Here is a 43412-nt window from a genome sequence, read left to right as displayed (position 1 = left end):
ATAAGACCCACGCTTTCGCGTGGATCTAAATGTTAAGTTGACGACATTGGGGTCAGACCCCATAAACTGAAAGGAAATCAATGGTGATCGGAGTGATCGGAGGCGTCGGTGCGGGGAAATCCAGTGTGCTGGACGTTCTCACGCAGGAGTATCAGTTTACAGCGTACCGGACGGACGACATTGCGAAGTCGTTTTATGTCCATGGAGATCCAGTGTTTGAGGCACTTAAGGCGCTGCTCGGTGCGGATATCGAGCGGGCCGACGGCAGTGTCGATCTGCCGGTTTTCGCGTCGAGAATCTACGGTGTCGGAAAACAGAAGCTGCGGTCACAGGTCGACAGCATCGTCCACCCGGCAGTCTGGAAATACGTCGATGCGCAGGTGCGCACGGCGCGGAAGAGCGGGGCGGACATCGTCGTCGAAACAGCACTTCCGATCGCCCATTTCGTGGAGCTCTGCGACGAGGTATGGTTCGTCTATACCGAGGAAGCTGTGCGTATCGCCCGCCTCATGGAAACCCGTGGCTACTCCGAAGAGAAAGCCCGCGCGATGATCCACGCCCAGATTCCGGACGACGAGTACGCTGCGATGGCAGATTTCGTGATTGATAACTCAGGAAGCCGCGAAGAGACAGAAACGACGATCAGGGAGCATTTACACGAAGGGTAATATGAAACGTAGCAGCGAATCCGGGGCATGGCGGGCGCAAGGCTTGCGAATGCAAAGAACAGGTTCCGGCGAAATGTCCGTGGCAGATAGACAGAGATTGTCATAGCGGCCACGGACATTTCACCGGGGTCTGTACTGTGCATTGAGTGGGCCGCGCCCACCATGCCCGGATTCGTAGAGATAACAAAGGAAAGGCAAGAAGCATTTTATGAGATTTACGAGTATCGCCAGTGGCTCCAGCGGGAACAGCAGCTACATCGGCACGGACCATACGCATGTGCTGGTGGATGTGGGGGTGACGATGAAGGCTGTCAATCAGGGACTCCACGCGCTGGACCTCGAGCTTTCGGATGTGCAGGCGATTTTCCTCACGCATGAACACATCGATCATATCCGTGCCGTCGGTACGATATCCCGTAAATACCAGATTCCGATCTACGGCACGCTGGGCACGCTTCGTGAGGTGATGCTGAATCGTACGCTCGGTGATTTCGCGACGGATCTGCTGCAGCCGATCCTTCCGGATGCTGTGACCACCGTCGGCGACCTTAGCGTAATCCCGTTTTCCATCGATCATGACGCAGCGGATCCGGTCGGCTACCGTATCGAGGCGGGCGAGAAGCGTGTCGCCATCGCCACCGACATGGGGCACTACGACGATTACATCGTATCGCATCTTGAAAATCTCGACGCGATGGTGGTCGAAGCGAACCACGATGTCCGCATGCTGAGCACGGGCCCGTATCCGATGTCCCTGAAGCGCCGGATCCTGAGTGACCATGGCCACCTCAGTAACGAAAGCTCCGGGCATCTCATCGACCGCATCCTGAATCCGCATGTGAAGCATGTCTTTCTCGGGCATCTCAGTAAGGAGAACAACCTCCCGGAGCTCGCGCTGAAAACCGTACAGCAGGAGATCGACGGATCAGACTCCGACTACCGCGCCGGCGATTTCGACATCAGCGTCGCGCAGCGCGACCGCATCTCGGACATCATCGAACTGTAGACCCCGGCCATCTTAAGAATTTCGTAATGGGGTCAGACCCCATAAACTGGTAAAACTGCAGCTTACACTAATATAAAATCATAGAATGACTGCCATAAGTACGGGCTATCGAGGACAGGGTCACCCTGTCCTTTTTAGCATTTATGGACATGAGAAGCGCGATTTACGCATGGTTTTTTTCATAGACGAAGCGGAAAACAGGTTGCGTTTTACTTTTTTAAATGCTTAGATATTAAGAAAGCATGGAACAGACATGTTCTATACATATACGGGGATTTTATCCCGCATATAAACATGTAAATGTAGTATGTATGCAGAAACCGAGGCGGCGCTGGCACCCGGCAGCAGGCATAAGAGGAGGCTCTATGAAAAAAGCGATTATCACCGTAGTTGGTAAGGACACCGTCGGCATCATTGCGAAGGTTTGTACCTTCCTTTCCGAGAAGAACATCAACATCCTCGATATCTCACAGACCATCACCGGCGGATTCTTTAACATGATGATGATCGTGGATGTGTCGAACTCTACGGAGAGCTTCGACACCGTCGCTGCCGAGATCGCACAGTATGGTAAGGATCAGATCGGCGTCGATATCAAGATGCAGCTCGAAGAGATCTTCACGATGATGCATAGAATTTGAGGGAGATGTTTGTTTCGACAAACATCGACCGTAAATGGCGCAATCTGTGATTGCGTTCCGAAGGAACTGCCGCAGGGTCCATCTCAGGCCCAAGGCAGCCAGCGAAGCGCACGAGACTTTATCATAAACGAAAAGGAGAATCAGAATGGCAAGCTCTTTTGATGCGGTCAATGTCCTGGAGGTCGCGGAGACCAACAATATGATCGAACATAATAACCTCGATGTCCGTACGATCACCATGGGAATCAGTCTTCTCGACTGTGCAGCTGGTGATGTCGACACCTTCTGTGACAACATCTATAAGAAAATCACCCGCTATGCGCGTGACCTTGTGAAGACAGGAGAGGAGATCAGCCGCGAGTACAGTGTGCCGATCGTCAACAAGCGTATCTCCGTCACGCCGATTGCGATCGCGGCCGGCAGTGCCTGCAAGTCCTCTGCGGATTTCGTGAAGGTCGCCCATACCCTTGACAAGGCAGCGAAGGCAGTCGGGGTCAATTTCCTCGGCGGTTTCTCTGCCATCTGCCAGAAGGGCATGACCCCGGCGGATGAGATGCTGATGCGTGCGATCCCACAGGCGCTCGCCGAGACCGACATCGTCTGCTCCAGCGTCAACCTCGGCTCCACGAAGACCGGTATCAATATGGACGCCGTTCGTCTTATGGGTGAGATGATCCGTGAGGCGGCCGAGCGTACCGCCGACACCGACTCGAGCGCCTGCTCGAAGCTTGTCGTTTTCTGTAACGCACCGGATGACAACCCGTTCATGGCCGGCGCCTTCCATGGCGTTTCCGAGGCAGACTGTATCCTGAACGTCGGTGTTTCTGGACCGGGCGTCGTACGTGATGCACTGCAGCACGCGGAGGGCCTTGACTTCGAGGAGTTGTCCGAGCTCATCAAGAAGACCGCGTTTAAGATCACCCGCGTAGGCCAGCTGGTAGCGAAGGAGGCGAGCCGTAAGCTCGGTGTTCCGTTCGGCATCATTGACCTCTCCCTCGCACCGACGCCAGCCATCGGTGATTCGGTTTCTGACATCCTGGAGGCGATGGGACTCGAGCGTACCGGTGCACCGGGCACGACCGCCGCACTGGCGATGCTGAACGACCAGGTGAAGAAGGGCGGTATCATGGCGTCCAGCTCCGTCGGCGGACTCAGCGGCGCGTTCATCCCGGTTTCCGAGGATCAGGGTATGATCAATGCCGTCGAGGCAGGTGCCCTCAACATCGAGAAGCTCGAGGCGATGACCTGCGTATGCTCTGTCGGTCTCGATATGATCGCCATCCCGGGCGACACGCCGGCGACCACGATCTCCGGTATCATCGCGGACGAGGCAGCCCTCGGCATGGTCAACCAGAAAACCACCGCGGTTCGTGTCATCCCGGCCATCGGCAAGAAGGTCGGCGACCACGTCGATTTCGGCGGCCTCCTCGGACACGCACCGGTCATGGCGGTCAACACATTCGATTGCTCCGGCTTCGTGAACCGTAAGGGACGCATCCCGGCACCGATCCACAGCTTTAAGAACTAAGGCACTGATCAGCGGCTCATGTTTATGAGCATCTGAGCGGTTCGAAACGAAACATGATTTCATGCGCATGATGGAAAGTGAGATTTCCGTCGTGCGCTTTTTTTGATATATTTGTCTTGTATCTGAATCATGCAGATGATTCAACACGAATCGACATTATGAAAGATGACCAGGACTGCCGAGACCGCCTTCTGCCGGAAGCAAAGTGCTGTAGAGCGTTCGGATCCTGGCTGTGAGGACACAATGATCAACGGAAAAAAAGTCGTCGGTATCATCACCGAATACAATCCCTTCCATGCGGGACATCAGTACATGATCAATCAGATCCGCGCCGAGTACCATGCGGATGTCATCGTCGCCGCGATGTCCGGCGATTTCGTGCAGCGCGGCGAGCCGGCGATCTTCGACAAGTACGAGCGCGCCCGGGACGCACTCCTGCATGGCGTTGACCTCGTCGTGCAGATCCCGGTCATGTTCTCGACCTCCAGCGCAGAGGATTTCGCGGCCGGTGGTGTCGCGGTTCTGCGTTCCCTCGGCTTCGTGGACCAGCTCGTGTTCGGCTCCGAATCCGCTGACCTCGCGAAGCTCCAGCAGATGGCCACCCTCGAGCTTTCCACCGGCTCCACCGCCCATGCGAAGTTCAATGCTGTCGTCCGCGACGGTGTGGCCTCCGGCATGAGTTATCCGAAGGCGCGGGCAGAAGCGATGAAGCTCGTCCTCAGCGGTGATGACGAGGAGGCCTTCGAGATGATGCTCGAGAACCGAAGCGCATTTGATCTCCAGTCCAACGACGTGCTCGGACTCGAGTATATCAAAGCAGTGAAACGGCAGGGTGACTGCTTCGAGGTCGCCTGCATTCGCCGAAAGCTGAGTCTGCCGAGCGCCCACTCGATCCGCGACGCGATCCTGCAGAATGAGCTGTCGTGTGTGGCTGCGAAAGAAGAATCGGCCCCGGAGCGTGTCACTTCACAGGAGGTGGAAGAGGGCAGCAGGACGACGACAGCGGAGCTTTCGGCCCCGCCACTCCGTGGCATCCGTGGCGCGGCGCACCAGGGCTACGCGACGCTCGACATGCTGAGCGATATGCTGAGCTACCGTCTGCTGCAGCTCAGCTACCTCGACAGCGTGGCGCCGGAAGCGAATTCTGTGCTCTGCGATTACCTCGACGTCTCGCGTGAGATCGCCGACGCGCTCCGAAAACAGGTACGTGAGCGGATGCGTTTCCGTGAACGCATCGCCGCTGTGAAGTCACGGAACTACACCTACAGCCGTATTTCGAGGGCGCTGCTCCATATCCTCCTCGACCTCCAGCGGAAGGACCACGCCGCCCTCCGCGGTGCCTACTTCGGAGAGGCTGAAACGATGCCGTACGTGCGTGTACTCGGCGTGCGGAAGGAGGCGAAGGAGCTGCTTTCAGCCATCGCCACAACTGCTGTCACCTCCCCGGCGCGCTACCAGCGCACCCTCGACGCGTTTCACCGACAGACCATCGAAAGCCCGGAGGACCTCCTTATGAGCATACGCGCCGGCCACGCCGAGCTCATGTTCCGCAGTGACCTCTACGCCGCCGACCTGTACCGGCTGATCTACCACCCGTACGACAGTGATGTACACTTGGAAAATGAGTTTACAAGACGATTCATGGTGATCGGATAATATACGCAAAGGGGGGGAGCCGGAGGGCCGGCCCCTGTCAAAACAGTGCATTCATCCACCACGAAACCCATTTGTTTTGTGGAAAACGCCGCCCGGCTATGATAAAATAGAAGGCAAAATACGTGCTATGCAGGACAGAAAAGAGGTACAGTATGAAACTGATTTATGCGATTGTTCGTAACGATAACGAAGACGATGTGATGGATGCACTGAATAAGGATCACTTCCAGGTGACGAAGCTGGCGTCGACGGGTGGCTTCCTTCGGAAGGGCAACTCGACGCTGATGATCGCGACCCAGGATGATATGGTGGACGAGTGCATCGAGCTCATCAAGAAGCAGTGCGGCAAGCGCCAGAAGATTACGGTGAACATGCCTTACGTTTCCGGCACCTCGATGGGCACCTACACCACGATGCCGATGCCGGTCGAGATCGGCGGCGCGACGATCATGGTGGTCGACCTGGACCGTTTCGAGAAGTACTGAAACGCAGTCGTTCGAGACGACAGGGCGCTGCCGTAGGACGGATTTGTTATGAACTTGTCAGAATGTCCGTGATTTTGTGCACGAAAAGCGCTCCTCATGCATTGCAGAGCGCTTTTTATCGAGTATAATAGCAATGTCAAATTGTATACACGCATACCACGCGTGCGTACCTTCATGAATGAATCAGTGGGTTTCCACTGGTAAAATTGTATAAATAGCATTGAGAGGAGAAATCTGAAATGGCATTTATTGACACAATCAAGGCGAAGGCAAAGGCAGACAAGAAGACCATCGTTCTTCCAGAGTCCATGGATAAGAGAACATTCGAGGCTGCTGAGAAGATCTTAAAGGAGGGCATCGCGAACCTCGTGATTATCGGTACTCCAGAGGAGATCGAGAAGAACGGTGCAGGCTATGACCTCACTGGTGCAACCATCGTTGATCCGTTTACAGATCCGAACCGTCAGAAGTACATCGACAAGTTCGTCGAGCTTCGTGCGAAGAAGGGCCTCACCCCGGAGCAGGCAGAAGAGCAGATGACGAAGGATTACATGTACTATGCATGCCTTATGTGTAAGTGCGGTGACGCAGACGGTGCCGTTTCCGGTGCATGCCACTCCACTGGTAACACCATTCGTCCGGCACTTCAGCTTCTGAAGACCAAGCCAGGCATCAAGTCCGTTTCCGGTTTCTTCCTTATGGAGGTTCCGAACTGTGAGTTCGGTGAGCAGATCGACGGCAACGGCCTCTTCGTATTCGCTGACTGCGCAGTAAATACCGATTTCGATTCCGAGAAGCTGGCGGAGATCGCGTACCTTTCCGCACAGTCCTTCCAGACCTTCGTCGGCCGTGAGCCGAAGGTTGCGATGCTTTCATACTCCTCCAAGGGTTCTGCAAAGCATGATGATGTAACCAAGGTTGCAGAGGCTGTCAAGATCGCAAACGAGCAGCATCCGGAGATCGCCCTCGACGGTGAGCTTCAGCTCGATGCCGCACTCGTTCCTTCTGTAGCAGAGCTCAAGGCTCCGGGCAGCAAGGTTGCAGGCCATGCGAACGTACTTGTATTCCCGTCCCTCGAGGCTGGTAACATCGGCTACAAGCTCGTTCAGAGACTTGCGCACGCGGGTGCTTACGGTCCTGTTCTTCAGGGTCTCAGCATGCCGGTGAACGACCTCAGCCGTGGCTGTTTTGCAGATGATATCGTTGGCGTCGTAGCAATGACTGCGGTACAGGCACAGAACGCGTAATCGATAAGATTTGATTTCTTTTATCTGCTGCGTGTGCCTGGTAGAGTATCAGGTACTGCAGCAGATCATCATTATAAACATTTAGGAGAGTAATACCCATGAAAATTCTTGTACTGAACTGTGGTTCATCATCCCTCAAGTATCAGCTCATCGATATGGAGAATGAGGCCGTTCTTGCAAAGGGTCTCTGCGAGCGTATCGCCATCGAGGGCAGTAAGCTCACACATAAGGTACCGGGCAAGGAGGATTTCGTCATTGAGTCCGCTATGCCGGATCACAGCGTCGCTGTAAAGCTGGTATTTGATGCACTCACCGATGCAGAGCACGGTGTAGTAAAGACCGTTGATGAGATCGGTGCCATCGGACACCGTGTACTCCATGCTGGTCCAAACATCACAGAGTCCTGCATCGTAGACGAGCACGTGAAGGACGTTATCCGTTCCTGCTTCGATCTCGGCCCTCTGCACAACCCTGCAAACCTCATGGGTATCGAGGCATGCGAGAAGGTCGTTCCGGGCAAGCCAAACGTAGCTGTATTTGATACTACCTTCGGTATGACCCTTCCGGAGAAGGCGTACTACTACGCAATCCCGACCGAGTACTATGAGAAGTACGGCATCCGTCGTTACGGCTTCCACGGTACATCTCATGCATTCGTATCGAAGGAGACCATCAGGTTCGGCGGTCTCGATCCGGAGAAGGCAAAGGTGATCGTATGCCATCTCGGCAACGGTGCATCCGTTTCTGCTTCCATCGGCGGTAAGGGCGTAGATACTTCCATGGGTCTCACCCCTCTTGAGGGCCTGATCATGGGTACCCGTTCCGGCGATATCGATCCGGCGGTCGTTCAGTTCATCTGCAACCACGAGAACAAGACCGTGGATGAGGTTCTGAACATCCTCAACAAGAAGTCCGGTGTACTCGGCCTTTCCGGCGGTGTATCCTCTGACTTCCGTGATGTTGAGAACGCAGCGAACGCAGGCAACCACATGGCTAAGGTTGCACTCGACGCATTCCGTTACAGAGTAGCGAAGTACATCGGTGCATACGCTGCAGCTATGAACGGTGTAGATGCCATCGCCTTCACCGCTGGTGTCGGCGAGAACGACAAGCTTTCCCGTCAGATCATCATCGATGAGTACCTCAGCTTCATCGGAGCAAAGATCGATCCGGAGCGTAACAACGTACGCGGTAAGGAGGCTCTGATCTCTGCAGACGATTCGAAGGTCAAGGTCTTCCTGATCCCGACCAACGAGGAGCTCGCGATCGCAAGAGATACACTTCGTCTCGTAGAGGCTCAGTAATCTTCGCATCCTTTCAGACCTGGACGTTGTCCAGGTCTTTTTTTAAGCGGATAATGCCCCGAGCGCACGTGGGCTTACAGCGCAGGCAGAATAGAAAATAAAAGGTAAGGAGATTCCTTATGGCTGAAATACTGATAAAGGCAGCGTCTTTTGTTGCGATTATTTTTATGGGATATCTGTTGCGAAAGAAGGGGTTTTTTAAAGAAGAGGATTTTCATGTGCTTTCAAAAATCGTTTTAAAAATCACCCTTCCCGCAGCGATTGTATCTAATTTTTCAGGGGCGGATGTAAAGGTTTCGCTTCTGATCTTATCTGTGATTGGGCTGGGAGGCGGACTGATCCTTATGGCCGCCGCGTATCTGACCTCAGGAAAGGACAGGGAGGAAAAGGCATTTTTTATGTTAAATGCCTCTGGCTATAATATAGGAAATTTCACCATGCCCTTTGCGCAGAGCTTCCTGGGATCCGCAGGCGTGATCACAACCAGTCTTTTTGATGCGGGAAATGCGTTTATCTGTCTGGGAGGCGCCTACAGCGCGGCAAAAATGGTAAAGGGAGGGGATGGGAAATTTTCCCTGATGCCGATCGTAAAGACGCTGGTACGCTCCGTTCCCTTTGACGCTTATGTCTTGATGACCGTACTGTCCCTGATCCACGTGTCCCTTCCTGCGCCTGTGATCACATTCTCAGGCATTCTGGCCGGAGCAAATGCGTTTCTGGCCATGCTGATGATGGGTGTAGGATTTAAGATTTCCGGAGACACCAGCCAGAAAGGAAAAATAGTGAAAATCCTGACCGTACGCTACAGTATATCCATCGCCATGGCAGCAGCGCTGTATTTTCTCATGCCGCTTCCACTGGAATACCGTCAGGTTCTGGCGATCCTGCCTTTAAGCCCCATCGCATCGGCAGCGCCTGCGTTTACGGCGGATATGAAAAGCGACTTCGGACTCGCCAGTGCAGTCAATTCCATTTCCATCGTCATCAGCATCGTACTGATCACGGCAACGCTCCTGATCATTCTTTGATACGAAATGTATAGGTTTGACAGAAGCGGGGATAAGGAGATGATCACCAAAGAGAAAATACATACTCGTGACAGCATTGCCCCCGCGGAATTTCTGAAATTTCTACTTGCATTTCAGCGCATCTCGTAGTATCCTTATTCGAGTGTGCAATCGTAAAAACCTTCCAGGTTTTTGCTTGACATAAAAAAGCCGTATGGATATAATTACCCGGTATGACGAAGGAGGTGTAAATATGTCAATTTGTCCTAAGAATCATTCATCGAAGGCTCGCAGAGATTCTAGAAGAGCGAACTGGAAGATGGGAAAGATGAACCTTGTTAAGTGTTCTAAGTGTGGTGCTCTTGTTATGCCTCACAGAGTCTGCAAGGCTTGCGGATCTTACAACAAGCGTGAGATCGTAAAGGTTGAGGACTAATCTCCACCGAATAGAAGATAGAAGCCCGGAGTGAAAGCTCCGGGCTTTTCTTTTAGGTCATGATTTTGTTTTCATACATATCGGATTGGTGTAGACAAGAAACGAAAAACGTGTTAAATTTCGAATCGATAATCGTTATTGATTTGACGATGTTCCGATTTGAATTCTGCGAATTCGATGCTGGAAGCATCGATAAAAGGAGAGACTGCCATGTATTCTATTCGAAATATTACAGATGACGTCGTTTATGTAGGTGTCGAGGATCGTCGCCTGCATCTGTTTGAGAACATTTTCCCGCTGGATCGCGGTGTGACCTATAACGCTTACGTGATCCGGGACGAGAAGACCGCACTCCTCGATACCGCGGATGCGACCGTATCGCGGCAGTTCTTCGAGAACGTGGCGGCGGCGCTCGATGGCCGTGCACTCGACTACCTCATCGTGAACCACATGGAGCCGGATCACTGCGCACTCATCGCGGAGGCACTCGAGAAGTACCCGCAGGCGACGGTCGTGGGCAATGCAAAAACCTTCCAGATGATCACGCAGTTCTTCGCGCTGACGATCCCGGAGGAGCGGAAGCTCGTCGTGAAGGAGGGCGATACCCTCTCCCTCGGTAAGCACCAGCTCAGCTTCGTGATGGCTCCGATGGTCCACTGGCCAGAGGTTATGTTCAGCTATGATGCGACGGAAGGCATCCTGTTCTCCGCCGACGCCTTCGGCGTATTTGGCACGAACAACGGTAACATCTTCGCGGATGAGCTGGATTATAAGGCACAGGACTTCGTCGAGGATGCCCGTCGCTACTACACAAACATCGTCGGCAAGTACGGTATGCAGGTACAGAATGTTCTCAAGAAGGCCGCCGGCATCGACATCCGGATGCTCTGCCCGCTGCACGGACCGATCTGGCGTGAGGACCTCAGCTTCATCCTGAAGCTCTATGATCAGTGGTCCCGCTACGAGGCAGAAGAGAAGGCCGTCGCTGTCTTCTACAACTCTGTCTACGGCAACACCGAGTCCGTAATCAATGCCTTCACCATGAAGCTTGCAGCCCGCGGCGTAAAGAACATCAAGGCTTACGATGTATCGAAGACCGACGTCTCCGTGATGATCGCCGAGTGCTTCCGCGTGACGAACCTCGTCTTCGGCGCCACCACCTACAACAACGGCCTCTTCCCGAAGATGGAAAACCTCGTCGCCGACATGAAGGCCCTGAGCGTACAGAATAAGAAGATCTCCATCATCGAAAACGGCAGCTGGGCGCCGACCGCCGGCAAGCTCCTGAAGGCCGAGTTTGACACCCTGAAGAACTGCGCGTACATCGGTGACACCCTCACTATCAAGTCTGCTTCCTTCAGCGCCGAAGCCCTCGACGCCCTCGCGGACGCCGTCGCTGATTCCCTCCAGTAATACATGACATTCAGCCGAAGTCCCACGGGACTTCGGCTTTTGCGTTATCAGAGAAGCCAAGTGGTCTGACCCCCGCGTAGTGGTCGACGCTCCATGGATTTAGCTAGAAGGGGGTCTGACCCCCTGGAAAAAGCGGTAAATGGAGGCCGGAAGCCCTAAAAATTTGCCGTTTTCCGAGAAAGTGGTATAATAGCCCAAAAGTTTGAGCAAAACGTTGAGGTTTTATATGAAAAAGCTAAGTAGCATCCTGCTCATCCTTTGTGTCCTGCTCCTCGGATGTCAGCGGCAGAACCCGCTGGTCTATAACGTGAATAAATCCGACGAGCTCCGGGAATATGAATCCGAATCCGAAGAGGAATCGAGATTCGCCGAATCCCTGGCACAGAAGGAGAGTATGAAAGAGGCAGAAAGTCTCGCTGCAGCAGAAGCGGCGGTCTGGACGAAAAAGCTTCCACAGAAAACAGCAACGCGCGTCAAGGGAATCTACCTTACGGCAGTCACTGCCGGTTCCTCGCGCATGCAGGACATCGTCGGGCACCTCGATGAGACCGAGCTAAACGCCGTCGTGATCGACATCCTCGGCGATAAGGGCCGCATCGAGTACCAGATGTCCTCCCCGCTGATCGACGAGATCGGATCTCAGGAAGACACCATCCCGGACCTCCCGTCCCTGATGAAGACGCTGAAGGCGCATGGCATCTACACCATCGCCCGCATCGTCACCTTCCGTGACCCCTACCTCGCGACCGTGAAGCCGGAGTGGATGAACCATAACGCCGACGGCAGCGTGTTCACCGATAATTCCGGCATGGCCTGGGTCGACCCGTATAACCGCGACGCCTGGGAGTATAAGGTCCAGGTCGCGGAGCAGTGCGCCGACGCCGGCTTCGACGAGATCCAGTTCGACTACGTCCGCTTCTGTACCGAACGCGGCATGAACGGCGTCGTCTACCCGGAGGAGGAAACCCAGGGCATGGATAAGACGGACATCATCACCGAGTTCGTCCGCTTCGCCTCCGATCGCCTCGCAGCAAAAAATGTATTTATGTCTACCGACGTCTTCGGAACCATCATCGGCTCCTACGTCGATACCGTCTCAGTCGGACAGGACTACCCGGTGATGGCCGGTGCGGTCGATTATATGTGTCCGATGATCTACCCATCCCACTATGGAAACGGAAATTTCGGTCTCGAGGTCCCGGATCTCGAACCATATAAGGCCATTCTCGGCGCGTGCAATGCCTCCAGAAAGGACCTCGCCCTCGACTATACCGACGGCGTGCATCAGGCGATCGTGCGCCCGTGGCTGCAGGGCTTCACCGCCAGCTGGCTGAAGAGCTTCAAGCGCTACGGTGCAGCGGAGATCCGCCAGCAGATCCAGGCGGTCTACGACGCCGGCTATGACGAGTGGATTATCTGGAACGCCAGCAACGAATACGACTGGAGTGCCTACCTGAGTGATGAGCAGGCTGCCCAGGAAGATCAGCAGATAAAGGCGAAGCGTGCCGCCGACGCCCAGGCCGCCATCGACGCGAGTCGCGCCGCCGAGGAAAGCGAAGCCGCCAGCCGCGCCGCCGCCCTCGAATCCATCGCCCAGTCGAAGGAGGACGCTGCAAACGCCATCGAGACCGCTGCGGAGTCTTCTGAAAACTGAGTTATAGCGCATATGATGATACATTATGAAAGAGCCCTTTGACGCGGCACGGGTTTCTGTTATAATTGGAATTTGTGGAATAAACGTTAATTCGTAAGAAACTGAATCACAAGGGGATACAGATTATGAAGTATAATTTTAAAAAGATCGAACCGAAGTGGCAGGCGAAGTGGGAAGAAGCCCAGGCCTTCAAGGCGGTAGACTTCAGCGAGAAGCCGAAGTGGTACGGACTCGTCGAGTTCCCATACCCGTCGGGTGCCGGCATGCACGTCGGTCATATCAAGGCATACTCCTCCGTCGAGGTGCTCTCACGTAAGCGCAGAATGCAGGGCTACAACGTCCTCTTCCCGATGGGCTTCGACTCCTTCGGACTGCCGGCAGAGAACTATGCCATCAAGACCAACACCCACCCGCATATCATCACGGAGAAGAACATCCAGCACTTCAAGGATCAGATGGAGAAGGTCGGCTTCTCCTTCGACTGGAGCCGTGAGATCGCAACCTCTCATGAGGATTACTACAAGTGGACCCAGTGGATCTTTGAGAAGCTCTATGAGCATAATCTCGTATTCCGTGCGAAGACCCTCGTCAACTACTGCCCGCACTGCAAGGTCGTTCTCTCGAACGAGGACTCCCAGGGCGGTAAGTGCGACATCTGCCACAGCGATGTCGTACAGCTCTCGAAGGACGTATGGTATCTCCGCATCACACAGTACGCGGACCGTCTCCTGAAGGGACTCGATGATGTCGATTATCCGGAGTCCATCAAGCAGCAGCAGGTGTCCTGGATCGGCCGCAGCACCGGTGCGTTCGTCAACTTCGAGCTCGCCGATCAGGCAGGAAAGGCCGTCGATGACAAGCTCGAGATCTATACCACCCGTTGTGATACCCTCTATGGCGTCACCTTCATGGTCGTCGCTCCGGAGCATCCGATACTCGATAAGTACAAGGATCAGATTACGAACTGGGACGCGGTCATGAACTACCGTGACGAGGCAGCGAAGAAGACCGAGTTCCAGCGTACACAGCTCGTGAAGGAGAAGACCGGCGTACGCATCGAGGGTCTGTCCGCGATCAACCCGATCACCGGTAAGCAGATCCCGATCTTCATCGCCGACTATGTCATGATGGGCTACGGCACCGGTGCGATCATGGCCGTACCGGCACACGATCAGCGTGACTACGACTTCGCAAAGAAGTTCGGTGTTGAGATCGTCGAGGTCATCAAGGGCGGCGATATCTCAAAGGAGGCCTACACCGGCGACGGTGAGATGGTGAACTCCGGCTTCCTCGATGGCTTCACCAACAAGAAGGATTCCATCCACAAGATGCTCGAGGTCCTCACCGAGCGTGGCATCGGTCACGAGGGCGTACAGTATAAGATGAAGGACTGGGCGTTCAACCGTCAGCGCTACTGGGGTGAGCCGATTCCGCTCATTCACTGCCCGAACTGTGGCACCGTGGTCGTTCCGGAGGAGGAGCTTCCGCTGACCCTTCCGGATGTCGAGAACTTCGAGCCGGGTACCGATGGACAGTCCCCGCTGGCGAAGATCGACAGCTTCGTGAACTGCACCTGCCCGAAGTGCGGTGGTGCGGCGAAGCGTGAGACCGATACCATGCCGCAGTGGGCTGGTTCCTCCTGGTACTTCCTCCGTTTCTGTGATCCACACAACGATCGTGCCTTCGCAGATCCGGACAAGCTCAAGTACTGGATGCCGGTCGACCACTACAACGGTGGTATGGAGCACGTAACGCGTCACCTTCTGTACTCGAGATTCTGGCATCAGTTCCTCTATGACATCAAGGAGGTGCCGACACCGGAGCCATACGCGAAGCGTACCTACCAGGGCCTCATCCTCGGACCAGATGGCGAGAAGATGTCGAAGTCAAAGGGCAATGTCATCGACCCGCTGAACATCGTGGACCTCTACGGTGCGGATACCCTTCGTACCTATGTGCTCTTCATGAGTGACTACACCGCCGCTGCGCCATGGAGCGAGGAGGGTGTACGTGGCGTGAAGCGTTTCCTGGACCGTGTGGCCGGTCTCACCGACATCGCGACCCTCGAGAAGGAGGATCCGAGCCTCGAGACGAAGACCCACAAGACCATCAAGAAGGTCTCCGAGGATATCGAGCGTATGAAGTTCAACACCGCGATCGCTGCGCTGATGACCCTCATCAACGACTACACAAAGGCCGGTGCGATCACCCGTGATGACCTCATCACCTTCATCAAGCTCCTTCATCCGTTTGCACCGCACCTCACAGAGGAAATCTATGAGACCATCGGCGGCGAGGGCCTTCTGACCCTGAGTTCATGGCCGGAGTACGACGAGGCGAAGACGAAGGATGCTGTCATCAACATGGGTGTCCAGATCAACGGTAAGGTGCGTGGCAACATCGACATCCCGGCAGAAGCGACGCAGGACGATGCCGTCGCAGCTGCAAAGGCGAACGAGCAGGTAAGCAAGTACTTCGAGGGCAAGAACATCGTGAAGGTGATCTTCGTTCCTGGAAAGATCCTGAATTTCGTCGTGAAGTAAATAGTAGTAGCAGTTCAGTGCAGGGGACCCGGAGGAGCGGCAACGGAGGCACAGTACTCCGAGACCGGTTCAATCTAAGCCGGGGACCCTAAGCGGCACTAGGCCCTCTGCAATCGCTGAGTTTTCTTGATGAAAACTCAGCGTTGCTAGAGGGTGCTAAGGAAAATTGTACCAAGTGCCGCTAAGGGGACCCGGCTTGATTTCACACGGTCTCTACGTATGGCCTCCGTTGCCGCCCCCTCCGGGTCCCCTGCCTAAACTGTAAAATATTATGAATATCAAAAGCCGGTGGGCGCGCCAAGCGCACCCACCGGCTATTTCATCACTATGAGAGATAATACGAAGTTTAATATCGAGGAGGAGCTCCAGAAGCTGCCGGCGCTCCCGGGCGTCTATATCATGCACGGCCCGAAGGATGAGATCATCTATGTCGGCAAAGCGAAGGTGCTGAAAAACCGCGTCAAGCAGTACTTCCAGAAATCCTATAAGAAATCCGTGAAGATCCAGCAGATGGTGCATCTGGTGGAGCGCTTCGAGTACATCGTCGTCGATTCGGAGCTCGAGGCGCTGATGCTCGAGAATAATCTCATCAAGGAGCATAAGCCGCGCTACAACACCCTGCTGAAGGACGACAAGACCTATCCGTACATCAAGGTGACGAACGAGCTCTACCCGCGGATTCTGAAGGTGCGGAAGCAGTACCAGGACCGCGCCCGTTACTTCGGTCCATACGCGTCGAACGATCAGGTCAATGAGGTCATCGAGCTCATCCGGAAGACCTTCCATATCCGGAACTGCAACAAGTCGTTTACGGAGGATGCGCCGCTTGCGAACAAGTGCATGTACTATGACATCCACCAGTGCGACGGGCCGTGCATCGGGAAGCAGTCGCAGGCGGATTATAAGCTCCAGGTGGACCGAGCCATCGACTTTCTGAACGGAAAGTACGAGGACATCGTGAAGGAGCTGACTCGCCGCATGCAGCGCGCTTCCGATAACCTGGATTTCGAGACGGCACTCGAGATGCGGGATCTGATCCGGGCGATCGAGGCAATCCAGAACCGGCAGAAGATCGTGGCCTATGATGCCGAGGATCGGGACATCATTGGTATGCGCCGCTCCTTCGCGGACTGCATCGTTCAGATCTTTTTTGTACGTGATGGGAAGATCATCGGCCGTGACCATCAGTTCATCGACATTGACCCAGAGGAAAGTGACGAGAGCATCCTGACGAACTTCATCGAGCAGTACTACGACGGCACCCCGTTCGTGCCGCGGGAGATCTTCGTACAGACCGAGCTCGAGGAGAGGGCGGTGCTGGAGCAGTGGCTGAGCCGGGAGAAGGGGAAGCGTGTATACATCGTGACCCCGCAGATCGGGAAGAAGGAGAAGCTCGTCGAGCTCGCCATCACGAACGCCGGTATCCTCATGAACCGCTATCGTCAGCAGTACCGCGAGCAGGATGTGAAGAATGCCCGGGCCCTCGAAGAACTTCAGAAACTGATCGGACTGCCTGGACTTCCTCTTCGCATCGAGTCCTACGATATCTCGAATACGATGGGTGCGCTCAATGTCGGCTCGATGGTCGTCTACCAGAACGGCCGGCCGAAGAACAACGACTACCGGAAGTTCCGCATCCAGTCCGTCCAGGGGCCGGATGACGTCCGTTCGATGCGGGAAATGCTGACGCGCCGCTTCGAGCATGGCCTCTCGGAGATGCAGACGAATGCGCGGGACGGCAAGGATGATAAGCTCGGGTCCTTCTCGAACTTCCCGGATCTCATCTGTATGGATGGTGGCAAGGGACAGGTGCATGTCTGCGAGGAGGTACTGCGGGCGCTCGGCATCACGAGCATCACGGTCGTCGGTATGGTGAAGGATGATCATCACCGGACGCGGGCGCTGCTGTACCAGGACGAGGAGCTGCCGATCGCGGAGAACAGCGAGGCCTTCAAGCTTCTGACGCGCATCCAGGACGAGGTGCACCGCTTCGCTATCAGCTACCACCGCTCGCTCCGGGAGCAGAAGCAGATCCGCTCGCTGCTCGACGACATCAAGGGAATCGGTGAAGTACGGAAGAAGGCACTTATGCGGCGGTTCGGAGACATTGACCATATCCGCGTGGCCGGGCTCGAGGAGCTCCGGGACTGCCCGTCGATGGACGAGTATTCCGCGCGGCAGGTGTATGATTTCTTTCACAGTAATCCGGAAACGGCGGTCGGAACCTGGCGCGCCGGCGTCGAAGAAAAGCAGTGATATCGTGGCCGCCGGCATCGGAGAGAAGCGCAGCATCCGCGAGTACGAAAAATTACAAGAAAGCCTTCACAAAACCGTAAAAAATTCGTCATGTATTTCCTGGCTTCTCTCATGTACAAAGATTCGAAATCCTGTTAAGATAATAGGCGTCGTCTTCGGGCGGCGCTTTTTTAGTGAACCTTAAAACTTTGAAATGGCTTCAGGGAGTAAATATAGATAGTATGAGAGACGATTTTGAATATTCTGAGAAATCCAGAGGACAGTCCCGTGCACGCGGACAGTCCCATGCGCGTGGAGCGGCATCGAGAAGCGGCCACAGCAGTACGGGCAGTCACAGCAGCGGATATACGGGACCGCGTTCGTCGGGCAGCCACAGCAGCTATGCAGGCGGGAGCCGGTCCACTGCAGGCACTGGAAGCCGTACCGGTCGTTCGACTGGAAGAGCTGGGCGACGCGGCAGTGATTACGGACGGAGATCCCAGGATGGGCCGAACATGAAGCTTGTACTCGGCGCGGTGCTGGCATTTCTGATCGTGGGCGGTGGACTCGTGTTTGCCGTGCGCGGCGGATTTGTCGGCGGTTCGCACGAATCTTCGGCGGCTGCGGAAGAGACGACACAGAACGTTCTGTATACCGATACCGATACCATCCATAAGGACATCACCCTCGACCTCCGCGCGATTTCGCCGGACGCACAGAGCCTGAATCTGAATGGTATGAACCGTGAGGCGGTGAAGCAGGCCATCCACGGTGCCTACAGCTGGAACCTCGTCGTGAAGAACGCGAATCCCTCCATCGACAGCTTCAAGATGCCGGATCTTTCGGTCTATGATGAGGTGAAGGAAACCGAGACGAGCAGCGGCTCCGGAGAGAGTGACAATGATGGCTCCGTACAGAAGGTGGCGGTGGATAATCCGTATGCCAGCGTGACGATCCGTCCGGAGGCGAAGAGCTTCACCATCCCGGATCTGATCGGCGAGCAGGTGGATGCGCAGGTCGATCAGATCTTCACCGAGTATGCGGCGGCGATCGCGGAAGAATCTGCAACGGCGTCTGCCGGCAGTGAGACCTCGGGCGAAGCAGAGGAGAGTACAGACTCTTCGGGAGCGGAAAGTGAGACCGAGAGCACGACGGGTGCAGGCAGCGATTATACGCTGACACTGCCGGATATGAGCGCGCAGATCTCGGACTACATGAAGCAGCTCGCCATCGTATGGAAGATGAGCCCGAAGAATGGCGACATCACAAGCTACGATAAGGAGAGCGGCGAGTTCGTCTTCGGCGGCTCTGTGGCTGGCTATGCTGTGAATGCGGAGGCGACCGCACAGAAGGTGATGGCGTCGATCGGTCAGCATGTCTATGACGCGACCATCGAGTGCGAGGGCGAGAAGATCTCCGCGTCGGATTCCTCCATCAAGGACCTGTATGGTACGATCGGCAGCTTCACGACGAAGACCACGAGCAACGCGACCCGTAATAAGAACGTGAAGCTGGCAGCGGCCGCGATCAACGGTACCGTGCTCCAGCCGGGCGAGGAATTCTCCTTTAATAAGACCGTCGGTCAGCGTACCGAGGCGAAGGGCTATGGTGCGGCCGGCGCGTATAATAACGGCGAGGTCGTGCAGGAGATCGGTGGCGGTGTCTGCCAGGTTTCCTCGACCCTCTATAATGCCGTATTCCGTTCGGGTCTCACGACGACCTATCGTCGCTCTCATACCTTCGCACCGACCTATGTCACACCAGGTGCCGACGCGACGGTTTCCTACCCGGGCCCGGACTATCAGTTTATCAATAATTCGGATCACGCCATCGGTATCCGTGCATGGTATGAGGACCAGACCTGTACCGTTCAGATCTATGGTGTCCGTGTGCTTCCGAAGGGCGAGAGCTGGGAGCTCGTCTGCGAGAAGACCACAGACCTTCCGGTGCCGGCACCGAAGATCATCACCCCGGAGGAGGGAGCAGAGTCTGCGGGCTCTGCGGGCTCCGAGTGGCAGGCCTATAAGGTGATCCATAAGGCCGACGGAACGACCGAGAAGGTGAAGGATCATACGGCACACTACAGTGGTCATACACCGAAGCAGTATGCGCCGGGAACGACGGAGTCGACCGCCGAGTCCTCGATTGCAGAGAGCGGAGAGTCAACCGCGGAGAGTGGAAGCACGGCAGAATCCACGGTAGCCGAGAACGGACCGAAGCCGTCCACCGAAACGAAGCCGTCACCGGCTCCGGAGACGAGTCCGGCCGAGACCGCGAAGAAGCCGGAGGCACCGACCCCGGAGACGAGCGCCTCGAATCATGAGGTCATCGAAGCACCGGGGGCACAGGAAGGCCCGGATGACGATGAGATCATCCAGGACGGCCCGTAAGAATTTCGTAAGGGGGTCTGACCCCATTAAATTTTTCTAAACAGAATCTAAACAGAAGTTTATGGGGTCAGACCCCATGAAGATTTTCTTAAGAAGAGAGCAGTTGCAGTGGTGTGCGACTGCTCTTTTCTGTTACGTGGGGAAGTGACTGTACAATATATACTATAGTAGTTTACTAGGATATAATCTTTTTGTGCATTTCCTTGTATTTTATTTAGTAACGCTCCGTTTTTGTTTTGCATTTCATAGCGGAAATGTTATAATTCTTTTCGAGTATGATATCCCACTATGGGTGGGTACATATAACAACCGCTTCAAGTGGTAGTTCATTTTTTCAGGAGGAATTCTTATGGCAAGAAAAATGAAAACCATGGATGGTAACCAGGCTGCTGCACATGCATCATATGCATTTACAGAAGTTGCGGCTATCTATCCTATTACTCCTTCATCCGTCATGCCTGAGCATGTAGATGAGTGGGCCACTGAAGGCAGAAAGAACCTTCTCGGCGAGACCGTACAGGTAACCGAGATGCAGTCGGAGGCTGGTGCTGCTGGTGCAGTTCACGGTTCCCTCGCTGCAGGTGCTCTTACTACAACCTTCACCGCATCACAGGGTCTTCTGCTCATGATCCCGGATATCTACAAGGTAGCCGGCGAGCAGCTTCCAGGCGTATTTGATGTATCTGCACGTGCACTTGCATCGCACGCACTTTCCATCTTCGGTGATCACTCCGACGTTATGGCATGCCGTCAGACCGGTGCTGCTATGCTCTGTGAGTCATCTGTACAGGAAGTTATGGATCTTACTCCGGTAGCTCACCTTGCAGCGCTGAAGGGCCACATTCCGTTCATCAACTTCTTTGATGGTTTCCGTACCTCTCACGAGATCCAGAAGATCGAGGAGTGGGATTACGAGGATCTCAGAGATATGGTTGACTGGGAGTATGTAGATGAGTTCAGAGCGAAGGCTCTTAACCCGAACCACCCGGTTGAGAGAGGATCTGCTCAGAACCCGGATATCTTCTTCCAGGCTCGTGAGGCTTCCAACCCTTACTACGATGCACTTCCTGCAATCGTTCAGGAGTACATGGATAAGGTGAATGCGAAGATCGGTACAGATTACAAGCTCTTCAACTACTACGGCGCAGCAGATGCTGATCACGTCATCGTTGCTATGGGTTCTGTAAACGATACCATCGAGGAGACCATCGACTACCTTGCTAAGCAGGGCGAGAAGGTCGGCGTTGTCAAGGTAAGACTTTACAGACCGTTCAGCAAGGACGCATTCGTAAAGGCACTTCCTGCAACCACCAAGGTGATCTCTGTTCTCGACAGAACGAAGGAGCCGGGCTCCATCGGTGAGCCGCTGTACCTCGATGTCGTAGCTGCTCTTCAGGGCACAGAGTTCGCAAACTGCACCATCCTTTCCGGCCGTTATGGTCTCGGTTCCAAGGATACCACACCTTCTCAGATCGTTGCTGTTTACAACAACGTTGATAAGAAGAGATTCACCATCGGTATCGATGATGATGTTACACACCTTTCTCTGCCGGCTGGTCCAGCACTTGTTACGACTCCTGAGGGAACCGTTAACTGTAAGTTCTGGGGTCTCGGTGCAGATGGTACCGTAGGTGCAAACAAGAACTCCATCAAGATCATCGGTGATAACACAGACATGTACGCGCAGGCTTACTTCGATTATGATTCCAAGAAGTCCGGCGGTGTTACCATGTCTCACCTGAGATTCGGTAAGAAGCCGATCAAGTCTACTTACCTGATCCACAGAGCAAACTTCGTAGCCTGCCACAACCCGGCTTACATGACCAAGTTCAACATGGTTCAGGAGCTCGTTGATGGTGGTACCTTCCTTCTCAACTGCGTATGGAACAAGGATGAGATCGCAGAGCACATCCCTGGCCAGGTTAAGAAGTACATGTACGATCACAAGATCAACTTCTACATCATCAACGGTGTAAAGATCGGTATTGAGACCGGCATGGGCCCGACAAGAATCAACACCATCCTTCAGTCTGCATTCTTCACACTGACCGGTATCATCCCGAAGGAAGAGGCTAACAAGCTGATGAAGGACGCTGCACAGAAGACATACGGCCGTAAGGGTGAGGATGTCGTTAAGAAGAACTGGGCAGCAATCGACGCTGGTGCAAACGCATTCGAGAAGATCGAGATCCCTGCAGACTGGGCAAACGCACAGGATGAGGGCCTTGAGTTCAAGGATAAGACCGAGGGGGCCAAGGATGTTCTTGATTTCGTAAACAACATCCAGAATAAGGTTTCCGCTCAGGAGGGTAACTCACTTCCTGTTTCTGCGTTCAATGCTTATGTCGATGGTACAACTCCTTCCGGAACAGCTGCTTACGAGAAGAGAGGTATCGCTGTAAACGTTCCGCAGTGGAATCCGGATAACTGTATCCAGTGTAACTTCTGTTCTTATGTCTGCCCGCACGGCGCGATCCGTCCGTTCGCATTTACTGCTGACGAGGCTGCAAACGCTCCAGAGGGTATGCTGACCAAGGCGATGACCGGTATGCCGGATTACAAGTTCGGTATCCAGGTATCTGTACTTGACTGTACTGGTTGTGGATCCTGCGCAAACGTATGTCCTGGCATGAAGGGCGCGAAGGCACTCGAGATGAAGCCGATCGCTGAGGAGCTCGACAGACAGAAGTTCTTCGACTACGCAGTAAAGCTTCCTGAGAAGGATGACGTCGTTGCGAAGTTCAAGGAGACCACCGTTAAGGGCTCACAGTTCAAGAAGCCGTTACTCGAGTACTCCGGTGCATGTCCTGGCTGTGGTGAGACACCATACGCTAAGCTCATCACTCAGCTCTTCGGTGAGAGAATGTACATCGCAAATGCGACAGGCTGCTCATCAATCTGGGGTAACTCTTCACCTTCTACACCGTACACTGTAAACGCGAAGGGTCAGGGCCCGGCATGGGATAACTCCCTCTTCGAGGATAACGCAGAGTTCGGTTATGGTATGTTACTTGCACAGAACGCAATCCGTACCAGACTGAAGAAGGAAGTAGAGGAGCTCGCTGAGAAGGATGCATCTGTTAAGGATGTCGCTCAGGAGTGGCTTGATACCTTCGGTGTCGGCGCTACCAACGGTGCAGCTACCGATAAGCTCGTTGCAGCACTTGCTGATAAGACCGATGATCTTTCCAAGGATCTCGTAAAGAATAAGGACTTCCTCGCTAAGAAGAGCCAGTGGATCTTCGGTGGTGACGGCTGGGCTTATGATATCGGCTTCGGCGGCCTCGATCATGTACTTGCTTCCGGCAAGGACATCAACGTAATGGTATTCGATACCGAGGTTTACTCCAACACAGGTGGACAGTCCTCCAAGTCGACTCCGACCGGTGCAGTAGCACAGTTCGCTGCAGGTGGTAAGGAGACCGGCAAGAAGGATCTTCCTGGTATCGCAATGTCCTATGGTTATGTATATGTAGCTCATATCAACATGGGCGGCGACATGCAGCAGACTGTAAAGGCGATCGCAGAGGCTGAGGCATATCCAGGACCATCTCTGATCATTGCATACGCACCTTGTATCAACCACGGCATCAAGAAGGGCATGGCGAAGGCTATGACTGAGGAGAAGCTTGCACTCCAGACTGGTTACTGGAACAACTTCAGATACAACCCGCTTGGTGGCGATAAGAAGTTCACTCTCGATTCCAAGGAGCCGGATTTCACCGGATACCAGGATTTCCTGAAGGGTGAGGTTCGTTACCTGTCCCTCGGCCTTAAGAACCCGGAGAGAGCAAAGGCTCTTGACGAGAAGAACCAGGCTGAGTCTCAGGCTAGATATGAGCACCTCAAGAAGCTCATCGACCTGTACAACAATTAATTCACCTGAACTTCGGTTCACGTGATGTGAGAAGGGAGCCGGCGCAAGCCGGCTCCCTTCGTCGTATAGCCCGTGGCCACGGGTTTGAGGACGGATGAACGGAACTTGCCGATTTATGTATCTCATGCTAAAATTATTTAGTTAAATATGTCAATATATAGCATGTGGGCCTTCGGGCACCACGTAGTAAGGTGAAGATATGAGAAAAGTGATGGTGGCGGTGGTGGGCCGTCCAAACGTAGGTAAGTCTACGCTGTTCAACCTGATTGCAGGGAAGCAGATCTCCATCGTGAAGGATACGCCGGGTGTGACCCGTGACCGTATCTATGCGGATGCGGAGTGGCTGAATAACAAGTTTACACTGATCGATACGGGTGGTATCGAGCCGGATTCCCAGGATATCATCCTGTCCCAGATGCGTGCGCAGGCACAGCTGGCGATCGACACGGCGGATGTCATCATTTTCGTCGTGGATGTACGTACCGGTCTCGTCGATGCAGACTATGAGGTGGCGAATATGCTCCGGAAGTCCGGAAAGCCGGTCGTTCTCTGTGTCAATAAGGTCGACAGCTTCCAGAAGTTCGGAAATGATATCTATGAGTTCTATAATCTGGGCCTAGGCGATCCGTTCGGCGTATCCTCGGTAAACCAGCTCGGTGTCGGTGACATGCTCGATGAGGTAATCAAGCACTTCCCGGTCGAGACAGCAGAAGTAGACGAGGATGATTCGGTGAAGGTCGCCCTCATCGGTAAGCCGAATGTCGGAAAGAGCTCCGTCATCAATAAGCTGCTGGGTCAGAACCGCGTGATCGTCTCCAACATTGCCGGCACAACCCGTGACGCGATCGATACGAAGATCGTGCATAACGGAAAGGAATATACCTTCATCGATACGGCGGGTCTTCGCCGGAAGGGAAAGATCGACGATGATATCGAGCGTTACTCTGTCATCCGTACCGTCGCGGCCGTGGATCGCGCGGATATCTGTCTCGTGCTGATCGACGCGACCCAGGGAATCACGGAGGGCGATGCACGCATCGCCGGGATCGCGCATGAGTCCGGAAAGGGCGTCATCATCTGCGTGAACAAGTGGGATGCGGTGCCGGATAAAAATGATAAGACGATGAAGGAATTCCAGACGAAGCTGATGGAGAAGTTCTCCTACATGCCGTATGCGCAGTACCTCTTCATCTCGGCCGAGACCGGACAGCGTCTGAATAAGATCTTCGATCTCGTCAATCAGGTACGGGAGAGCCAGACACTTCGTATCCGTACGGGTGTGCTCAACGACATCATGACGAGAGCGACGGCGATGAAGCAGCCGCCAAGTGATAAGGGCAAGCGTCTCAAGCTGTTCTACATGACGCAGACCGCGGTCGAGCCGCCTACCTTCGTGATCTTCGTGAATGACCAGCAGCTGATGCACTTCTCGTATACGAGATACATCGAGAATCAGATTCGTGAGGCCTTCGGCTTCCCGGGAACACCACTGAAGTTCCTGATCCGTGAGCGCCAGGCCGGAGAGGATGAGTGATGAATATACAGCATATGATCATTTCCCTGGTCGTGGGATATATCTTCGGTAACATACCGAATGGCTATCTGTATGCGAAGTCTCAGGGCATCGATATCTATAAGCAGGGCTCCGGTAATCCGGGCTCGACGAACATCAGCCGGACGCTCGGAAAGAAAGCAGGAGCGACCGTGCTGCTGCTGGATATCGCGAAGACCATCGTTCCGATCCTCATGATGCACATGATCTACAAACCGGCGACGATCGATGAGGGCACCCTCATCACCGTCTTTGCGGGCTTCGGTTCGATCCTCGGACATGATTTTCCGGCACTTCCGATGCTGCACGGTGGAAAGGGAATCGCCTGTACGGGTGCGCTTATCATCGCCTTCGACTGGCGGATGGCCATCGTACTGTTTGCGCTGTTCTTGGTGATCGCGAAGGCCACCGGCTATGTGAGCGTCGGCTCGATCTGCGGCGTATCCCTGCTGTTTATTCTGACGGCCATCTTCGGATACTTCGGACTTCTTCCGATGTCCATGGCGATCTACCCGATCGTACTCGTCGTGTTTTTCCTGATCGCAGCGCTCGGGGTATGGCAGCACCGCTCAAATATCGTGCGGCTGAAGAATGGTACGGAATCGAAGTTCCACTTTAAGAAGTAATCTGCTTTAAATTGAGGAGATTTTATGAAAGCATCAATCATCGGCGCAGGTACCTGGGGTACGGCCCTCGGCATTCTGCTCGCCCATAACGGACATGAGGTGACCATCTGGTCGAAGTTTCAGCAGGAGGTGGATGCGCTTCAGGAGACCCACCGTCATAAGAATCTGCCGGGTGCCGTGATTCCGGAGAGCATGTGCTTCAGCTCCGATCTGGAGGCTGCACTGAAGGATCAGGAGCTCGTCGTGCTGGCGGTGCCGTCCATCTTCGTGCGTGCGACGGCGCATGAGATGAAGCCGTATGTCGGCGAGGGTCAGGTCATCGTATCCGTGGCGAAGGGCATCGAAGAGGGTACACTCTATACGATATCGGATATCATCGAAGAGGAAATCCCGCAGGCAGATGTCGCGGTTCTGTCCGGACCGAGCCATGCCGAGGAGGTATCGCGTTTCATTCCGACGACGATCGTGACTGGTGCGCATACCGAGAAGACAGCGCTTTTCGTACAGAACGCGTTCATGTGCGACTGCTTCCGTGTCTACATCAACCCGGATATCAAGGGCATCGAGATCGGCGGCGCGACGAAGAACGTCATCGCGCTGGCGGCCGGTATGGCGGACGGTCTCGGCTATGGAGACAACACGAAGGCAGCGCTGATCACACGCGGTATCGCGGAGATCGAGCGGCTCGGCGTGAAGATGGGCTGCCGCATGGAGACCTTCAACGGCCTGAGCGGTATCGGTGATCTGATCGTGACCTGTGCGTCCATGCACAGCCGGAACCGCCGTGCCGGTATCCTGATGGGCGAGGGCAGAAGCTACGAGGAGGCGATGCAGGAGGTCGGTCAGACGGTCGAGGGTGTATATGCTGCGAAGGCGGCACGTGCACTCGCGGAGAAGTATGAGGTTTCGATGCCGATCGTCGAGGGCATCAATCAGATTCTCTTCGAAGGCAAGTCGGCCAGGGAAGCGGTCCGTGATCTGATGCTCCGCGACCGGACCATCGAGAACGTGAACGTTCCGTTTGATAAATAATCTTAAATTCACGCAGGGCCTCTCCGGGGCCCTGTGTTGTTCTGAGAAAAATATATTATAATACATATTCTCTAACGTTATAATATAAGCTGTAAATGTGAAAAAATGTTATAAAAGTTGTTGACTTCCATAACTACGAACTTTATAATGATGAAAAGTTTTCAGAAAGCTTGTATTTTAGAAAACTGAGAGGAGAAAAATTATGAAAAAGGTATTAAGTGCAGTACTTGCAGCTTCGATGGTTGCGTCTTTAGCAGCCTGTGGTTCTTCATCTACGCCGGAGGCGACGACAGCCGCTGCCGCTGCAGGCGATACGACAACTGCTGCAGCAGCTGAGGGCACAACCACAGCCGCTGGTTCTTCAGATCTTACATGGAAGATCGGTGCCCAGGGACCGCTGACTGGTGGTGCAGCTATCTATGGTAAGTCTGTCATCAATGGTGCTCAGGTTGCGATCGATGAGATCAATGCAGCCGGCGGTATCAATGGCTACCAGGTAGAGTATAAGACGGCAGATGATGAGCATGATCAGGAGAAGGCCATCAACGCATACAACTCCCTCAAGGACTGGGGCATGCAGATGCTGATCGGACCGACCACTTCCGCACCGACCATCGCGGTTGCCTCTGAGGCACAGAATGATAATATGTTCCTTCTGACTCCGTCAGGCTCTGCAGTTGACTGTACCGCAGCACCGAATGCATACCGTGTATGCTTCTCGGATCCTGCACAGGGTGCCAAGTCCGCAGAGTATATCGGAACACACAAGCTGGCAACCAAGATCGGTATCATCTATGATTCTTCGGATGTTTACTCCTCCGGTATTCACGATTCCTTCGTTACCGAGGCCGGCAATCAGGGTTTTGAGATCGTAGCGGATGAGCAGTTCACGGCGGATTCGAAGACAGATTTCTCTACGCAGCTTCAGAAGATGCAGAGCGCAGGTGCAGAGCTCGTATTCCTTCCGTTCTACTACACAGAGGCAGCACTCGTTCTGACACAGGCAAACACCATGGGCTACAAGCCGACCTTCTTCGGCTGTGATGGTATGGATGGTATCCTCGATGTGGAAAACTTCGACAAGTCTCTCGCAGAGGGCCTCATGCTTCTGACCCCGTTCGCAGCGGATGCGACCGATGAGAAGACCGTAAGCTTCGTAACAGCTTATAAGGATAAGTTCGGTGATACACCGATTCAGTTCGCAGCGGATGCGTATGATGCAGCATACATCATGAAGGCTGCCCTCGAGGCTGGTAATCTGACTCCGGACATGTCTGTATCTGATCTTGGTACAGCGATGGAAGAGCAGATGAAGTCACTCAAGTATGACGGTCTCACCGGTACCGGCATGACATGGAGCGAGAACGGTGATGTCGATAAGGAGCCGAAGGCGGTCATCGTCAAGGATGGTGCCTATACTTCTGCCGACTGATCGGAAAAGTGATGAAGCATCATGAGAAAATCTTCTTTTTCTGCATGATGAAAGAGCATAAAGGGTTGCTTGCTACAAGCAACCCTTTATTGAATTCAGTTTATGGGGTCTGACCCCATTACGAAATGATGAAGGTTCCGTAAGGAATTTGTAAGGGGGTCAGACCCCATAAATTTTCAAAGAGGTGTTTAGAGATGATGAGTTTCATTTCCTACTTGCTGAGTGGTGTCAGTTTAGGCTCGATCTACGCGATCATCGCCCTGGGCTACACGATGGTATATGGAATCGCAAAGATGCTCAACTTCGCCCATGGTGATATCCTCATGGTCGGTGGTTACGCAGCGTTTATTGCATTGAACCAGCTGGGGCTGCCGATCCTGGTGTCGACCCTCCTGTCGATGGTGATCTGCACCCTGCTGGGCGTCGTCATCGAGAAGGTCGCGTATAAGCCACTCCGTCAGGCCAACTCTCTGAACGTTCTGATCACCGCGATCGGTGTATCGTATCTTCTTCAGAATGTGGCGCTGCTCCTGTTCGGTGCGAATCCGAAGAGCTTTACCTCCTTTGTCCCGATCAAGCCGGTCAAGCTCGCCGGTGGTGCACTGACGATTTCCGGTGAGACCATCGTGACGATCCTGTGCTGTCTGATCATCGTCGGCGGACTGGTGACCTTCATCAACAAGACGAAGGCCGGGCAGGCGATGCTGGCGGTTTCGGAGGATAAGGGCGCGGCGACCCTCATGGGTGTCGATGTCAATAAGACCATCTCGATGACCTTCGCCATCGGTTCTGCACTGGCGGCGATCGGCGGTATCCTGATGTGCTCTGCGTACCCGACGCTGACGCCAACCACCGGTGCCATGCCGGGCATCAAGGCCTTCGTTGCGGCCGTGCTTGGAGGCATTGGCTCCATCCCGGGCGCGTTCATCGGCGGGATCATCCTCGGTGTGCTTGAGAATCTGTCGAAGGCGTACATCTCCTCGAAGCTTAGTGACGCCATCGTATTTTCAGTACTGATCATCGTTCTTCTGGTGAAGCCGACGGGTATCCTCGGTAAGAAGATCATGGAGAAAGTGTGAGTCGGCATGAAAATGAAAACTACATCTATGTCAATGTCTACAGCGAAGGCGAAGACCTTCCGCTCAAATATGATCACCTACGGTATGGTGATTCTCGCGTATATCATCGTCGAGATCTTCCTGAATGCCGGACAGGTCAGCTCCCTTATCAAGGGACTGCTCGTTCCGCTCACGATCTACAGCATCATGGCGGTGAGCCTGAACCTCGTGGTCGGTATCTCCGGTGAGCTGTCGCTCGGCCATGCCGGCTTCATGTGCGTCGGTGCCTTCGCCTCCGCGACCTGGACGATGCTGATGAAGAGCAGTGCGATGCCACCGCTTCTTCGTTTCATCATCGCGATTCTGATCGGTGCAGCGGCTGCGGCTGTCTTCGGTTTCCTGATCGGTATCCCGGTCCTTCGTCTGAAGGGCGACTACCTCGCGATCGTCACCCTCGCGTTCAGTGAGATCATCAAGAACATCATCAACGCACTGTACTTCGGTATCGACGATCACGGCGCGCACTTCTCGCTGAAGGATTCGCTTTCTCTCGGTATGGATGGCGGCACCGTCATCATCAAGGGTGCGCAGGGCATCACCGGTACCCCGAAGCAGGCGACCTTCACGATCGGCGTGATCCTTCTGCTGGTCGCACTTTTCGTGGTACTCAACCTCATCAACTCGAGAACCGGACGTGCCATCATGGCCATCCGTGATAATCGTATCGCCGCCGAGTCGATCGGGCTCAATGTTACCCGCTATAAGCTGATGGCCTTCACCATCTCTGCAGCGATCGCGGGTGCAGCCGGCGTACTGTATGCACACAACCTGAGCTCGCTCCAGGCGCTGCCGAAGAACTTCGGCTACAACCAGTCCATCATGATCCTCGTTTTCGTCGTCATGGGTGGCATCGGTAATGTCCGTGGCTCCGTCATCGCGGCGGTCATCCTGACGCTCCTGCCAGAGGTTCTGCGCGGACTCAACGACTATCGTATGCTCATGTATGCGATCGTCCTGATTCTCATGATGCTGTTTACCTCGGCACCATCCCTGATCGCGCTTCGCCAGCAGATCATGGCCCGTTTCAGTAAGAAGAGTGACGAAGGAAAGGAGACGACGTAAGCATGGCTATGTTAGACATTGAAGCACTGGGCATCTCCTTCGGTGGTCTGAAGGCAGTTGATAATTTCCATGTGCAGATCGAAAAGAATGAGCTTTACGGTCTGATCGGCCCGAACGGTGCCGGAAAGACGACCGTATTTAACCTTCTGACCGGTGTATATAAGCCGACCAGTGGTCATATCCTTCTCGACGGAGACAACATCACGGGTCTCAGCTGTGAGGAGATCAACAAGAAGGGCATCGCACGTACCTTCCAGAACATCCGTCTCTTCCACAACATGTCCGTACTGGACAATGTAAAGGCCGGACTGCATAACCATTACACCTATTCTACGCTGGACGGTATTCTGAGAACACCGAAGTACCGTAAGCTTGAGAAGGAGATGGATGCGAAGGCACTGGAGATTCTCAAGGTATTCGACCTTCAGGACTTTGTGGACTATAAGGCCTCCAACCTCCCGTATGGTCAGCAGCGTAAGCTCGAGATCGCCCGCGCGCTCGCAACCGAGCCGAAGCTCCTCCTGCTGGATGAGCCGGCTGCCGGTATGAACCCGAGTGAGACCGAGGAGCTGATGCGTACCATCCGTCTCGTACGGGATGAGTTCGATATGACGATCCTTCTGATCGAGCATGATATGAAGCTGGTATCCGGTATCTGTGACCGTCTGACCGTCCTCAATTTCGGTCAGGTACTGAAGCAGGGTAAGACCGCCGATGTACTGCATGATCCGGAAGTCATCAAGGCATATCTCGGAGATTAAGGAGGAGAAGACATGAGTACGATTTTAGATGTACAGGATCTCAATGTATACTACGGTGTGATCCATGCATTAAAGGGCATTTCCTTCCATGTAGATAAGGGCGAGATCGTCACCCTGATCGGTGCCAATGGTGCCGGCAAGACGACGACGCTGCAGACCATCACGGGGCTGATTCCGGCGCGTTCCGGTCATGTATTCTATAACGGGAAGGAAATCACGCATACACCGGGCCATAAGATGGTCGGTGCGGGACTCGCCCATGTACCGGAGGGCCGGCGTGTATTTGCACAGCTTTCGGTCTATCAGAACCTGATGCTCGGTGCCTATACCCGGAAGGATAAGGATGGCATCGCAGAGTCGCTCGAGACGGTCTATAAGCATTTCCCGAGACTGGAGGAGCGTAAGAATCAGGTCGCAGGAACGCTTTCCGGTGGTGAGCAGCAGATGCTCGCGATGGGGCGTGCGCTGATGAGTAATCCGGAGATGATCGTCATGGATGAGCCGTCCATGGGTCTGTCCCCGATTTATGTAAACGAGATCTTCAACATCATCGAGAAGATTCACGAGACCGGTGTGACGGTGCTTCTCGTCGAGCAGAATGCGAATAAGGCACTCGCGATCGCGGATCGTGCGTATGTGCTGGAGACCGGTAAAATCACGATCGAGGGTCGGGCGCAGGATCTTGCGAATGATACGAAGGTCAAGGCGGCTTACCTTTCTGAATGATAAACGCGGAGGGACATCCCTCCGCGTTTTCTTTATATGAAATCCATACAGACATGTGAATATGTTTATAGAAAAGAAATATTCACTCTGCTATAATGAAAACAGCGAAATTAATTTTCATTTGAGAGAGGGAGGCCTGTATGAAGCTTCATTTTATAGGTGCGGATCATGAGGTGACGGGGTCGCTGCATTATGTAGAGGCAGCGGGGCTCAGGATTCTGGTGGACTGTGGTATGGAGCAGGGGCGAAATTACTATGAGAATGCGCCGCTGCCGATCAAGTATTCGGAGGTCGACTACATCCTTCTGACGCATGCGCATATCGATCATGCGGGGATGATCCCGATGGCCTATAAGAAGGGCTTCAACGGGACGGTGCTGACGACGAAGGCGACGCAGGCACTGTCGGAGATCATGCTGCGGGACTCGGCGCATATCCAGATGCAGGAGTGTGAGTGGAAGAACCGGAAGGGGCGTCGTGCGGGTCTGCCGGAGGTGGAGCCGATCTATGATCTTACGGATGCGGCGAATGTGCTGCAGCACTTCCGCGGGGTGAACTATCATGAGATGATCGAGCTCGGGGATGGCGTTCGTGTACGTTTCATCGATGCGGGTCATCTGCTCGGTTCTGCATCCATCGAGATGTGGCTGACGGAAGAGGGCGTTACGAAGAAGCTCGTGTTCTCCGGTGATATCGGAAACTTTGATAAGCCGCTGATTCGGGATCCGGAGTACATCAAGGAGGCGGATTATGTGCTGATGGAGTCGACCTATGGATCCCGCTTCCACGATACGACGGTCAACCATCTGCAGGATCTCCTGAACATCACGCAGCGGACCCTCGATCGGGGCGGCAATGTCGTGATGCCGGCGTTTGCGGTGGGCCGCACGCAGGAGCTGCTGTATCTTTTCCGCCAGATCAAGCAGGAGCATCTCATCGTCGGGCATGACAACTTCCCGGTCTATGTCGACAGTCCACTGGCGGTCGATGCGACGCATGTCTTCTCGCAGAATCTCGATGAGTGCTACGATGATGAGACGCGTGCCATCGTTGATAAAGGTATCAACCCGATTTCCTTCCGGGGACTTAACCTCGCCATCACGCTCGAGGAGTCGAAGGCCATCAACTTCGATGAGACCCCGAAGGTGATCATCTCGGCCTCCGGCATGTGTGATGCCGGTCGTATCCGCCATCATATCAAGTACAATCTCTGGCGTCCGGAGTCGACCATCGTCTTCGCCGGCTATCAGGCGGAGGGAACGCTGGGACGGGCACTGATAGATGGTGCTGATCACGTGAAGCTCTTCGGTGAGGAGGTGGCGGTAAAGGCGGAGATCGCGCAGATGGCCGATATGTCGAGCCATGCGGATCAGTTCGGCCTCATGAACTGGATCCGTGCCTACGAGCAGGCGCCGGACCGTGTCTTCCTCGTGCATGGCAATGATGACGGCATGGAGGTACTCTCGAAGCTGATCGAGGACGAGCTCCACTACACGGTGAACTGTCCGTACTCCGGTTCGGTTTTCGACCTCCTGAAGAATGAGTGGGAGACCGTGGCAGAGCCGAAGAAGATCGAGAAGCCGACGTATGTACTGGTGGAGGATGGCTCCTCGAAGCGGAAGAAGACGAGCGATGCCGCCTACGATCGCCTGCTGGCCGCCTACACGAAGCTGTTGGCCGCCGTCAAGGCAAACTATGGTGGTGCCAATAAGGACCTCGCACGCTTTACAAACCAGCTGCTCAGCCTGTATGATAAGTGGATACGATGATGACCGGTTCCCTCCGCCTGTGATTCCTGCAGGTGGAGGGATATACGTATGGGTCGAAGGCATTGGCCGGGTCAGAAAGAAAGGACGTAAAGCTCCATACGGGGAGCTTCTGATATACAGATGAGAAAACATGTTTCAAGCCGAATGCTCCGGGGGATTGCACTTCTGGTACTGATCCTTGCGGCGATCACCCTGGGGATTCGGATCTATCTTGATCAGGCGCTGATCCGCCATGCGTCGATGGTGACGACGGAAGCTGCTCCCTCCGAAACGAGGGAGCAGCTGATCGTTGCAGAGACGACGCCGGTGCAGGAAAGTGAGGCAGCGGAAGCGTCTGTCGACCAGATCGCGCAGTTCGAGTCTGCCTTCGCCGAGATCCGGGCACTCGAGGACATCGCCGCCGTCGAACAGCAGGGGAGTGCGCTGAAGGAGGACTATACGACGATCGCGAAGCTCTGGAACCGGGAGCTCGAGGCGCTCGGCCGTGCCATCACCGCGAACATGACAGAGAGCGAAAAGGACGCCTACATCGCCTCGGCGAGCGCGTTTCTGATCTCGCGGAACCACGAGTGCATGAAAGAGCTAGACCAGGATAAGCTCAGCGTGATGGAGAACATCGATTACCTGAGCCGTGAGATCGCCCTCACACGCGAACGCTGCTACGACCTCCTGAAGGATTACCGCTCCTATCTTGCAAGTTTCTGAGCGCTGTGCTATATTTTACGAGTTAATGTCTAAGATGCCCGTAAAGGGCTTATATATGAAACAAAGCAAGGAGAGAACGAGAATGCAGTACAGAGGCGTAAATGAGCTGCGTGAGCTGTTCCTGAGCTACTTCGAGGAGAAGGGATGCTTACGGATCAACAGTTTTTCACTGGTTCCGCATAATGACAATTCACTGCTCATTATCAATTCCGGAATGGCACCGATGAAGCCATGGTTTACAGGACAGGAGATTCCGCCGAGACGCAGAGTCACCACCTGCCAGAAGTGCATCCGTACCGGTGACCTGGAGAATGTTGGTAAGACAGCCCGCCACGGTACCTTCTTTGAGATGCTCGGAAACTTCTCTTTCGGTGATTACTTCAAGAAGGAAGCGATTCCATGGGCATGGGAGTTTCTGACCGAGCGTGTCGGCCTGGATCCGGACCGTCTGTATCCGTCTGTCTATGTAGACGATCAGGAGGCGTATGACATCTGGAAGAATGTGATGCATATCCCGGAGGACCACATCTACAAGTTCGGCAAGGAAGACAACTTCTGGGAGCACGGCTCCGGACCTTGCGGACCATGTACCGAGATCTACTATGATCGTGGTGAGAAGTACGGAAACGGCCCGGAGGACGTTATGGGCGGCGAGGGCGACCGTTACATGGAAGTCTGGAACGTCGTATTCTCTCAGTTTAACAATGATGGTAAGGGAAACTACAGTGACCTCGCGCAGAAGAACATCGATACCGGTATGGGGCTCGAGCGTCTCGCCGTCGCTGTTCAGGATGTAGGATCCATCTTCGACGTCGATACGCTGAAGGATCTTCGTGATCTCATCTGCGAGCTCGCCGGTGGCGTCAAGTATGAGGCACCGGGCTGCGAGGAGAGCGACGTATCGGTACGTATCGTGACCGATCACTCCCGTGCGATGACCTTCATGATCTCCGATGGTATCATGCCGTCCAACAACGGCCGTGGCTATGTACTCCGTCGTATCATCCGTCGTGCCGTACGTCATGGACGTAAGCTCGGCATCGGTGGCTCCTTCCTGCCGACGCTGGCAAGCCGTGTCATCGAGACCTCGAAGGACGGTTATCCTGAGCTTGAAGAGAAGAAGGACTTCATCCTGAGCGTTATCAAGGCGGAGGAAGAGAAGTTCGAGAAGACCTACGAGCAGGGCATGGCGATCCTCGAGGAGATGGAGGCGAAGCTCGCCGCAAGCGGTGCGCATGAGCTTTCCGGCGAGGATGCGTTCAAGCTTTATGATACCTATGGCTTCCCGCTCGATAATACGAAGGAGATCCTCGAGGAGAAGGGCTTCACCGTTGATGAGGCGGCCTTCCAGGAGGCGATGGACAGCCAGAAGAAGCAGGCACGTAACGATCGTCTCGCTTCCGGTAAGATGGCAGATTACAGCGGCCACGCAGCGACCGTATATGATGAGCTCGATCCGGCAATCGCAAGCAGCTTCGTCGGCTACGACAAGCTTGAGGCGGATTCGAAGATCGTGGCGATGGTTTCCCTCGCAGCAGGCGATGCCGATGCAGAGGATGCCGTCGTAGAGGCACTTTCCGATGGCGAGCACGGCGCGATCATCACGGCGGAGACCCCGTTCTATGGCACCATGGGTGGCCAGGTCGGTGATACCGGTGTGATCGAGCTCGGTAGCGAGGCCGCGTTCGAGGTGACATCCACGGAGCATGTCGGCGGCAACAAGATCGCCCACATCGGTGTGATGCGCAAGGGTATGCTGAAGCTCGGCGATACCGTGACCCTGAAGGTCGACGAGAAGAATCACATGGCGACCTGCCGTAACCACAGCGCGACCCACCTTCTTCAGAAGGCACTGCGTGAGGTACTCGGTACCCATGTTGAGCAGGCCGGCTCCTTCCAGGATGCAGGCAGAACCCGTTTCGACTTCTCACACTTCCAGGCGATGACGAGAGAAGAGCTTCAGAAGGTCGAGGACATGGTGAACGAGAAGATCCAGGAGGGTCTCGAGGTTCGTACCGATGTCATGACCCTCGAGGAGGCGAAGAAGTCCGGTGCGATGGCGCTCTTCGGCGAGAAGTACGGTGCAGAGGTGCGTGTCGTTCGCATGGGCGATTTCTCAACCGAGCTCTGCGGTGGTACCCATGTGAAGAACACCCTGCAGATCGGTCAGTTCAAGATCCTGTCCGAGACCGGTGTTGCAGCCGGTGTGCGTCGTATCGAGGCACTGACCGGGGACAATGTTCGTAAGTACTACGAGAATCTCGAGCATGAGATGATCGCGGCCGCTGAGCTCGTGAAGGCGACGCCGGCGACCCTGAAGGAACACATCCAGTCCCTTCAGAAGGAAGTGAAGGAGCTTCGCAGCGAGAATGAGGCCCTGAAGAGCAAGGAGGCGCAGAACGCACTCGGAAACGTCATGGATTCCGTGGTCGAGATCAAGGGCGTGAAGTTCCTCGGTGCACACGTATCCGGCGTGGATATGAACGAGCTTCGTAATCTCGGCGATGATCTGAAGACAAAGCTCGGTGAGGGCGTGATCCTCCTGATCTCCGACAAGGACGGCAAGGTGTCCATGGTTGCCATGGCGACCGATGGCGCTGTGAAGAGCGGTGCCCATGCCGGTAACCTCATCAAGCAGATCGCACCGATCGTCGGAGGCGGCGGTGGCGGACGTCCGAACATGGCACAGGCCGGTGGTAAGGATGCTGCAAAGATCGATGAGGCGATCGCAGCCGCTTCTGCAGCTGTCGAGGCGCAGATCAAGTGATGATTTGAGCTGATTTGTCACGAAAATTTGAAGAATTTCCTTGACGAAGCGATTTTATGTGCTATACTACATATTAAGTTTGCACCCGAAGGGAGGTTTGGGTTTCAGCATGTCAAATGTTATCGTAAAAGAGAACGAGTCTCTGGACAGCGCACTGCGTAGATTCAAGAGAAACTGCGCGAAGGCAGGCATCCAGCAGGAGATTCGCAAGAGAGAGCATTACGAGAAGCCATCTGTAAGACGCAAGAAGAAGTCTGAGGCGGCCAGAAAGCGTAAGTTCAACTAATTATAGATGATTCTTAATAGATGATTCATGTAGCCCTGATTCAGTGATGAATTAGGGCTATCTTTTTTGGTATTTTTATTTTATTATTCGGGATAGGGTCACGCTGGCGCAGAGACACGCCGTCCGCGGCGTGTAGCCCGAAGTGTGATTATAGTCCACGAAAGACCGTCGAAGGGCGGCGAGGAGGAAGCCATTGGCAAGCGTAGAAACAATTTTTGATATCTCGATGGAGCACGAGCAGAATGTTCTCGGGCTTCTCGACAGCAACCTGAAGAAAATCGAGCGTAGCTTTCATGTCACGATCATCGATCGAAACGGCGTTCTGAAAATCATCGGTGAGGAGAGGGATACCGAAAAGGCGAGAGCCGTGCTGAAGAATCTTCTCGAGCTCAGCCAGCGCGGGAACGACCTGACGGAGCAAAACGTAGATTATGCGATCTCTCTCAGCTTCTCCGAGAAGAGCTCGGGCAGCGACATGGTAGAGATCGACAAGGACATCCTCGCACGCACCGCACTGGGCAAGCCGGTCAAGCCGAAGACCCTCGGCCAGAAGGACTACGTGGATGCGATCCGTGAGAACATGATCACCTTCGGCATCGGTCCGGCGGGTACCGGTAAGACCTACCTCGGCATGGCGATGGCCATCACGGCCTTCCGTCAGCAGGAGGTGCAGCGCATCATCCTGACCCGTCCGGCGATCGAGGCCGGTGAGAAGCTCGGCTTCCTGCCGGGTGATCTCCAGTCGAAGGTGGATCCGTACATGCGTCCGGTCTACGACGCGCTCTACAGTATCATGGGTGCCGAGCAGTACCAGGCGAACGCCGAGAAGGGACTCATCGAGGTCGCACCACTCGCCTATATGCGTGGACGTACGCTGGACAATGCCTACATCATCCTCGATGAGGCACAGAATACGACACCGGCGCAGATGAAGATGTTCCTTACCCGTATCGGCTTCGGCTCGAAGGTCATCGTCACGGGTGACCTCACGCAGAAGGACCTCGAGGAGGGCAAGAAGTCCGGTCTCGAGGACGCGATGCGCGTCCTCCGTGGCGTGGAGGGCATCTCCTTCATTGAGCTGACCAGCGCAGACGTCGTCCGTCACCCGCTGGTACAGCGCATCGTCAACGCCTACGAGAAGGACGAGGCGAAGCGTGCGCGTCGCGCGCAGGCGATGCAGAGTCCGCGAAGCTACGGCGAGCATCGAAACGAAAACCGCCATCGCAGCGAGTAAGGGCGGGTACATAAGGTCTGCATTGGCCGAACGGTGTGCGGGCGGGTGCACAAGATCTGCATTGGTCGAACGGCGCACGGGCAGGTGCATAAGATGTGCATTGGCCGAATATAGAAGAGCTCTCGAACTGGTCAGGCGGGAGAGGAAGGAAGCTATGACGATTAATATCGATTTTGATACAGAGAAGAAGCTGGATCTCGATTTCGAGGCGATCATCCGGGACATCATCGCGGCGGCGATCGAGTATGAGCACTGTCCGTATGAGTGTGAGCTCAGCGTGATGATCACGGACGACGACGGGATCCACGAGCTGAACCGCGAGACCCGCGGGATCGACCGGCCGACGGATGTGCTGTCCTATCCGATGGTCGACTGGGCGCGCCCGGCCGATTTCGACGCGATCGACGAGGACGATGACGATATCTTCAATCCCGACAGTGGAGAGCTGCTGCTCGGGGATATCGTGCTGAATCAGGACCGCATCGCGTCGCAGGCAGCAGAGTATGGTCATCCGGAGCGTCGGGAGCTGGCCTTTCTCGTGGCCCACAGCATACTGCACCTCTTCGGCTATGACCACATGGAGGACGAGGAGCGCATCGAGATGGAGCGTCGCCAGAAGGAGATTCTGGAAGGAAGGGGCTACTTCAGATGAATGAACGACCATCCAGACGTCCATCGACGCGTCGGCAGGTGAACCCGCAGAGCGTGCGCGTGCAGCGGACCGCCGGTGAGCAGCAGCGGCAGAACCGCCGGAACAACTTCATCGTGCAGGGCTCCCTCCTCGCCATCGCGAGCATCATCGTGCGCATCATCGGTATGGTGTACCGGGTGCCGCTCACGGCAATCATCGGCGATGAAGGAAACGGCTACTACACCAGTGCCTTCAGTATCTATACACTCCTGCTGATCCTCAGCAGCTTTTCCATGCCGACCGCGGTGTCGAAGATCGTATCGGCGAACCTCGTGAACCGGCAGTACCGAAATACCGCTCGCGTGCTTCGTGCCGCCTTTTTCTACGCGACGATCGCCGGTGCCGCGATGTGCGGTGTCCTCTGGTTCGGTGCAGATGCCATCGCCGAGGTCTTCCTGAAGAAGCCGTTCTGCTCCTTCGCGCTGCGTGCGCTGGCGCCGACGGTCTGGCTCATGGCCTACCTCGGTATCCTGCGCGGCTACTTCCAGGGCAGCGGCAACATGGTGCCGACGGCGATCTCTCAGATTCTCGAGCAGATCGTCAATGCTGCCATCTCGGTGCTCGCCGCGAGCATCCTGTTTCACCGCGGAGAGACGGCGAACGTCCTCTACCAGAGTGAGGAGTACAGCTATGCCTTCGGTGCCGCGGGTGGTGCGATCGGTACCGGTGCGGGTGCGCTGACGGCGCTGCTGTTTTTCGTGATCCTCTTCCTCAGCCAGGTGCCGGCGATGCGCCGGGATATGCGCGAGGATACGAGTGAGGTCGACAGCTATGCCTCCATCGGTTTCCTGCTGCTCGGCACGATGCTCCCGATCCTCATTTCCTCGACGGTCTACAACATTTCCTCCGTCATGGACGACGCCATCTTCGGAAACGTGATGGCGAAGCTCGGCCACGGCGACGAGATCGTCACGCAGTGGGGCATCTTCGGCGAGTACCACATCCTCTTTAATATTCCAGTGGCCCTGGCCAATGCTCTGTCATCGTCACTGATCCCGAGTCTGACGCGGGCGGTCGCGGAGCATAACCGGCGCGATACGGTGACCCGTGTGCGCTACAGTATCCGCTTCACGATGCTGATCGCGATTCCGTCGACGGTGGGGCTCTGCGCGCTGGCGGATCCGATCTGTCGCATGCTGTTCCCTGGAAAGCATGTCGCGATGCTCATCATGCTGACACGGATCGGTTCGCTGGCCGTCGCGTTCTACAGTCTCAGTACCATCAGTAATGCGATCCTGCAGGGACTCGGACACCTGAATGTGCCGCTGGTGAATGCGCTGATTTCCCTCGTGTTCCACGTGGTCTGCCTGCTGCTTCTCCTGATGACGGGCATGGGCGTATATGCGGTCGTGATCTCAAACATCCTCTTTGCGTTCATGATGTGCTTCCTGAACCAGCTGGCGATCCGGAAGCACGTGCGTTTCCGCCAGGGTGTGGCGAAGACCTATGTGATGCCGGCCATCGCGAGTGTGGTGATGGGCATCGTGGCCTTCGCAATTTCAACCGGGGTGCGGATCGTGCTGCCGGAGGCAGAGAAGTACTCGCGGATCGGCTCGGTGCTGATGGTGGTGCCGGCGGTGATCGTGGCGATCGTGCTGTACTTCGGTATGTTACTGGCGATGCATGCGTTTACGCGTGAGGATCTGGATCATATGCCGATGGGTGGACGGCTGAAGCGCTTTGTTTCGTAATTTAACAGGCCCCGGTGGGCAGCCTGTAGAAACACAGTACTTCGAGGCCGGAAAAATCACATTATTAAGGCCCCCTGTGGGCTGGCTGCAGAAGCACAGTACTGCGAGCTCGGAAAACTCTAAGTCGAGCTCCCTAAGCGGCACTAGGCCCTCTGCAATCACTGAGTTTTCTTTATGAAAACTCAGCGTTGCAGAGGGTTCCAAGGAGAGATAACACCAAGTGCCGCTAAGGGAACCCGACTTGATTTTTCACGATCTCTTCGTATGGCTCCTGCAGTCAGTCCACAGGGGGCCTTGATTGTATGGCGTTTTTCGGTGTCTATGTATGGCTTCCACTCAAGTTTTAGGAGCGTTCAGTATGGAAAGTAAGAGAAATGAAAACAGGAAGACGACAGTGGCGGTGATCGGTGGTGGTGCTGCCGGGATGATGGCGGCGATCGAGGCGGCGCGGGCCGGTGCGATCGTGACGCTGATCGAGAAGAATCCGCAGCTGGGGAAGAAGCTGGCGATGACGGGCAACGGGCGCTGCAATTACACGAATCTCGATATGAGTGATCGGATCGGTGGGAAGTTCCGGGGCTTTCATCCGGAGTTTGCGGCACCGGCGCTGGATGCGCTGCCGCCGGAGGCGGTGCTGGACTGGTTCCGTGCGATCGGGGTGGAGCCGCGTTTCCGTGGAAGCTATGTCTATCCGAATTCGGATCAGGCGAGTGCTGTCGTGGATGCGCTCCGGGAGGAGCTTCACCGTCTGTCGGTAAAGGTGCACTATAACGCGGAGGTGAAGAATATTCAGCGCATCGAGAAAGATGCGGGATATTTTATGATTCAGTGTACGGATGCGACGGTGAAGGCAGATCGAGTGATCCTCGCGGCGGGTTCGAAGGCGGCACCGAAGACGGGCTCGAACGGGGACGGATACTTCATCGCGCGGAAGCTGGGGCATACCATCGTGCCGTATGTGCCGGCACTCTGCGGGATCCGCTGCGCCGGAGATGCGTTTCGGGCACTCGCCGGGATCCGTACAGAGGCGGCGCTCGAGCTGGTGATCGACGGGCACAGTGTCGACCGTGAGGCCGGGGAGCTTCAGCTCGTCGATTATGGGATCTCGGGCATCCCGGTGTTCCAGCTGTCCCGTTATGCGGCGTATGCGCTGCAGGAGGGGAAGAAGGCCGCGGTCTACATCAATTTCCTGCCGGGATTCACAGAAGCAGGTGCAGCAGTACGAAATTCGAAACGAGCGTCTTCGGCTTCTGGGATTTCGACGATCGAAGTATCGGCGGCAAAAAATGCGCAGAATGCGCGAGCAGAGGTGTCGTGCTGTGCTGCAAAGGCAGAGGACCCGAAGGACCTCGCGGTTCAGCTGTACCGGCAGCGGCAGGAGCGGCTCGCGGGGCGGAAGATGGAGAGCTTCTTTACGGGGCTGCTGCACCAGAAGCTTGGGCAGCTTCTGCTTCGGATGGCGAGCGTGCGTCCAGAGCTTCCGGTCGCGGAGCTCAGTGAGAAGCAGCTTCGAAGCCTCGCATCCCTCAGTGTTCGCTTCAAGGCAGAGTGTGTCGAGATGAACGGCTTCCTGCAGGCACAGGTCGTGGCCGGTGGTGTCGACACGACGGAGGTTGATCCGGGCACCATGGCTTCCCGTCTCGTCCCGGGCCTCTACTTCGCCGGTGAAGTCCTCGACATCGACGGCATCTGCGGCGGCTACAACCTCCAGTGGGCCTGGGCCTCCGGCTTCGTCGCCGGGCGGCACGCCGCAGCGTGACCGTTCAGACAGGGGGCCCGGCGGGACGACAACGGAGGCACAGTACTACGAGACCGGTTCAATCTAAGCCGGGGACCCTAAGCGGCACTAGGCCCTCTGCAATCGCTGAGT

The 43412-nt window shown here is 55.0% G+C and carries 32 protein-coding genes; all 32 read left to right on the top strand.

The window, feature by feature from the left end:
* Positions 1-80 precede the first annotated feature (80 nt).
* The 32 genes from coaE to ACK8P7_RS09195 all read left to right on the top strand — a co-directional run bounded on the left by coaE (position 81) and on the right by ACK8P7_RS09195 (position 43301).
* Entirely contained in the window at positions 81-668 is a 588-nt protein-coding gene (gene coaE, locus ACK8P7_RS09350) for a dephospho-CoA kinase (RefSeq protein WP_410043943.1), read from the top strand.
* Positions 669-876: 208 nt separating this feature from the next.
* A complete protein-coding gene (locus tag ACK8P7_RS09345; RefSeq protein WP_410043942.1) occupies positions 877-1674 on the top strand; it encodes an MBL fold metallo-hydrolase in 798 nt (265 codons plus the stop codon).
* 365 nt (positions 1675-2039) lie between these two features.
* Positions 2040-2315, top strand: coding sequence for an ACT domain-containing protein (locus tag ACK8P7_RS09340; protein WP_410043941.1), 276 nt, complete (start codon positions 2040-2042; stop codon positions 2313-2315).
* Positions 2316-2460: 145 nt separating this feature from the next.
* Positions 2461-3843 (top strand): PFL family protein, encoded by a 1383-nt coding sequence (locus ACK8P7_RS09335; RefSeq protein WP_410043940.1) that lies wholly within the window; start codon positions 2461-2463, stop codon positions 3841-3843.
* Positions 3844-4008: 165 nt separating this feature from the next.
* Positions 4009-5499, top strand: coding sequence for a nucleotidyltransferase family protein (locus ACK8P7_RS09330; RefSeq protein WP_410043939.1), 1491 nt, complete (start codon positions 4009-4011; stop codon positions 5497-5499).
* 152 nt (positions 5500-5651) lie between these two features.
* Positions 5652-5984, top strand: a complete 333-nt coding sequence (locus ACK8P7_RS09325; RefSeq protein ID WP_410043938.1) for a cyclic-di-AMP receptor — start codon at positions 5652-5654, stop codon at positions 5982-5984.
* 239 nt (positions 5985-6223) lie between these two features.
* Positions 6224-7231, top strand: coding sequence for a phosphate acetyltransferase (gene pta / locus ACK8P7_RS09320; RefSeq protein WP_410043937.1), 1008 nt, complete (start codon positions 6224-6226; stop codon positions 7229-7231).
* A gap of 98 nt (positions 7232-7329) precedes the next feature.
* Positions 7330-8535 carry an acetate kinase gene (locus ACK8P7_RS09315; protein ID WP_410043936.1) on the top strand — a complete coding sequence of 402 codons (1206 nt, stop codon included), beginning with the start codon at positions 7330-7332 and terminating at the stop codon, positions 8533-8535.
* Positions 8536-8654: 119 nt separating this feature from the next.
* Positions 8655-9563, top strand: a complete 909-nt coding sequence (locus tag ACK8P7_RS09310; protein WP_410043935.1) for an AEC family transporter — start codon at positions 8655-8657, stop codon at positions 9561-9563.
* Positions 9564-9795: 232 nt separating this feature from the next.
* Entirely contained in the window at positions 9796-9978 is a 183-nt protein-coding gene (gene rpmF / locus ACK8P7_RS09305; RefSeq protein ID WP_029200168.1) for a 50S ribosomal protein L32, read from the top strand.
* A gap of 210 nt (positions 9979-10188) precedes the next feature.
* Positions 10189-11391 (top strand): FprA family A-type flavoprotein, encoded by a 1203-nt coding sequence (locus ACK8P7_RS09300; protein ID WP_410043934.1) that lies wholly within the window; start codon positions 10189-10191, stop codon positions 11389-11391.
* A 226-nt stretch (positions 11392-11617) separates the two neighbouring features.
* The gene (locus ACK8P7_RS09295) at positions 11618-13045 is read left to right on the top strand and encodes a putative glycoside hydrolase (RefSeq protein WP_410043933.1); all 1428 of its coding nucleotides are present in this window, start codon (positions 11618-11620) and stop codon (positions 13043-13045) included.
* Positions 13046-13170: 125 nt separating this feature from the next.
* Entirely contained in the window at positions 13171-15588 is a 2418-nt protein-coding gene (gene leuS / locus ACK8P7_RS09290) for a leucine--tRNA ligase (protein WP_410043932.1), read from the top strand.
* A 327-nt stretch (positions 15589-15915) separates the two neighbouring features.
* The gene (gene uvrC / locus ACK8P7_RS09285; protein ID WP_410043931.1) at positions 15916-17844 is read left to right on the top strand and encodes an excinuclease ABC subunit UvrC; all 1929 of its coding nucleotides are present in this window, start codon (positions 15916-15918) and stop codon (positions 17842-17844) included.
* A 221-nt stretch (positions 17845-18065) separates the two neighbouring features.
* Positions 18066-20213 carry a VanW family protein gene (locus ACK8P7_RS09280; RefSeq protein WP_410043930.1) on the top strand — a complete coding sequence of 716 codons (2148 nt, stop codon included), beginning with the start codon at positions 18066-18068 and terminating at the stop codon, positions 20211-20213.
* Between the two features lie 349 nt (positions 20214-20562).
* Positions 20563-24090: a pyruvate:ferredoxin (flavodoxin) oxidoreductase gene (gene nifJ / locus ACK8P7_RS09275; protein ID WP_410043929.1), complete on the top strand. Its 3528-nt coding sequence runs from the start codon at positions 20563-20565 to the stop codon at positions 24088-24090.
* A gap of 199 nt (positions 24091-24289) precedes the next feature.
* Positions 24290-25624 carry a ribosome biogenesis GTPase Der gene (der, locus tag ACK8P7_RS09270; protein ID WP_410043928.1) on the top strand — a complete coding sequence of 445 codons (1335 nt, stop codon included), beginning with the start codon at positions 24290-24292 and terminating at the stop codon, positions 25622-25624.
* A complete protein-coding gene (locus ACK8P7_RS09265) occupies positions 25624-26268 on the top strand; it encodes a glycerol-3-phosphate acyltransferase (RefSeq protein ID WP_410043927.1) in 645 nt (214 codons plus the stop codon). Before der ends, ACK8P7_RS09265 begins: the two co-directional genes overlap by 1 nt.
* Positions 26269-26292: 24 nt before the next feature.
* Complete coding sequence (locus ACK8P7_RS09260) at positions 26293-27300, top strand: NAD(P)H-dependent glycerol-3-phosphate dehydrogenase (protein WP_410043926.1); 1008 nt, start codon at positions 26293-26295, stop codon at positions 27298-27300.
* Positions 27301-27502: 202 nt separating this feature from the next.
* Positions 27503-28732, top strand: a complete 1230-nt coding sequence (locus ACK8P7_RS09255) for an ABC transporter substrate-binding protein (RefSeq protein ID WP_410043925.1) — start codon at positions 27503-27505, stop codon at positions 28730-28732.
* A gap of 197 nt (positions 28733-28929) precedes the next feature.
* The gene (locus ACK8P7_RS09250) at positions 28930-29811 is read left to right on the top strand and encodes a branched-chain amino acid ABC transporter permease (protein ID WP_410043944.1); all 882 of its coding nucleotides are present in this window, start codon (positions 28930-28932) and stop codon (positions 29809-29811) included.
* Positions 29812-29844: 33 nt separating this feature from the next.
* Positions 29845-30912, top strand: coding sequence for a branched-chain amino acid ABC transporter permease (locus tag ACK8P7_RS09245; protein ID WP_410043924.1), 1068 nt, complete (start codon positions 29845-29847; stop codon positions 30910-30912).
* Positions 30913-30914: 2 nt separating this feature from the next.
* Positions 30915-31673: an ABC transporter ATP-binding protein gene (locus tag ACK8P7_RS09240; protein WP_410043923.1), complete on the top strand. Its 759-nt coding sequence runs from the start codon at positions 30915-30917 to the stop codon at positions 31671-31673.
* Between the two features lie 12 nt (positions 31674-31685).
* Entirely contained in the window at positions 31686-32399 is a 714-nt protein-coding gene (locus ACK8P7_RS09235) for an ABC transporter ATP-binding protein (RefSeq protein WP_410043922.1), read from the top strand.
* A gap of 140 nt (positions 32400-32539) precedes the next feature.
* Positions 32540-34168, top strand: coding sequence for an MBL fold metallo-hydrolase RNA specificity domain-containing protein (locus ACK8P7_RS09230; protein ID WP_410043921.1), 1629 nt, complete (start codon positions 32540-32542; stop codon positions 34166-34168).
* A gap of 120 nt (positions 34169-34288) precedes the next feature.
* Entirely contained in the window at positions 34289-34873 is a 585-nt protein-coding gene (locus ACK8P7_RS09225) for a hypothetical protein (protein ID WP_410043920.1), read from the top strand.
* Positions 34874-34955: 82 nt separating this feature from the next.
* Positions 34956-37640 (top strand): alanine--tRNA ligase, encoded by a 2685-nt coding sequence (alaS, locus tag ACK8P7_RS09220; RefSeq protein ID WP_410043919.1) that lies wholly within the window; start codon positions 34956-34958, stop codon positions 37638-37640.
* Positions 37641-37749: 109 nt separating this feature from the next.
* Positions 37750-37926, top strand: coding sequence for a 30S ribosomal protein S21 (gene rpsU, locus ACK8P7_RS09215; RefSeq protein ID WP_005539624.1), 177 nt, complete (start codon positions 37750-37752; stop codon positions 37924-37926).
* 193 nt (positions 37927-38119) lie between these two features.
* Entirely contained in the window at positions 38120-39160 is a 1041-nt protein-coding gene (locus ACK8P7_RS09210) for a PhoH family protein (RefSeq protein WP_410043918.1), read from the top strand.
* Between the two features lie 154 nt (positions 39161-39314).
* A complete protein-coding gene (gene ybeY, locus ACK8P7_RS09205) occupies positions 39315-39812 on the top strand; it encodes an rRNA maturation RNase YbeY (RefSeq protein WP_410043917.1) in 498 nt (165 codons plus the stop codon).
* The gene (locus ACK8P7_RS09200) at positions 39809-41542 is read left to right on the top strand and encodes an oligosaccharide flippase family protein (RefSeq protein WP_410043916.1); all 1734 of its coding nucleotides are present in this window, start codon (positions 39809-39811) and stop codon (positions 41540-41542) included. The genes ybeY and ACK8P7_RS09200 overlap by 4 nt, the downstream gene beginning before the upstream one ends.
* 358 nt (positions 41543-41900) lie before the next feature.
* Positions 41901-43301 (top strand): NAD(P)/FAD-dependent oxidoreductase, encoded by a 1401-nt coding sequence (locus tag ACK8P7_RS09195; RefSeq protein ID WP_410043915.1) that lies wholly within the window; start codon positions 41901-41903, stop codon positions 43299-43301.
* The last annotated feature ends 111 nt before the right edge of the window (positions 43302-43412 follow it).

This window comes from Oribacterium sp. P9 (assembly GCF_046365365.1).
Classification (GTDB): domain Bacteria; phylum Bacillota; class Clostridia; order Lachnospirales; family Lachnospiraceae; genus Oribacterium.
The sequence above is the reverse complement of the archived record's forward strand: the minus strand, read 5'-3'. Positions and strand labels throughout refer to the sequence as shown.

Coding starts and splice junctions, on each gene's coding strand:
- ACK8P7_RS09345 (WP_410043942.1), top strand. CDS start 877: ATGAGATTTACGAGTATCGCCAGTGGCTCCAGCGGGAACAGCAGCTAC.
- ACK8P7_RS09315 (WP_410043936.1), top strand. CDS start 7,330: ATGAAAATTCTTGTACTGAACTGTGGTTCATCATCCCTCAAGTATCAG.
- coaE (WP_410043943.1), top strand. CDS start 81: ATGGTGATCGGAGTGATCGGAGGCGTCGGTGCGGGGAAATCCAGTGTG.
- ACK8P7_RS09300 (WP_410043934.1), top strand. CDS start 10,189: ATGTATTCTATTCGAAATATTACAGATGACGTCGTTTATGTAGGTGTC.
- ACK8P7_RS09325 (WP_410043938.1), top strand. CDS start 5,652: ATGAAACTGATTTATGCGATTGTTCGTAACGATAACGAAGACGATGTG.
- ACK8P7_RS09330 (WP_410043939.1), top strand. CDS start 4,009: ATGACCAGGACTGCCGAGACCGCCTTCTGCCGGAAGCAAAGTGCTGTA.
- ACK8P7_RS09225 (WP_410043920.1), top strand. CDS start 34,289: ATGAGAAAACATGTTTCAAGCCGAATGCTCCGGGGGATTGCACTTCTG.
- ACK8P7_RS09255 (WP_410043925.1), top strand. CDS start 27,503: ATGAAAAAGGTATTAAGTGCAGTACTTGCAGCTTCGATGGTTGCGTCT.
- ACK8P7_RS09265 (WP_410043927.1), top strand. CDS start 25,624: ATGAATATACAGCATATGATCATTTCCCTGGTCGTGGGATATATCTTC.
- ACK8P7_RS09310 (WP_410043935.1), top strand. CDS start 8,655: ATGGCTGAAATACTGATAAAGGCAGCGTCTTTTGTTGCGATTATTTTT.
- ACK8P7_RS09335 (WP_410043940.1), top strand. CDS start 2,461: ATGGCAAGCTCTTTTGATGCGGTCAATGTCCTGGAGGTCGCGGAGACC.
- rpsU (WP_005539624.1), top strand. CDS start 37,750: ATGTCAAATGTTATCGTAAAAGAGAACGAGTCTCTGGACAGCGCACTG.
- ACK8P7_RS09235 (WP_410043922.1), top strand. CDS start 31,686: ATGAGTACGATTTTAGATGTACAGGATCTCAATGTATACTACGGTGTG.
- pta (WP_410043937.1), top strand. CDS start 6,224: ATGGCATTTATTGACACAATCAAGGCGAAGGCAAAGGCAGACAAGAAG.
- ACK8P7_RS09245 (WP_410043924.1), top strand. CDS start 29,845: ATGTCTACAGCGAAGGCGAAGACCTTCCGCTCAAATATGATCACCTAC.
- ACK8P7_RS09250 (WP_410043944.1), top strand. CDS start 28,930: ATGAGTTTCATTTCCTACTTGCTGAGTGGTGTCAGTTTAGGCTCGATC.
- rpmF (WP_029200168.1), top strand. CDS start 9,796: ATGTCAATTTGTCCTAAGAATCATTCATCGAAGGCTCGCAGAGATTCT.
- ACK8P7_RS09195 (WP_410043915.1), top strand. CDS start 41,901: ATGGAAAGTAAGAGAAATGAAAACAGGAAGACGACAGTGGCGGTGATC.
- nifJ (WP_410043929.1), top strand. CDS start 20,563: ATGGCAAGAAAAATGAAAACCATGGATGGTAACCAGGCTGCTGCACAT.
- uvrC (WP_410043931.1), top strand. CDS start 15,916: ATGAGAGATAATACGAAGTTTAATATCGAGGAGGAGCTCCAGAAGCTG.
- leuS (WP_410043932.1), top strand. CDS start 13,171: ATGAAGTATAATTTTAAAAAGATCGAACCGAAGTGGCAGGCGAAGTGG.
- ACK8P7_RS09295 (WP_410043933.1), top strand. CDS start 11,618: ATGAAAAAGCTAAGTAGCATCCTGCTCATCCTTTGTGTCCTGCTCCTC.
- ACK8P7_RS09340 (WP_410043941.1), top strand. CDS start 2,040: ATGAAAAAAGCGATTATCACCGTAGTTGGTAAGGACACCGTCGGCATC.
- alaS (WP_410043919.1), top strand. CDS start 34,956: ATGCAGTACAGAGGCGTAAATGAGCTGCGTGAGCTGTTCCTGAGCTAC.
- ACK8P7_RS09200 (WP_410043916.1), top strand. CDS start 39,809: ATGAATGAACGACCATCCAGACGTCCATCGACGCGTCGGCAGGTGAAC.
- ACK8P7_RS09260 (WP_410043926.1), top strand. CDS start 26,293: ATGAAAGCATCAATCATCGGCGCAGGTACCTGGGGTACGGCCCTCGGC.
- ybeY (WP_410043917.1), top strand. CDS start 39,315: ATGACGATTAATATCGATTTTGATACAGAGAAGAAGCTGGATCTCGAT.
- ACK8P7_RS09280 (WP_410043930.1), top strand. CDS start 18,066: ATGAGAGACGATTTTGAATATTCTGAGAAATCCAGAGGACAGTCCCGT.
- ACK8P7_RS09230 (WP_410043921.1), top strand. CDS start 32,540: ATGAAGCTTCATTTTATAGGTGCGGATCATGAGGTGACGGGGTCGCTG.
- ACK8P7_RS09240 (WP_410043923.1), top strand. CDS start 30,915: ATGGCTATGTTAGACATTGAAGCACTGGGCATCTCCTTCGGTGGTCTG.
- der (WP_410043928.1), top strand. CDS start 24,290: ATGAGAAAAGTGATGGTGGCGGTGGTGGGCCGTCCAAACGTAGGTAAG.